Genomic DNA, 56,888 nt, shown 5'->3' with positions numbered 1-56,888 from the left:
CCGCGGACGCCTTCGCCGAGCAGATCCGCGCGGTCCGGGACCAGGGCACGAGGGCCTTCGGGGTGAACCTGTTCGTGCCCGGCCCCAGGACCGCCAGCACCGCCGCGGTGGACGCCTACCGGGCGCAGCTTGCCCCGGACGCGCGGCGCTACGGGCTGGATGTCGGACCGGCCCGCTACGACGACGACTCCTGGGACGCCAAGCTCGACGTCCTGACGGCCGCCGCCGTCCCACTCGTGAGCTTCACGTTCGGCTGCCCCTCCGGCGAGGTCCTGGAACGCCTCCGTGCGACCGGGTCGGCCACGGTCGTCACCGCCACCACCGTCGACGAGGCCCGCACCGCCGTGGCCCGGGGCGCCTCCGGCCTGTGTGTCCAAGGTCTGGAAGCGGGCGGCCACCGCGCCACCTTCGACCCCGCCCGCGGCGACGACCGTCCGCTCCTGGAGGTCCTCCCCGACGTCGTGGCCGCCGTCGATGTGCCCGTCATCGCCGCCGGCGGGATCATGACCGGTGCGGGCATCGCCGCAGCCCTGAACGCCGGGGCGGCCGCGGTCCAGCTGGGCACCGCCTTCCTCCGCTGCCCGGAGAGCGGGGCCCAACCCCTGCACAAGGCCGCACTCGCCGACCCCGCCTTCACCGAGACCTCGCTGACCCGGGCCTTCACCGGCCGTCCGGCACGCGGGCTGACCAACCGCTTCATGACCGAACACCGGGATGCCCCCTCGGCGTACCCGGAGGTCCACCACATGACCAAGCCCCTGCGCGCCGCCGCGGCCCGCGCCGCCGACCCCGAGGGCATGGCCCTGTGGGCGGGCACCGGTTTCCGCGCTTCCCGGGAGCTGCCCGCCGCCGAGCTGGTCGCCGAGCTGCGCGCCGAGGCCGTCAAGGAGGGCGCCAGCATCTGACGCGCCCGGTCACCGAGGTGGGCGCGCGTCTCTGGCGAGCGCGGGCCCGCGCACCTCCACCTCACTTGAAGCGATCCCCGGAAAGGGCAGCCCATGGACGCCGTTCGGGCGTACGCGCACAACTCCTCTTCGATGTGGCGGTACCTGCGCTCCGGCCGGGCCGAGGCACGGCGCCACGGGAACGCGGACGTCCTGCTCGGCGAGGAGGAGGTCCGGGTGAACGTGGTCGACCCGACGTACGAGCTGCTGCCGGAAGCTCTGGAAGCCCTGCGCCTCCCGGGCTCCGCGGCGTTGGAGGACCCCTACGCGCAGCTCGATCTCCCCGGTTTCGAACGCGCCGCCTGGCCGATCCTGCACCGCGACCGGTCCCTCCCGACGCCGGCCGCACAACACGAGGTGTCCCGCGTCGAGGACCCCGCTGACCTCGCGGTGGCGGAGCACACCATCGTGTTCGGCTTCCCACTCCCCCACCGCCAGCCGGACCTCCTCCTGCCCGGCGGCTTCCTGGATGTCCCAGGATTCGACGCCTGGCTGGTCCGACGCGGCGGCGACCCGGCCGCCGCCTGCCTGACCCTGGACGACGGGAACGTCGTGTGCGTGTTCTGGCTGGCCACGATCCCCGAGCACCGCTCACAGGGTGTCGGCCGCTCCGTCATGGCCGCGGTCATCGCGGCGCACCCCGAACGCGACGTCGTCCTGGTGGCCTCCTCCGAGGGGCGACCGCTCTACGACTCGATGGGCTTCACCCACGAGGGCACCGGGGCCTTCCACACACCCGCCCGGCGCACAGCCGAAAGTGTCACAGGCGAGGGCTAGAGTTCGCGAGGACCACTCCTCCCCCGGTAAGGCCCCTTATGGCCGAGACACCCACCCGGCGCCCGTCCTTGTGGCGGTTCAGCCGCGACGAGCGCACCCTGGTTCTGGGTGCGCTGCTCAACTCCATGGCGTTCTTCGCCGCCCTGCCGTTCGCCGCGCTCTACCTCGCCGACCGCACCGGACTCTCGGCGGCCATGATCGGCGCGGTTGTCGGCGGGATCCCGCTGATCGCGGCGCTCGGCGGGTTGCTCGGCGGCATGCTCGCCGACCGCTTCGGCACGGTCCGGCTGATGCGTGTGGGCCTGGTGCTGAACGTCGCCGTCTACGGTTCACTGCCGCTGGCCGACGAGCCCGTCGCGATCGTCCTCCTGCTGCTGTGCCTCGGTGTGGCGCGCACGATGGTCGAGCCGAGCATGAAGAAGCTGCTCTCGCTCGCCGACACCGGTGACGGCCGGATCTTCCGGGTCCGCTACATCACCCTGTGCCTGGGCGCGATCGTCGGCCCGGCCGTGGGCGGCGTGCTCTACCACGCGAGTACGGTGGCGTTCTTCCTGGTTCCGGCGGTCCTCTTCGCGCTCTACCTCGCCGTGATGGTGGTCCGCGGCGGTGACCTGTCGCGCCTTGAGCGCAATAACACGCACCGGGCGCCCACCCCGTGGACCCGGGCCCTGCGCGACCCCGTCCTCCTCGCCGCCATCGGGGCGGGCGGGGTGTTCTTCCTGGTGTTCTCCCAGATGGAGACGGCCATTCCGCTGTACATGAAGGATCAGTACGGGGACCGGACGGAGTACCTGTTCGCGTCACTGCTGGTGGTGAACGCGGTCCTGGCCCTGGGCGTGCAGCCCCCGGTGATCTGGCTGTCCGAGCGCCTCTCCCGGGGGCCGCTGGCAGCGCTGGGCTGCGTGTTCTTCACGGCGGCCTTCGCCTGCTTCTGGCTGAGCCCGAGCCATGTGGCGCTGTTGTACGCGGGCATCGTGTTCTGGACCCTGGGCGAGGCGATCCTGCTGCCCCTCCCGGACATCGCGGTGCACACCATCGCCACCGACGAACGCAAGGGCACCTATTTCGGCCTGTCCGAGCTCCGCTACCTGGGCTTCTTCGCGGGTCCCGTCCTCGGCGGCCACCTCCTGGAGGTCTCCGCCCCGGTCTATTTCGCCTTCATGGGCACCGTCGTCTTCCTGTGCGTCCCGCTCCTCTTGCGCGCCCGTGCGGAGCGGGCCTGCTGAGCGGTGCGGACGTTCGCTTGGGGCGGCCGGTCAGCGGGCGCTGATGCGGATGTAGCGGTTGAGGGCCAGGGGCGCGAAGACGGCGATGACGGCCGCCGAGGACAGCACCGCGTAGAGCACCGGGTTCTCCGCGGGCCAGCCGGTGGGCTGGGCCAGTCCCGCGGGGGGCGCGTTGCCGAACAGCTCCCGGGCCGCGGAGGCCACGGCCGTGACCGGGTTCCACTCGGCGAGCACGCGCAGCGGGGCGGGCATCGCCTCGATGGACACGAAGGCGCCCGACACGAAGGCGACCGGGAAGAGCCAGACCAGGCCCAGGCTCTGGGCGACTTCGACGCTGCGGGCGGTCAGGGCGATGAAGGCGCCGATCCAGGAGGTCGCGAAGGCGAAGAACAGCAGCACCGCGACGCCGAGGAACACCTCGCTCGCGCCCGTGGTGACGCGCCATCCGATGGCGAGGCCGACGAGCGCGGTGACCAGGAGGGAAAGGGAGCTGGTGGCCAGGTCCGAGATCGTCCGGCCCAGGATGACCGCGATCCTGGACATGGGCAGCGACCGGTAGCGGTCGACGATGCCCTTCTGGAGGTCGTTGGCCAGCCCGACCGCGGTGAAGGACGAGTTGAACAGCAGGGTCTGCGCGAAGATCCCACCGATCAGGAACTCCCGGTACTCCGCTCCTCCCAGGCTGCCGCCGAAGACGAACGCGAGCAGCAGCACGAACATCACCGGCTGGATCACGCCGGAGACCATGGAACCCGGGGTCCTGAGGACGTTGAGCAGGTTGCGGTGTGCGACCACACCGCTGTCGGACACCGATCTGATGAGCGCTTTCACCGCGGGCCTCCGGCCAGTGGGGCGGGATCGGCCGCCGATGCGTCCCGCTCGCCCTGTCCGGTGAGTTCCAGGAACACCTCGTCCAGGGTGGGGCGGCGCAACGCCACCTCCACGACGGGGACACCCCCGCGTTCCAGCGCGGCGAGCGCACGGGTCAGAGCCCCTTGACCCTCGGATGTGGCCACGGACAGGCGGCGGGCGCCGCAGTCCGCCTCGGGAGGACCGCTGCCGTAGTCGGCGACGATTGCGGCAGCCGGGTCGAGGTCCCCGGCGTCAGCGAGGACGAAGTCCATCCTCGACACCCCCATGTGTTCCTTGAGCGCGTCGGAACTGCCTCGGGCGATCACGGTCCCCTTGTCGATGACGACGATCGTGTCCGAGAGCTGGTCGGCCTCCTCCAGGTACTGGGTGGTCAGGAGGACGGTGGTGCCGTCTTCGACCAGGTTGGACACGATGTCCCAGGTGTCCATCCGCCCGCGCGGGTCCAGGCCTGTGGTGGGTTCGTCGAGGACGACCACCTCCGGCCGGGCCACCAGGGCCCCGGCCAGGTCCAAGCGGCGCCGCATACCGCCCGAGTAGGCGCCCGAACGCTGGCTTGCCACGTCCGAGAGCCGGAAGCGGCGCAGCAGTTCGCGGGCGCGTTCGGCGGCCTGCTTGCGGCTCATCCCGTACAGGCGGCCCACCATGCGCAGGTTCTCGAAGCCGGTGAGCTTCTCGTCCACGGCCGCGTACTGGCCGGAGAGCCCGATACTGCGGCGGACCGCTCCGGGGTCGGTCACGACGTCGTGTCCGGCGACGCGGACGCGTCCGCTGTCGGGGCGGAGCAGGGTGGTGAGCACGCGGACCGCGGTGGTCTTCCCGGCTCCGTTGGGTCCGAGAAGGCCCAGGACGTGGCCGCGCGGCACCCGGAGGTCGATCCCCCGGAGCGCCCGGTGCTTTCCGAAGGACTTGCTCAGGCCCTCGACGTCGATGACATGGTCTTCGGGGTCCACGTCACTCCCTTCGTGGTCGGTGGCCCGGTCGGCTGGTGCGGCCGACCGACCGGGCCGGAGCGGTCAGGCGGCGTCGAGCTGGCGGACCCGGTGGGGCCGCATGTCCGTCCAGTTGGCGTCGATGTAGGCGAGGCACTCCTGGCGCTCGTCCGGGCCGTGGCGCACGACCCACCCGGCCGGGACCGGCACGAAGGCGGGCCACAGGGAGTGCTGATCCTCGTCGTTGACCAGGACGAGGAAGGTGGAGTCGGTGTCGTCGAACGGGTTCTGCATGGCTGGTTCCTTCTGCTCTTTGACTGTTGTTCTGGCGAAATGCGGCCGAGATGGCCGGGGGCTCAAGTGCGGCCGGGGCCGTGTGGCTCCGGCCGGATGGTTCAGGCCCGGCTGGTGAGGGGCCGGGCCAACCGGTCGGCGACGACGGGACCGATCACCGACAGCGGCCCCGGCCTGGCCATGAGCGCGTGGGTGCAGTCCACGTCGTGGTCGTCGATCCGGCCGTCGACGAGGGGCCGCCACCGCTCCGGCAGCGAGACCCCGGGAACGCTGTCCCGGGTCGCGGTGAAGAAGAGGACGTCCCCGTCGAAGACCGGCGGCTGGCCGTGGCGCAGCAGGGACACCTGCTGGTCGAAGGCGCGGAGCATGGCGTCGACCGTCTCCTCCGAAAGCGCGCCCAAGGGGTCGTCGGCCCGTTGGAAGGCCTCCAGGGCGTCTCTGGCCGTGGGTTCTTCGGGCAGGTCAGCGCTCGCTTGGACGTAGCCCAAGGCCCGGAGCAGTGCGGTGAGGACCTCACCGTCGTCGGCGAAGTCCGTGTCGGCGTCCTGCCCGAACGGGTGCGAGTCCAGCAATGCGAGTGTCGCCACCTCGTCGCCGCTCTCCTGGAGGTGTCCGGCGAGCGCGTGTGCGATGTTGCCGCCGAAGGACCAGCCCAGCAGATGGTAGGGCCCCTCGGGCTGGATCCCGCGGATGCGTGCGGCGTAGTCCTCGGTCAGTGCCTTCAGATCCGGTGCTTGGTCCGTGACCGGGTCGCCGGGGGCGAGCCCCGGGGCCTGGAGGCCGTAGACGGGGTGGTCGGCGCCGACGTACCGGGCCAGCCCCGAGTAGGACCAGGCCAGTCCCCCGGCGGGATGCACGCAGAACAGCGGTGCGCCCTCCCCGGTGGCGCGGATCGGCAGGATCCGGCCGAGCCCGCTCCGCGCGGCTCCGCCCTGGGCGCTGTCCGGACGGTCCGGGCCGTCGGCGGCCCCGATGAGCCCGGCGACCGTGGGGTTCTGGAAGAGCATGGGGACGGTGACCTCCCGGCCCAGGACGGAACTGGCCCTGCGCACGAGGCGCGCCGCCAGCAGGGAGTGACCGCCCAGTTCGAAGAACCCGTCGTGGACGCCGACCTTCGGCAGGTCCAGGACCTCCGCGAACAGCGCGCACAGCCGGGCCTCGCGGCGGGTCTCGGGTACCCCGGTCACCTGCGGTGCGTGGTCCGCGGGGTCGGGCAGGGCAGCGTGGTCCACCTTCCCGTTCACGGTCAGCGGCACGGACTCCAGGCGGACGAAGACCGCGGGGACCATGTAGTCGGGAAGTTGGGCGCCGAGGTGTCGGCGCAGTTCCGCGTCGGTGGGGCCGGGCCGCTCGCGCGGCACCGGGTAGGCCACGAGCCTGGCGTCCCCGCTCGCCGTACGACGCACCAGGACCGCGGCATCAGCGACGTCGGGATGGTCGACCAGGTGCGCCTTGACCTCCCCGGGTTCGATGCGGAAACCGCGGAGTTTGACCTGGTCGTCGGCGCGGCCGACGAAGTCCAGGGTGCCGTCGGAGCGCCACCGCACCAGGTCGCCGGTGCGGTACATGCGCCCGCCGGAGGCGGTGAAGGGGTCGGCGACGAACCGCTCGCCCGTCATTCCGGGTCGGCTGCGGTAGCCGCGCGCCAGCCCGGCCCCGGCGATGTAGAGCTCGCCGAGGGCACCCACGGGCGCGGGCTGGAGCCCGTTGTCCAGGACGTAGACCCGGATGTTGCCGACCGGTCGGCCGATGGTGGGTCCCGCCTCGCCGCCGATCCCGGCGACGACGGCGTCCACCGTGGTCTCGGTGGGCCCGTAGAAGTTGTAGGCGCGCACGCCGGGGCGCCGGCTCAGCGTCTCCCAGAGGTCGGTGTCCACCGCCTCGCCGCCCAGCGCCACGACGGAGAGCGCGTCCGCGTGGTCGAGCACCCCCTCGGCGATGAGTCTGCGGGCGTGGCTGGGCGTGGTTTCGATGGAGTCCACCCCGTTGCGGCGGAGGTAGTCGGCGAGCCCGGAGGGGTTCCGGCGCACGCCGTCCCCGACCATGTGGAGTTCGTGGCCGCCGACCAGCCAGAGGACCGGGTCCCAGGAGGCGTCGAATGCCACGCCCGCGGTGTGCGCGACGCGGAGCCTGCGGCCCAGTTCCTCGCTCACCGGGGCGAAGAGCTCCTCCCTGTGGCTCAGGAACAGGTTGACCAGGGATCCGTGCTCGACCTCGACGCCCTTGGGTCGGCCGGTGGAACCGGAGGTGTAGATGACGTACACCACGTCGGAGGCGGAGAGCGGACGGACCCGCTCGCGGTCGGTCGGGGCGCCCGCGGTGGCGCAGTGGCAGTCGCCGTGCTTGTCCGTGAGGGTGTCCACCCCAAGGACCTCGGTCCCGCCCGCGGTCCGGTGCGTGAGTGCGGGCCGGTGCGCGAGTGCTGCGTCGGTGAGCACGAGCCGCGGTTCGGCGTCCTCGACCATGGCGGCCAGCCGCTCGTCGGGATGGTCCGCGTCCAAGGGGAGGTAGGCGGCCCCGCTCTTGAGGACGGCGAGGAGGCTCACCACGGTCTCGACCGACCTGGGGAGCAGGACGGCGACCACGTCGCCGGGTCCGTTCCCGAGTTTGACCAGCGAGCGGGAGAGGCAATTGGCCCGCCGTTCGAGAGCGGCGAAGCTGAGCCGCTCCCCTCCGCACACCAGGGCGGTGGCGTCGGGGGTACGCCGGACCTGGTCCTCGAACAGTTCCACGACGGTCTCGGCCGGGAGCTCCCGGCTGCGGCCCCGGCCGTCGGAGAGCAGGCCCGCCCGCTCGTCGCCGGAGAGGATGTCCAGCCGTCCCAGCGGGGTCCCGGGGGCCCGGGTGGCCGCATCCAGCAGCCGCACGTACCGCTCGACGAGGAGCCGTGCCGTGGCCGGGTCGAACATCGCGCTGTTGTACTCCAGCGTGCCCGCGACTCCCCCGACGCCGCCGAGGGAGCAGGTCTGCTCGGCGAGGTCGAAGGAGAGGTCGAACTTGGCTCCCGGCGCGGTGGCGCCCGGTTCGGGCCGCACGTCCAGCCCCGGCAGCTCCAAGGTGGGGGTCTCGTTGTTCTGGAGGGTGAGGACGGTCTGGAACAGGGGGTGCCGCCCGAGCGCACGGGACGGGTTCAGCCGTTCCACGATCTGCTCGAAGGGCACTTCCTGGTCGTCGAAGGCGTCCAGGTCCCCGTCGCGCACCCGGGCCAGGAGTTCGGTGAAGGACGGGTTGCCGGAGGTGTCGGTGCGCAGTGGGAGCGTGTTGACGAAGAACCCGACCAGCTCGTCCAGTGCGGGGTCGGTGCGCCCGGCGACCGGGGTGCCGATGACGATGTCCTCGCCCGCTCCCAGGCGGGTGTGCAGGGCGGCGAGACCAGCTTGGAGCACCATGAACAGGCTCGTGGAAGTGGACCGTGCCACGCGCAGCAGCCGTTCGTGCAGGTCCGCGCCGAGGTCGACCGGCGCGCTGGCGGACGGCTGGGAGGTGGTGCGCGGCCGGGGGCGGTCAGAAGGGAGCCTGAGCTCGTCGGGGGCGCCGGACAGGCGGCGGGCCCACGCGTCGAGGCTGCGCCGGAGCGGGCTTCCCGGGTCGCTGTCGTCGCCCAGCACCTCGCGCTGCCACAGCGCGTAGTCGGCGTACTGGACCGGGAGGTCCCGGCCGAGCGGGGCGGTGCCGTGCACGCGGGCGGTGTAGGCGGTGGAGAGGTCGCGTGCCAGCGGCGCGGTCGACCAGCCGTCGCCCGCGATGTGGTGCAGGACCAGCAGCAGCACGTGGTCGGGGCCCGCCTTGAACAGGTGCCCGCGCAGGGGTGTCTCGACCGCCAGGTCGAATCCCCTCGCGGCTTCGCGGGCCAGGGCCCGGTGTAGTTCCTCTTCGGAGGCGACCTCGGTGAAGCCGGTCTCCGGGGCCGAGGACTCCGGCGGGAGCACGCGCTGGTAGGGCTCGCCGTCGGCGTCGGGGAAGACGGTGCGCAGGCTCTCGTGGCGTGCCGTCACGTCACCGAGGGCCCCGCGGAGGGCCTCCGTGTCCGGTGCTCCGGTGATCCGCACCGCCATGGGCAGGTTGTAGTCGGCCGCCGTGGTGTCCATGCGGTTGAGGAACCAGAGCCTGCGCTGCGCGAAGGACAGCGGAGTCCGCTCGGGCCGGGAGACCGGCTGAAGCGGCGGACGGGAGTGGCGTCCGGTACCGAGCGCGGCGGCCAGACCGGAGACGGTCGGCGCCTCGAACAGGGTGCGGACCGCGGCCTCGGCGCCCACCGCGTGCCGGATGCGGGCGACCAGGCGCACCGCGAGGAGCGAGTGTCCGCCGAGCTCGAAGAAGTCGTCGTCGATCCCCACCTCCGGCACGTCCAGGACCTTGGCGAAGAGCTCGCACAGCACGGCCTCGTTCCGGTCGCGCGGACCCCGGCCGCCGCCGGCGACGGCCTCCGGTTCGGGCAGCGCCGACCGGTCGAGCTTGCCGTTGGGGGTCAGCGGGAGTTCGGGCAGCACCATGACCACGCCGGGCAGCATGGCCGCGGGGAGCCTGCGGGCGGCGTGGTCGCGTACCCCGCGGGTGTCCGGAGCCGCGCGGGACCGGGCGGTGACGTAGGCGGCCAGCCGCGCGTCACCGTCCTTGGTGCGGGTGAGCGCGACCCCGGCCTGGGCGACGTCGGGGTGTTCGGCCACCACGGCCTCCACCTCTCCGAGCTCGATCCGGTGGCCCCGGATCTTGACCTGGCCGTCGGCGCGGCCGACGTAGCGCAGCACCCCGTCCGGACGCCGGGTGACCAGGTCGCCGGTGCGGTACATGCGGGATCCGTCGGCGGCGAACGGGTCGGCGACGAAGCGGTCGGCGGTCAGGCCCGGGCGGCCGAGATAGCCGCGGGCGATCCCGGCGCCGGTCAGGTAGAGCTCGCCGACCACCCCGGCGGGGACCGGGCGCAGCAGGGTGTCCAGCACGCGCGCGCCGGTGTTGGCGATCGGTCTGCCGATGGCCGGTTCGTCCTCCTCGTCGGAGCGGGCGGTGACGCTGTCGACCGTGCACTCGGTGGGCCCGTAGAGGTTGTGGGCCACCAGCCCCGGTGTCTCGCCCAGTTCCCGCCACAGCCGGGGGTCGACGGGTTCGCCGCCCAGGGCAATCACGCTCGGGCCGGAGCCGGAGCCGGACCCGCCGTCGGCGCCGCCGCCGACCAGGCCCAGCGCGAGGAGCTGGCGGGCGTAGGACGGGGTGGTCTCGACCGCGTCGATCCCGCGGTCGCGCAGGTGCGCGACCAGGCGTTCGGCGTCCCCTCGGAGCGGGTCCTGCACGACGTGCAGTTCGTGGCCGTCCGCCATCCAGAGAAACGGGTCCCACGCGGCGTCGAAGGAGACCCCGGCGGTGTGCGCGACCCGCAGGTGCCGACCGGCGGCGGCGCGGGCCGGTTCGAACACGCGCTCCTGGTGGGAGCGGAACAGGTTGGCCAGCGAGCGGTGCTCGACGACCACGCCCTTGGGGCGGCCGGTGGAACCGGAGGTGTAGACGACGTAGGCCGCGTCGTGGGGGCCGGGGCCGGGTGGGGCAGCGTTCATCGACGTGTCCGGCGGCAGGGCGTCCAGGTGCAGCACCGTGCTGTCGGCGGGCGGGCGTGTCCGGTCGCCCGTGGTGGTGAGGACGTGCGCGGGCGCGGCGTCGGCCAGCATGTGGTCGATCCGCTCCCTCGGGTACGAGGTGTCGACCGGCATGTAGGCCGCCCCGCTGCGGAGCACGCCCAGCAGGGCGACCGCGAGGTCGGCCGAGCGGGGCAGCATCGTCGCCACGACCGTCCCGGGGCCCGCACCGCGGTCGGCGAGCAGGCAGGCCAGGCTCTCGGCACGGGCGTCGAGTTCGGCGTAGGTGAGGGTGTCGTCGCCGGCGACCACGGCGGTGCGGTCCGGGGTGCACAGGACCTGGGCGGTGAACGCGTCCAGGATCGTCTCGGGCTCGTGTGGGCGGGTCGGTCCGACCGCACCCGCGGCCAGCGCGTCCCGCTCGCCGGGCAGGAGGAGTTCGGCCTCCGCCACGCCGGTGTCCGGCGTCGCGGCCAGCGCCGACAGCAGGTGGGTGAAGCGCGCGGCGATCGACGCGGCGGTGTCGCCGTCGAACAGGTCCGCGTCGTACTCCAAGCCGCCCAGGAGCCCGGCGGGGGAGCCGTCGGTGCCTTGGTGCTCGGTGAGGTTCAGGGTGAGGTCGAACTTGGCCTGGTCGGTGCCGACCCCCTCCTGCACGCTGGTCTCCAGCCCGTCCAGCGACGGCTGCGCGGCCGGGATGTTCTGGAGGGCGAGCATGACCTGGAAGAGCGGGTGGCGCGAGCTGCGGCGCGGCGGCCGCAGCTCCTCCACGACTCGGTCGAAGGGCGCGTCCTGGTGGGAGAACGCGGCGAGGCTGGCATCCCTTGAGCGGGTGACCAGGTCGTCGAAGGTCGGGTTTCCGGACGCGTCGGTGCGGATGACGACGGTGTTGACGAAGAAGCCGACCAGCGCGTCGAGCTCGACCTCCGACCGGCCCGCCGTGGGTGTGCCGACGGTCAGGTCGGGTCCCGCGCCGAGGCGGGACAGCAGGGCGGCCAGCCCGGCGTTGAGCACCATGAACATGCTCGCGCCGTGCCGGTCGCCCAGCTCGTTCAGGCGCTCGTGCAGTTCCGGGGACAGGGCCAGCGGTACCGAGCCGCCGCGGCCACTGGACCGCTCGGGGCGGGGGCGGTCCACCGGGAGGAGCACTTCCTCAGGGGCACCGCGCAAGGCGTCGCGCCAGAAGCCCAGCTGCCGCGACATCTCGCTGTCGGGGTCGGCGGCGGAGCCGAGCACCTCGTTCTGCCAGAGGGTGTAGTCGGCGTACTGGACCGGCAGGGGCGCCCATTCAGGTGCCCGGCCCTCGGAGCGGGCCGCGTAGGCGGCGGCCAGGTCCTGGGCGAGCGGGCCCAGTGACCAGCCGTCTCCGGCGATGTGGTGCAGGACGAGCAGGAGGACGTGGTCGTTGTCGCCGACCCGCAGGAGCCGGACCCGGAACGGTGTCTCGGCGGTGACGTCCAGCCCGCGCCCGGCCTCCGCCGCGAGGACACGCTCCAGGTCCTGCTCCGGACAGGTGACCGAGGCGTAGTCGAGGTCGGCTGCGCGCGAGGCCAGCACTCGCTGCTCAGGCTCCTCCCCATGGCTGGGGAAGACGGTGCGCAGGGTCTCGTGGCGCTCGACGACGTCGTCCAGGGCGCGGCGCAGGGCACCGGTGTCGAGCTCGCCGCGCAACCGCAGCGCCGCCGGAATGTTGTAGGCGCCCGAGCCCGGTGCGAACCGGTTGAGGAACCACAGCCTGCGCTGGGCGTGTGACAGGGGAATGCGGTCGGGGCGTTCGCGTACCTCCAGGCGGGGACCCGTTTCGGCCGTCTCCGGCAGGGACCGGGCCAAGGCGGCGGCGGTCGGGTTCTCGAAGAGTTCGCGGATGGCGGGGGCCGCGCCGAACTCGGAGCGGATGCGGCCGATCAGCCGGGTGGCCAGCAGTGAGTGGCCGCCCAAGGCGAAGAAGTCGTCGTCCACGCCGACGGTGTCCACACCGACGGCCTCGGCGATGAGCGCGCAGAGCAGCCGTTCGCGCTCCGTGCGCGGCGGGCGGGACCGGGAGTCCTTGGTGGTGGGCGCGGGCAGGGCGTCGCGGTCCAGCTTGCCGCTGGGGGTCAGCGGGATCTCGGGAACCGCCACGACCTGCGCGGGGACCATGAATCCCGGTAGCCGGTCGGCCGCGTGCGCGCGGACCTGCTCTGTGCCGGATGGGCTCACCTCGGTGTCGGAGGTGTCCGCCGCGACCACGTAGGCCACGAGGCGCGTGTCGGTGCCGTCGCCGACCGGGACCACCGCTGCCCGGCGCACGCCGGGCGCGGCCCGGACGACCGCCTCCACCTCGCCCGGTTCGACCCGCACGCCCCGCACCTTGACCTGGTCGTCGGCCCGGCCCAGGAAGCGGAGGGTGTGGCCAGGCCCCGGGGACACCAGGTCGCCGGTGCGGTACATTCGGCCGCCGTCGGCGGCGAAGGGATCGGACACGAACCGCTCGGCGGTCAGGACGGGTCGGCCCCGGTAGGCGCGGGCGACGGCCTCGCCCGCCACGTAGAGCTCTCCCGTGGCCCCCTCGGGCACGGGCCTGAGCCCCGAATCCAGGACGTAGGCGCGCGAGTTGGCGACCGCGGCCCCGATCACGGGCTCGGTGCCGGGGGTGATGGGCGCGGTAAGGCTGTCCACCGTGGTCTCGGTGGGGCCGTACAGGTTGTGGGCGCTCACGTGTTCCAGGGACGCGAGTGTGTTCCACAGGTCGCGGTCCACGGCCTCGCCGCCCAGGGCGATGACCGAAGGCCCGCCGGGCCCGCCCAGCCCTTCGTCCAGGAGCGCGCGGGCGAAGGAGGGGGTGGTCTCGACGACATCCAGTCCGCGCTCGCGCAGGTGGGCGGTGAGCCGCTGCGGGTCGCGGCGGAGTCCGTCGTCGACCAGGTGCAGTTCGTGGCCGTCCACCATCCAGAGGAAGGGGTCCCAGGAGGCGTCGAAGGAGAGTCCGGCGGTGTGCGCCGCTCTGAGTCTTCTGCCGAGGCGGTCCTGAGCGGGGCCGAAGACGCGCTCGCGGTGGGAGTACAGGAGGTTGAGCAGGGACCGGTGTTCCACGGCCACGCCCTTGGGGGTGCCCGTGGAACCGGAGGTGTAGATGACGTAGGCGAGGTCGTCTGCGGTGGCGGCACGGGTCAGTTCGGCGGGGCTGGGGCGGGGCCCCTGCTCCACGCAGGCCCGGATGGCCGGGTCGTCCATGAACACGGTGCCGGTGTCGGCGGTGCCGGGCACGGTCGCGCAGTGGGCCAGGACCACGTCCGGTCGGGCGTCCCGGACCATGGCGGCCAGGCGGCCCTCGGGGTAGTCGGGGTCCAGCGGCAGGCAGGCCGCGCCGGCCTTGAGCACGGCCAGCTGGGCCACGGGGAGGTCGGTGTGCCGCCCCAGGCGGATACCGACGACGCAGCCCGGGCCTACTCCGTGCTGGGCGAGCCGGGCCGCCCAGCGGTCGGAGCGGTCGTCGAGTTCGGCGAAGGTCAGGCTTCCGTCGGGCGCGACGACGGCGGTGTTCCCGGGTGTGCGCGAGGCGGTGAGCTCGAACTCGGCGGCGACGGTGTGGTCGGGCAGCGTGCGGGTGGCGCCGCCGGCCCGCTCCAGCACCTCCCGCTCGTCCTGCGCGGACTGTACGTCGAGGACGCCCACCGGGGTGGCGGCGTCGTCGGCGATGGCCCGCATGACGTGGAACAGGCGCTGCTGGTGGTCCTCGAGATCGGTGGCGGTGTAGAGGTCGGGGTTGCCGTCGAAGTCCACGCGGATGTCGCTGGCGGCGCTGAGCCCGTGGAAGATGACGGACAGGTCCTCGATCGGCCCGACCGACAGGTTGTGCGTGGTGGCCGGCAGACCCGCGAAGACCAGTTCCCCCAGCGGCGGGATGATGTTCACCGACGGGCCGGTCACCCGGCGGCCGGTGCTGCCTGAGCCACCGCCCCGGCGCATCTCCTCGTAGCGGTACCGCTGGTGGCGCAGGACCTGCCGGGTCTCCCGCGCGACCTGCCCCATGAGTTCGGACACGGGCCGGTCCGGCCGGACCCGCACGCGCAGCGGGATGATGTTGGAGACCGCGACCGGGACCGACCTGGCGTGCGGGGTGCGGCGCGTGGTCACCGGCAGCCCCAGGACGATGTCGCGGGCACCGGTGTGGCGGTGGAGGTAGACGGCGGTGGCCGTGAGGACCGCGGCGGGCAGGCTGGTCCGCTGCTCGCGGGCGGCAGCCTGGAGCCCGGCGGCAACCGTGCGCGGCAGGTGGGCGGTGGCCCGGTTGAGGCTGGTCGGCATCCGCGTGGGCTGACCGGCCAGGCCGACCGCTTCGGGTGCGTCGGCCATCCGCTCCGCCCAGAAGCTCTCGTCCTCCGCGGCGGTCCCGTCCTCGCGGTAGGCCGCCTCCTCGTCCAGGAGCCGGCTCATCGACCCGAAGGGGTTGGGCCCGGGCTCGGTTCCGGCGACGAGGGCGTCGTGGACTTCGGTGATCCGGGCCAGGACCAGCATCGCCCCGTAGCCGTCCAGGAGCAGGTGGTGGACCCGCTGGTAGACGAAGTGGCGCTCCGGGCCGAGCTGGAAGACGACCTCGGCGAACAGGGTGTCTCCACGCACGTCGAGGGACCGGGCGAGGTCCTCGCGCATCCACCGGCGAGCCGCCTCGGCGGGGTCGTCCTCAGCGGTGAGGTCGACGACGTCGGGCCACCAGTCCTCGGGGCGGCGGACCTCCTGCCAGGGCACCCCGTCGTCCTCGCCGAAGCGCAGGTGCAGCGACTCGGTCTCCAGCACCGCCCGGCGGATCGCCGAGCACAGGGCCGGTACGTCCAGCGGACCGTTGAGCTCCAGGTACTCGGCGATGGCGTACACCGGGTTTCCCGGGTCCATCTGCTGGGCGTACCACAGCCCCTTCTGGGCGGCCGTGAGCGGCAGGCGGTGGGGGTGGCCGGTGTTCGTCATCGAAAACCTTCCGATCGCTTCGGCGCCTCCGCGCGAGCAGCGGAGGGGACGCGGGTGTGGGGCTCGTGGGAGGCCGGGTCCGCTCGCCCGGAGGCGGTGCCCCGCATCCCGAGCGATCGCCCCATTGCTGAAGGTTGACCGCTTTCACTCGCTTGGTTCACGGGTGATTCGGGGCATTGCGCCCAGAGGATGGCGTGAGGCGCGTCACATGGCGCGTCCTCGCCGCTCAGCTCGTCCCGGACTTTTCCGTGCGACCGGGGACTGTTTCCCTCCGGCCGCGCGGGGCTGCAGTGTGCCTAGTTCCTGACCTGGTAGTTGCCGATGAAGATGTTGACCAGGCCGCCGTCTCCGGCCGGACCGCCGCCCCCGACGAGACCCCCGAGCAGCTCCGGTGAGGACGCGGAGGATTCGGCGTCGGCGGCATCGGTGTCGGCGGAGGCCGCATGGGCGGGCGAGGCGGCCAGGCCCGACAGGGCCGTGGCGGCGAAGGCGGAGAACAGGAGGGCGGCGGCGCGGCTGCACGTGCGTCCCATGGCAGCGGTTTCCCTTCACGAGGTGGCTGGACGGGCCTTCCGCCGTGGGGGCGGAGCGGCCCGTCAGGCATTCGTGGCCGAAGCGTCCGGGTATTGGTCGGATTCGCCACCGATTTCCGGACGCCGCACGCCGCGCACGGAAGCCGCGTTTCCTACCGATTGGTAACAATTGGGATTGTCACCCTCGGGACTCTGGTGGGCGTGACCCGGGCCACTCTAGAGTTCCGCCTATGGGTGTAATGCGTAAGCGTGTCCTTCTTCGTGTCCTCCTGGGGTCTGTCGCCGTTGTCGCGTCACTTGCCCTCGTCGCGTCCCTTTTGGGGGTCTGGGCGGTACGGAGTTCCTTCCCGGAGACCTCCGGCGAGCTCTCCCTCTCCGAGCTGGACTCCCCCGTCTCGGTGCTGCGCGACGGCCACGGGGTCCCGCACGTCTACGCGGACAACGCCGACGACCTGTTCACGGCCCAGGGGTTCACCCACGCTCAGGACCGCTTCTGGGAGATGGACTTCCGCCGCCACGTCACCGCCGGGCGCACCGCGGAACTCTTCGGCCCCGACCAGGTGGAGACCGACGTCTACCTGCGCACCATGGGTTGGCACCGGATCGCCGAGCAGGAGTACGAGATCCTCGACGAGGACACGCAGCGCTACTTGGACGCCTACGCGGCCGGGGTGAACGCCTGGATCGACGACAACCAGGGGCTCGCCGCCAGCCTCGAGTACGGCCTCCTCGGCATCACCGCCGACGACTACACGGTCGAGCCCTGGACCCCCGTGCACAGTCTCGCCTGGCTCAAGGCCATGGCCTGGGACCTCGGCGGCAACCTCCAACAGGAGACCGAGCGCGCACTGCTCCTCGCCGAGGGGATGGAAGAGGAGCGGATCGATGAGCTCTACCCCGCCTATCCCTCCGACAAGCACGACCCCATCACCGCCACCGAAGAGCACAACGGGGCGGAGCCCGAGGCCGACCTGTCCCCGGCCCCGGACATGCCGGACGGGGCCGCCGACGCGCTCGCGGAACTCTCCGGCGTCAGCGAGGCCATCCCCGACCTCGTCGGCCCCTCCGACAGCCCCGACCTGGGCTCGAACTCCTGGGTCGTCTCCGGTGAGCACACCGAGACCGGCGCGCCCCTGCTCACCAACGACCCCCACCTCGGCGCCTCCATGCCGTCCACCTGGTACCAGATGGGCCTGCACTGCACGGAGATCACCGAAGAGTGCCCGTTCGACGTGAGCGGTTTCAGCTTCTCCGGCCTACCCGGCGTGGTCATCGGCCAGAACGAGTCCATCGCCTGGGGCTTCACCAACCTCAACCCCGACGTCATGGACCTCTACCTTGAGCAGGTCGAGGGCGACCACTACGTGGTGGACGGCGAGGAGCACCCGCTGGAGATCATCGAGGAGACGGTCGAGGTCTCCGGGGGCGAGGACGTCGACCTGACCATCCGCTCCACCCACCGCGGACCGATCCTGTCGACGGAGCAGGCGGGCCCGCCCGGCGAGAACCTGGACGCGATCGGCGCCAACGCGGCCGACGGCGAAGACGGCCCGTACGAGGTCTCCCTGCGCTGGACCGCCCTCCAACCGGGCACCGCGGCCGACGCGATCTTCAGTATGAACCGGGCCCGTGACTGGGACGGATTCCGCGAGGCCGCCAGCCAGTTCGACGTGCCGTCGCAGAACCTCGTCTACGCCGACAACGAGGGCAATATCGGGTACCAGGCACCCGGCCTGGTACCGGTCCGGGGTGAAGGCGACGGCCGCTGGCCCGCCCCGGGATGGGACTCGGACTACGACTGGGAGGACGAGTACATCCCGTTCGAGGAACTCCCCAGCGTGTACAACCCCGAATCCGGGGTCATCTCCACGGCGAACGAGTCGGTCGTCGACGAGGACTACGAACACTTCCTGACCTCGGACTGGAACTACGGCTACCGGGGCCAGCGGATCAACGACCTGCTGGACCAGGCGATCGCCGACGGGCCGGTGACCACCGAAGACATGGAGGAGATCCTCATGGACTCGCTCCACACGAGCGCCATGGAGGTCACCCCGTTCCTGCTGGACACCGAGGTCGAGGGCACGACCGCCGAGGCCCAGGAGCTGCTGCGCGAATGGGACCACCGCAACGAGCCCGACTCCGCGGGGGCGGCCTTCTACAACGCCACTTGGCGCCAGCTCCTGCCGCTGCTCTTCGACGAACTGGTCGACCTGGGTGAGCCGGGTGAGCCCGACGACCCCGACAGCGCCGGGGAATGGGGCGAGCACGCCATGGGCGGCGGCTCAAGAGCGATGCACGTGGTGTCCCAGCTGCTCGAGGACCCCGAGTCCTCCTGGTGGGAGGGCGACGAGGCCAGCGGCCGGGAGGAGGTCCTGGCCGCGGCCATGGACGCCGGGGCCGAGGAACTCACCGAACTGCTCGGCGACGACCCCGCCGACTGGCGCTGGGGCGACCTGCACACCCTCACCGCCACACACGAGTCGTTCGGCACGTCGGGGATCGGCCCCGTGGAGTGGCTGTTCAACCGCGGCCCGGTAGAGACCTCGGGCGGGTCCGACATCGTGAACGCCACGGGTTGGGACGCGTCCGAGGGCTTCGGTATCACTACGGTCCCGTCCATGCGGATGGTCGTGGACCTGTCCGACCGCGACTCCTCCACGTGGATCAACCTCACCGGCAACTCCGGCCACGCCTTCCACCCCAACTACGACGACCAGTTGGAGCTGTGGGCCGAGGGCGAGACCCTGCCCTGGGCGGTGACCGAGGAGGCCGTACGCGAGGCCAGCACGGACGAACTCACCTTGGTCCCCTAGCCGCGGGAGGGCCGCGGAACAGGACGGCTCCGGTCCCGGGCAGTGCCGGGACCGGAGCCGTTCACGGTGTTCGGGCCGAAGCCTCTCAGAGCGGGAACGAGGTGCCGGTCATCTCCTCCGACAAGTCCCAGAGGCGCCGGGCCGCGGCGGGGTCCTGGGCGGCGGGGCCCCTGCGCGCCAGGCCGGGTGCGCCGTTCAGGAACACCCCTTGGGGACCGGCGTAGGCGGCACCGGGCACGTCCTGTGTGGCGGCGTAGACCGTGGGCAGGGCCCCGGCCACGGCGCTCTGCGCGGCGACCTTGTTCAATACGGACATGAACTTGTCCTCGAGCGGCTTCCCGGTGCGGCCCTGGAGGTTGGTGGCGGCGTAGCCGGGGTGCGCGGCGGTGGCGAGCAGCGGCGATCCGGCCTCCTCCAGCAGGCGCTGGAGCTCCAGGGTGAACAGCAGGTTGGCCAGTTTGGACTGCCCGTAGGCCCGGTAGGGCGTGTAGCCGCTCTCCAGGTTGACGTCGGCGAAGTTGATGCCACGGACCGTCAGGTGCATCCCCGAAGAGACGGTGACGACTCGCCCGGTGACGTGTTCCAAGAGAAGGTTGGTGAGCGCGAAGTGGCCCAGGTGGTTGACGCCGAACTGGGTCTCGAAGCCGTCCTGGGTGCGGGACTCCGGGATCGCCATGAGGCCCGCGTTGTTGATGAGCAGGTCGAGGTCGCCCTTCCACCCGGCGGCGAACTCGCGCACGGAGGACAGGTCGGCCAGGTCCAAGCGGCGGACCTCGGTCTCCCCCTGGACCTCCCGAGCGGCCTCCTCGCCCTTGGCGGTGTCGCGAACGGCCAGGACCACCCGGGCACCGCGCCGGGCCAGGATTTTGGCGGTCTCCAGCCCCAGTCCGCTGTTGGCGCCGGTGATGACGGCGGTCTTGCCGCTCAGGTCAGGGAGGCTGACGTTTCTTTCGCTCATCTCGTCAACCTAGGCGCACCCACCGAAAGTTGTCAACGACAACAATGATGTCATCGCAAACATCGGGCTATGCTGTCCGGCATGGCTGACCGCCCTTACCACCACGGAGACCTGCGCGCCGCCCTCCTGGAAAGCGCCGAGCGCACCCTCGCCGAACGCGGCCCCGCGGCGCTCTCCCTGCGCGAGCTCGCCCGCGAAGCGGGCGTCAGCCACGCCGCGCCCGGACGCCACTTCAAGGACAAGCAGGCCCTGCTCGACGCCCTCGCACTGAACGGCTTCCAGCGCCTGCGGGCCGCGCTCGAACAGGCGGCGCGCCCAGGTGAGAGCACCGAGGTGTACCTCCTCGCCCTGGCCCGCGCCTACGTGGGCTTCGCCCTGCACAACGCCGCCCTGCTCGACCTGATGTACGCGCGCAAACACGACGCCGATATCTCCGAACAGCTCTCCGCCGCCGTCGGCGACCTGCTGGCCATCGTCCTGCACGCCATCGCCGAGGGGCAGCGCCAGGGCGAGATCACCGAGGGCGACCCCGGCAACATCGCCCTCACCGTGGCCTCGGCCCTGCACGGCTTCGGGTCCTTCAGCGCCGACAACTCCGCCGGGGACGTCGACGAGGACCTGGAGACCGTTGTCCACCACCTGATATCCGGACTCGCCCCGCGCTGATCCTCTCGGGCCGGCCCTCTGGGGAACGGCGCGAGGCCGAGCGGTCCCGCGGACCGTTTCCGGGAGTCAGGGGCTGCTGACCGAGAGGCGCACCGCGAAGCCCAGGAACAGGGCGCCCGCCAGAGATGTCGCCCCGGCCGAGAGTCCGCGCCGCTGGCCGAAGGCCGCGGCCAGCCTCGTCCCGCTGAAGATCAGCACCGAGAGGTACAGGAAGCTGACGACCTGCATCAGAATGCCCAGCACCAGGAAGGACAGCGCCGGGTAGGCGTACGCGGGGTCGACGAACTGCACGAAGAAGGAGATCAGGAAGAGGATCACCTTGGGGTTGAACAGCGACACCACGAGCGCCCGGCGGTAGGGGCGTTCCGCGGTCGCCGTTCCCGTCCGGTCGGCGGCAGCGTCGGCGGCCCGCTGCCCCTCGGCCCGCTCGTGCCGGGTCGTCCACATGGCGTACGCCGAGCGCAGCATCCCGATCGCCATCCAGACCAGGTAGGCGGCGCCCGCGAACTTCACGACCGAGAAGAGCAGCTCGTTGGTCTGGAGGAGCGAGGCGGCACCGGCCGCGGCGAGCAGCATCAGCACCGCGTCCCCGGTGAACACGCCCGCGGCGGCCTTGTAGCCGGTGCGGGTACCGCTGCGCGCCGCGACGGAGAGCACGTACAGCGAGTTGGGCCCCGGGAGGAGCACGATGAGGATGAGCCCTGCCAGGTAAGTGGGCAGGTCGGTGACGCCGAGCATGAGCGGAGTGTTTCATCCGGTCACCCGATGCCGGTATCCCTCCTCCCCGTTTGTGACCAACCAGACCCCGCTCTCCGTGAGATGTGCGCTTCGGCAGCACCCGGCTGCCCGCACTCGTGCCCAGGAGGGCGCCGGTACCGATCCGGGGGTCAGTACCAGGGCGTCCACACGAGGTTGACGTGGTAGGCCACGGACAAGAACACCGTGAGGGCCAGCGCCACCGCCGTGTACGAGACCCGGCCCCAGAGGCCCCACCAACCGCGGACCCAGGCGAGCACCGCGCACACGACCACTCCTGCGGCCGGAAGTGTCACCAGGGCCAGCGGCACCCCGAGCACGCCCGCGCCGGTGAAGACCATGATCGGCATCGCCTCGCTGGTCGCCACGGCCCCCACGGCGGCCAGGGCACCGAGGGTGAGCAGACCGGTCGCCCCGGCAAGCGGGCGCGCCCATGCCCGAGCGCCTGACCCCCGCTTCGGCGCGGGACGACCGCGCACCTTCCGGACCAGTGCGGCGACCGGCCAGCCGAGCATGCCCGCCACCACCAGTACCGACAGCCCGCCCGCGACCAGCCACGGGAACGGGGTCTCCCACCAGCCGACCTTCACGTACGGGTGGGTCGGCGCCCGGTCGCAGACGAACCCGACCACCTCGCCGTCCTCCTCGATGAAGGCCGCCAGCTCCGCACCGTCCTCGGAGCGGAACAGGCCGTCCCCCACCGGGAACCACCGCTGTTCGTCCATAGCCGTCGAGCAGGACATCCACAGTGCGCCGTCGGCCGCCCGGGCGGGCCGGTAACTGCCCAGGATCGCGGGGAGCATGGTGACCTCGGTGACGCTGACCCTCGCCGCGTGGTACCCGCCCTCGTACCTGCGCAGTTCCTCCTCGGTGAGATCCAGCGGCTCCGTCGCGTCGATGCCGGGTTCCACTCCGGCGACCTCGGTCAGGAACTCGTCCACGAGCCGCGTCCAGGCGGACTCGAACATTCCGGCGTCGGCGTCGCTGTTGACCGCAACGAAGATTCCCAGGTCCAGCTCGGGCACGAGGGCGTAGTCGGTGTTGGCACCCAGGAAGCTGCCGAAGTGCCCGACCACACGGGGTTCGCTGGTGTACCGCTCGTAGGTCCCATAGCCCACGGCGGCGGCCTCCGGGTGCGGCTCGGCGTGCCGGTCGAGCATCACTCCCCCGCCCAGGGGACCGTCGTCCATGAGCGCGCTCATGAACCGGGACATATCGGCGGCGGTGGTGAACGCGTATCCGGCCGGGTACTCGTTGGCTCCCACCCCGGGAGCCGGCGTCAGCTCACCGTCCGGTGCCAGCACATGGTTGACTGCGGGTTCCAGACCCTCCGGAAGTCCGCCATCCCCCCGTTGGAAGGAGGTGTCGGCCATCCCCAGCGGCTCGAACACGCTCTGTTCCGCGTACTCCTCGAACGGCATCCCGGAGACCTCCGCCACCAGATGCCCGATCAGGCTGTAGCCGAAGTTGGAGTAGGCGGTGAAGCGGCCCGGCGGGTACACGCGCTCGGGCTGGTGGCGGGCAACGTACTCGTCCAGCGCGAGGGCGTCGGCCGGGTCCTCGGTGGCCGAACCTTCACTGTGCTCCTCGAACCCCGCGGTGTGGGTGAGCAGGTGGTGCAGGGTGACCGGCTTCCGGGGGAAAGCGTCCCGGACCCGCGTTTCCTCCGGCAGGTAGGCGTTGACGTCCTCGTGGAGGTCGATCCGGCCCTCCCCGACCAGTTCCAACGCGGCCGCGGCCGTGAAGGACTTGCCCACCGACCCGGTCAGGACGGCGGTGTCCTCCGGGTCCATCTCCGCACCGGACTCCGGGTCGGCGTACCCGTAACCCTCGGTATGGACCGTCTCCCCGTCAGAGACCACGGAGGCCACGGCGCCGGGGACCCCCTGCTCGCCGAGGAGCTCGGGCAGCCGTGCGTCGACGAACTCCACCGCCTCGGCGGTGGTGAACTCCGCCTGAGCGGGCCCGGAAGCCTGCGCGGGCAGCGCCCCCACCAGACCGGCCGCACCGGTCAGGAGAACGACGGCGGCCACGGCCGGGCACCACTCGCGCATGACCAACCTCCAGGCCCTCGATCAACGACACTTCGACGTTAGATGCGGGGGCTCCCCGTGTCTGCCCTGGTAACCGGTGTCCCGGACGTCGTACCAGCACCACCCGGCAGCGGATGCGCGGGCTCGGTCCACGGTGGGCACGAGCGTGCCGTCGGTGCGGTTGGTCTCGCCGTGTTCGTGCGCCTTGGCCGCCTGCCGGTCGCCCGGGTACGGGCGCGCCCCACCACGTCCCCGTCCGGCCCGGCGTTACGGACCCGGTGCCAGCTCGGCCCCGGCCAGGCGCTCTATGGTCAGCTGGGTCTGTGCGGCCATGTCTACGCCCTCCGGGTCGAGCAGCCACTGGACCTGGAGGCCGTCCATCACCGCGATGATCGATATCGCCACGGCACGAGCGTCCATGTCCCCGGCGACCTCTCCGGCCTTCTTCGCCTCTGCCAATGCCTCGGTGAGGATGCCCCGAAGCCCGTCGTAGCGGTCGCGGAAGTAGCCCTGGGCGGGGTGGTCGTCGGTGACGCTCTCGGCGGAGAGCACTGCGTAGAGCTGGACGATGCCCTCGCGTGCGGTGTTGCGCCGGATCGTGTCGACGAGGTGGCGGAGGAAGTCGAGGCCGCGGGGGCGCTCGTCGCCCAGGTCCTCGATCGCGGAAGCGTCGCGCAGGTCGAGGACCCCGGTGAGCAGGGCTTCCTTGGAGGGGAAGTGGTGGAGCACCCCTGCCTGGGTGAGCCCGGCCCGCTCGGAGATCTCGGCGAGGGACGCCTTGTTGTAGCCCTTGGTCGCGAAGGCGTCCGTGGCGATCCGGAGGATGTCCGCGCGCCGCTCGGCACGGTCCCCGCGCGGTGTCCGTCGTCGGGTTCCGCCGTTGCTTGCTCGCTTGGATCTCACATGGGCGAGTCTACGGCCCTGCTCGTCCGATGATCCCCGGAACCCCTGTGAACAGGGGAGTTCCGCCTACCTACCGACTACTTGGTAAATAGTTCGAAAAGGTACCTACCGAACACTCGTTAAGTGTGTTGTCATGCAGGCGACACGGACCCGTGACACGGGCCCCTCGCGACGAAGGGAGGACGCACGCCCGAACCCCCGAGACGACCCGCTCAGCAGTAACGGGAGAAACCATGTATCACTCCACCCCCAGAACCCCCGAACCCGGCCACCGGAGCCCCCGCCGCGGACGCGTCCCCGCCGTCCTGGCCACGACCTGTGCCCTCGCCCTTGGCGCCACCGCTGTCGGCGCGGCCACCTCGGCCTCCGACCGGACCGACGCCACTGCGATCGCGGCCTCCGCCGAACAGTCCGCCGCGCAGGACTCGGCGAGTGTCTGGATGACCTCGCCGGACCGTTCCCACACCCTCACCCAGCAGGACGACGTGTCGTTCACGTCCTCACCCGAGGACATCGACATCGCGGTCGACGACGACCAGCGGGAGCAGACCTTCACCGGGGCCGGCGCCTCGGTCACCGAGGCCTCCGCGCAGCTCATCTCCGAACTGCCCGAGGGCGAACGCGACGAGCTGATGGCCACGCTGTTCTCCCCGGAGGACGGGATCGGGCTGAGCTACCTGCGCCAGCCGCTGGGCAGTACCGACTTCAACGCCGGTGACTTCTACACCTACGAGGACACCCCCGGAGAGTTCAGCATCGACCGGGACCGGCAGGAGATCATCCCGGTCGTGCAGCAGGCCCTGGAGCACAACCCGGACATCCGCTTCATGGGTAGCCCGTGGTCTCCACCGGCCTGGATGAAGACCGGCGGCTCCCTCAACGGCGGCGGGCTCGACCCCGACCACTACGAGGACTACGCCGACTACCTGGTCAACGCGATTGAGGCGTACGCGGACGAGGGCATCGACCTCGCCGACCTCACCATGCAGAACGAACCGCTGCTGGACACCGACTACCCGTCCACCTACGTCCCCGCCGACGAGCAGGCCGCCTTCTTCCACGTCCTGGACGAGGCCCTCACCGAGGCCGGGCTGGACACCGATCTGTACGCCTACGACCACAACTGGGACGAGCCCGAGTACCCGTTGGAGGTGTTCGAAGGCACCGAGGGCATCGACCGAGTCCAGGGCGCCGCCTTCCACTGCTACGCGGGCGACCCCTCGGCGCAGAGCGAGGTCGTGGACGTGGGCAAGCGCGTGTACTTCACCGAGTGCTCGGGCAGCGGTGACGGACCCGACGACGAGGTCTTCTCCGACACCCTGTGGTGGCAGTCCGAGCACCTGGTGGTGGGCAACATGCGCAACGGCGGCGAGACCACCGTGACCTGGAACCTCGCGCTGGACGCCGACGGCGGCCCGCACCAGGGCAACTGCGAAGACCGTTGTACCGGGGTCGTGGAGATCGACGGCTCCGACATCACCTACAACGGCGAGTACTACGTACTCGGCCACCTGGCCGGGTTCGTCGAGCCCGGCGCCACCAGGATCGGTTCCACCAGCGAAGGCAGCGGCGGGGTCCAAAACGTGGTGTTCGAGAACCCGGACGGCGGGAAGACCGCGTTCGTGGTCAACGCGGACACCGAGGAGGACCACACCTTCTCCGTCACAGAGGACGGGGCCTCGCTGTCGTACACCCTGCCCGCCGGTTCGGTGGCCACCTTCACCTGGTGACCCGGCCCGTGAGTACGGCCTAGCGGATTTTCGAGCAGTGCAGGGAGCTGGCGGGCCTCCGAGAGGGCGCCCGCCAGCACTGTGCCCGCCCACAGGGCGCCCGCCCCGGTCGGGCGGTCAGCCCACGCACTCACAGTGCGGAACGGCCACGTTGAGCGCGGTCGCCAGCACCGTCAGCGCCAGGGGCAGGACCACGACCAGGGCCGCGGCCGTATTGACGACGAGCCCGGCGGAGGGTTCGGGTGCCCGGACCTGGCGGCGGACCCGGCGCACCGGGCAGGCCCCCGACGCGGACAGCGCCGGTTCGGGCCCGCGCACCCCCGAAGCCGCCATGATCCCGAGGGCGTGAGCGAGCGCGTGCGGACCGACCTCGCGCGCGGCCCGGTCGTCGGCGGCCCACTCCACCAGCTCGGGAACCTCCCGCGCCGCCGTACGGAGCAGCGGAACACCGGGGAAGGCGTTGTCGAGCAGCCGCGTCCAAGTGACCAGGAAGTGGTGGCGCCCGTCCAGGTGTGCGCGTTCGTGGGCGAGGACCGCGCGCAGCTCGGAAGCGTTCAGCTGGTCGAGTGCACCCCTGGTGACGACGATGCCCAGGCCCCGGCCGGGCAGGCAGTAGGCGGCGGGTTCGGGGGTGTCCACCAGCCAGACCCGGTCCAGGTGCAGGGTACGGCGGCGGCCGCTCGCGCTCAGTTCTCGTCCGTGTTCCCGGGTCCAGGCGACTCGGGCGCCGCGGCGCCGGACCGCGGTCCAGGAGAGCCGCGCCAGCCCCGCCCCGCCTAGGATCCCGGCGATCACGAGTCCGCTCTCGGCCCCGTTGGCGTGTACCGCCTGGAGGAGGTCGGCGCAGGCGGCGACGAACGCCTTGACCCCGGGGCCCATCACTTGGGTCACCAGGGTGGCGAGAAGGACCGCGCAGGCCAGCAGCCACGTGACGGTGGTGAGCGTCCACAGCGCGAGCATCGCCCCGGCCGAGGGGCCCAGGCGCCTGTGGAAGGCACGCAGTGCCCAAGGGCCGGCTGCGCTCCACAGCAGTACGGCGGCCAGAGCCGCGACGGACCAGGTCATATGTCCTCTTGCCGGGGGATGTCGGCGAGCAGGTCGCGGAGGACGTCGAGGTCCCCCGGATCCATCCGGTCGACGAAGCGCAGCAGGGCCGCTTGGGGGTTGCCGCTGTCGTCCAGGGCACCGTGCATGCGGTCGGCCGCGTGCGAGGCGCGGTCGCGCAGCGCCCGGTAGAACCAGAGGCGGCCGGTTCGCTCGCGGTCGACCCAGTCCTTGCGGCGCAGGTTCTCCAGGACCGTGGAGATGGTGGTGTAGGCCGGTTCCCGGCCCGGTAGCGCGTCGACCACCTCGCGCACGCTCATCGGTTTCCCGGCGGCCCACAGGACCCCCATCACCGCGGACTCCAGTGACCCGAGCCCGGGAACCGTGTTACTCATGGACCGCCGTTCCTCCTGCGCTTCTCCGTCCAGACTAGGCGGGTGACCGTTCCCCATGGGTCCGGTCCCCGCATGGCCGCCTTCCGCATGGCCGCTGCATGCGCTCCCCCTCATGTTCCGTCCCCTCCGCCGACCGGGAGGGCGGCGAGGACGTCGTCGCCGTCTTCGCCGGGGACCGGCAGGATCGCGGGGCCGTCGGGGAGCGCGGTCACCGGAACCGCGTCCGGCCCGCCCTCTTGGGCGCTGCCGGTGTCGGCGTCGACCACCCGGCGCCCCTCCCCGTCCGTGGTGTAGAGCATGCCGCCGACGAGCCCGCTGAGGCGTTCGTCCGCCCCGGCCGGGATCTCCCAGGCCGGTGGGATGTCCGGTGCGGCCAGCCCGAACAGCCGGGCCCCGTCGCCTCCGGCCGGGACCCCGAGGACGGCCGTGCGGCCCTCGCCGTCCCCCAGGTACCGGGGCTCGCTTTCGGGGTCGAGTTCCAGAAGGCTCTGACCGGTGCGCAGGTCGTGCACGGTGTACAGGAGTGTGCCGTCGGACTCGTCCGTGTCCGGCGTCCACTCCAGAACCACCGCGGCGCCGGAGTCGCTGGCCGGGCGCGGCCCGTAGCCGACCCGGACCGGCTCCTCCCCGATCCCGTCCGGGACCTCCAGGTCCTCGTGGGTCCACAGGTCACGGCCCTCGGGGCCGACCGCACGCAGTTCGCCGTCCCGGTGCACGAGCAGGGCGCCGTGGTGCTCGTGCAGGACGGCGTCCCCGTCCTCCTCGTCCGCGACCACGTTCCCGGAGGCCGCGTCCAGCGCGACCTTCGGGCCGGTCTCGTCGCTCATGACGCTGCCGGGCAGCGCGGCGAACACCAGGCCGGGGCCGACCAGGGTTCCGGGTACCTCCGTCGGCCCCCAGACGGCCTGCCCGGTGTCGGGGTCGTGGGCGGCGGCGGTGGTCCTGGCAGCGAGGAGGCCGCCGTCGGGGTCGGGTTCGCGGTCCAGCAGCACCACGAGCTCTTCGCCCCCGTCCCCGCGCGTGACCGTGAACCCGGTGCAGCTGGGATCACGTTCGGTGGACCACCGGGTGACACCCTCGCGGTCCACTCCGAGGAACCGGAGGTCTCCGCCCTCCCGTTCCTGGACGATACCCACGAAGGACGATCCCGCGGCTTCGGGTTCGGAGGAGAAGGGTGCGGTCCACAGCGCACTGCCCTCCAGCGGGTGCGGGAGGTCCCCGACGCCGGTCGGCGGTGGCGTGGCGGGGTCGTTCCTCGGCTCCGCGTCGGCCGTCCCCTCCGTTTCCAGGAATCCGCAGGCGGTCAGCAGGAGGAGGGTACCGGCCAGCACCGCGCCGCCGGCGGTCCTCGCCGGTACCCCTCTGCGGCTTACGGGCGGTGCCGCGCCGCCGCTCTTATTCGGCACGGCCCTCCGCCTTCTCGGTCCCGGCCCCGGAGCCGGACCCGCCCTCGTTCTCGCCGTCTTCGTCGTCCCGGCCCCGCCTGCGGTTGAGGAGGGTCGCGGCCACGACCAGGGTGACCGTGCCGACCAGCGCCACCAGGGCGACGGTGTCGGTGGCGCCGCTCAGCTGTGAGAGCGTCTCCTGCGCCCGGTCGGCGACGTCGACCATCCAGCCGGTGCCGGGGAGCCCGACCATCGACGCGGTGCCGTCGAAGGCCACGAACAGCACGCCGATCCCCACGAACAGCGCCCCGGTCAGCAGCGCGGTCGTGTGGGTGCGCAGCGGGCCGAGACGCACGGTCCGGCCGCGCAACCACTGGCGGCTGCCCAGGTCGTAGCGGTCCCACAGCAGAGCCAGGAAGAACATCGGCAGCACCATGCCCAGCCCGTAGACGGCCATGAGCAGCATGCCCCGGACGGGGGTTCCGGTGGCCGCGACGGTGAGCACCGCGCCGAGGATCGGCCCCGAACAGAAACCGGCGAGGCCGTAGACCGCTCCGAGGCCCAGGACGGACAGGCTGCCCCGTCCGGCGGCGAACCGGCCCTGGGCGCGGGCCAGCACGCCCCAGGTGAAGCCGAGCCCCAGGATCTGGGCGATTCCGAAGGCGATGATCAGGCCGCCCGCCGTGTTGATCAGCAGGTCGCGGTGGCCGTAGAAGAGCACGCTCACCATCGCCGATCCCGCTCCGAGCGGCACCAGGGTCAGGCAGAGTCCCGCGTAGAAGACGCCGGTGCGCAGCAGGAGCCTCCCCGTGTCGCGGAAGGCGTAGGCGAAGAACGACGGGAGGAGCAGCGCGCTACAGGGACTGAGCAGGGCCAGTAGGCCGCCGAGTACGGCCGCGACGAATCCGATGTCCACGGCCGGTCACTCCCCTGCCGCGGCGAGCGCCGTGTCCACGCTCTCCAGGAACACGTCGAGGGGCTGCGCGCCCATGATGGGGTCTCCGTTGACGATGAAGGCGGGGGTCGCGCTGACCCCGATCTGCTGCCCCTCCACGAAGTCGTGTCCGACCTCGATCCCGCTCCGCTCCGAGCGCAGGTCCTCCAGGAACTGGTCGGGGTCGAGGCCGATCTCCTCGGCCACCTCGCCGAGGTCCGCGTCCGGGTCCGAGGAGGACTTGAGGTCGTCCTGCCGTTCGAACACCGCCTCCTGGTACTCCCAGAACGCCTCCTGCTCGCCCGCGGCGACCGCGCCCACCGAGAGCGTCTGCGAGACGTCGCCCAGGTAGGGGAACTCCCGCCACTCGATCCGCAGGTCACCGGAGTCGACGTAGCGCTCGACCAGTTCCGGCTGGGTCTCCTGCGCCCAGGTCGCGCAGTAGGGGCAGGCGAAGTCGGAGTAGGCCACCAGGACCACGGGGGCGTCCGCGTCGCCCAGGGCCATCGGGTCGTCGGCGTTGCGCCGGGCCAGGTCCTGCCCCCACTCGCGCTGTTCCTCGTCGACGTGGTCGACCACCGAGGCCGAGTCGGGTGTCTCGGCGTCCCCGTCGTCCTCCAGGTTCAGGCCCACGATCACCGCGACCACCAGGGAGACGAGGACCGCCCCGCCCAGCAGCAGCGGTGAGACGCCCTTCTTCTTCGCGGCCTTCGGCTTCGCGGCTGACTTCGGCTTCGTGCCGGCCTCGGACTTGTCGCTGGCTTCGGACTCGTCGCCGTCCTTCGACCCTTCGGCGCCCTTCGGCATGCTTCTCCCACCCCCGTTTTCTATGACGAATAGAGAATACTCTATGCTTCATAGAAACAAGCGTCGGCGTGCCAGTACGCTGATGCACGGACACGACTCGAGGACTCGAGCACTCGGGCGCCGCACATGAGGGACGGAACATGCGCGACTGGGGTACACGGCAGTGGGTCACCGCGGCGGTCGGCGCGGCCCTGACCCTACTCGTCCTGGGGCTGCCCGCGGTGCTGATTCCCAACGGGATCTTCGCCCGTGAGATCGATCCCACGTGGTGGTCGTATCCGGTGTGGGTGGCCACCGCCGTCCTGTCCGGGCTGCTGTTCGCCACCTACACCCGCCCGGTCGCCGAGGGCTCGGACGGCCCCGGAAGCAAGCGCGGGCTCGGCGGCGGCCTGCTCGCCTGGTTCGCGATCGGCTGCCCGGTCTGCAACAAGCTCGTCCTGCTGGCCCTCGGCACCAGCGGCGCTATGGCCTGGTTCGCCCCGCTCCAGCCCCTGCTCGCCGCCGCCGGACTGGTCCTGCTGGCCGTGGCCCTGCGCTCCCGGCTCCGCGCGAACGCCGCCTGCCCGGTCCCCGTCCCCACTCCCTGATCCGGACGGGTCCTGCTCCGCTCAGAGCGGGAGACCCGCCTCCACCAGTGCGATCGCGTCGTCCAACACCTCAGCGAAGTCCGCGCCGGCCGCGGAGGCAACGGGGGCTACGGGGGCATCGGGGCTGTCGTGGACCTCGGATGCGCCAGGCGCCGAACCCTCCGCGCCGCCGTCGCCGATCCCCATGGACACCGACGCCAGCACCCCGATGATGGCGCCCGCCCACGTGCGCACGGCCAGGTCCTGCCGGTCACGCCCCGTCCTGGCGGCCGCCGCCGCGCACAGTTCCTCGATCCCCACCGCGTACCGGTCCATCAGCGCCATGCGCAGTTCGGGCACGGTGAACAGCAGCTCGCGCCGGGACCGGTCCGCCTCCCGCCCCGCCTCGTCCATGCGCCCGTAGGTCTCCCGCAGCCCGGCCCGCAGAGCCTCGGTGAGCGGCGTCCCCTCGGGTTGGGCCATGAAGTGGCGGAACACCTCGGGGAAGACGTCCTCCACCAGCACCGCCTCGCCCTTGGTCGGGAAGTACCGGAAGAACGTGCTCGGCGAGACGTTGGCCGCGGCGGCGATCTGTTCGGTCGTGGTGGCCTCGTACCCCTGCTCCTGGAAGAGCCGCAGCGCCTGGCGGCTGATCTCCGCACGCGTGGCGGCCTTCTTCTGCTCTCGCAAGCCCATGGGCACATCATCGCGCAACCGGGCTCGGTTTCTCATCCCGCACCTTCGGCAGCAGCACGAGGGCCGTCACCGCCCCGGCCACCGCGACTCCGGCGGTCAACCACAGCGTCCCGGCCATGCCCTGCACGAAGGCGTCCCGCACGGACGCCAAGAGCCCCGCCGACCCCGTCTCCTCAGCCACCCGAACGCCGCCCGCCGGGGTGCGCAGCACCGCCTCCGCCCGGTCCGGAGGCAACCCGGCCACGTCGACGCCCGTGCGGTACCCGGTGGCCAGGACCCCGCCGATCAGGGCCACTCCGAAGGCCCCGCCGACCTGGCGCAGAGCCTGCATGACCGCCGATCCCACGCCCGCGCTCCCCGGCTGCAGCGCGGCCATCGCGGCGTCCATGGTGGCGGGCAGCGCCAGCCCGGCCCCGGCGCCCACCACCGCCATCCACAGTGCCATCAGGCCGTAGCCGTCCCCGGCTGCCGCCCCCGCGCCGGAACCGGCGACCGCACCCAGTCCGGCACCGGCGGCGAGCACGGCGAAGCCGACCGCGATCACCGTCCGTGCCCCGTAGCGCTCCCGGACCGGGCTGGCCAGCAGCACACCCACCAGAAGGCCGCCCACCACGGGCATCAACCGCAGCCCGGTCCCGAGCGGGCCCGACCCGAACACCGCCTGGAAGTACTGCGGGAGCGTATAGATCGCGCCCATCAGGGCGAAGGTCACCAAGGTGGCGAGCAGGACGCCGCCCACGAACCCCCTGCTCCGGAACAGTTCGGGGCGCACGATGGGGTGCAGTGCCCAGCGCACCCACAGGGCGAACCCCGCGAGGAGCAGGACGCCGAAGCCCAACGCCACCAGCGTCAGCGGGGCCGCCCAGCCACGCTCACCCGCCTCCACCAGGCCGTACGTGAAGGCGACCAGACCGCCGCTGGCCATGAGCACCCCGGGAGCGTCGAACCGCACGTCGTCCGAACCGCCGCCGCCCGGCACGAGCAGGGCGATCATCACCACCGCGATCGCCACCAGGGGCAGGTTCACCAGGAAGATCGTGCCCCACCAGAAGTGGGCGAGGAGCGCGCCGCCCACGATCGGCCCGAGCGGGATGCCCAGGGTGAGCCCCGCCGTCCAGACCGCGAGGGCCCGCGCCCTTTCCTTTCCGGGGAACAGCGCATTGACCAAGGACAGCGTCAGCGCGGGCACGAAACCCGCGGCGAGCCCGAGCACTCCCTGCCCGATGATGAGCGCTTCGGGGGTGGTCGCCAGTGAGCAGCCCACCGCCGCCGCGGCGAGGGCGAGGAGCGCTACCAGCAGCGGCTTCCGGGGGCCGAACCGGTCGCCCAAGAGCCCGGCGGGGAGCAGCGCGGCGGCCACCATCAGCATGTAGGCGTTCGGGAGCCACTGGAGTTGGGCCGTGGTGGCGTCCAGCTCCACCGCCAGCGTGGGCAGGGCGACGTTCACGATCGTGAGGTTGAGGTCGAAGACCAGGACGGCCAGCGTGAGCGCGGCCAGCGCCCACCACCGATGGGGGGTGTCAGTCATCACCGCTCCAAAATGAAAGTTACTTTCTTTTGATAGACGCTATCATTTTTTATTGAGCAGCTGTCGAGCCCCTGAACGGGTTAGCGGGGCCGCACACAGGAAAGGGGGGTGACACGTTCCACATGCGTCGGTATGAAGAGGCGGCCGGCGCGGAGAGGTAGGAAGGACATGACCGGCAACAGAGGCGTGCTCTACCAAGGGCCCGGCAAGGTCGAGGTCAGGGACATCGCGTACCCGGAGTTCGTGCTGCGCGACGGACCGGGCGTCAACCCGGCCAACGTGGGCCGCCAGGTCCCGCACGGGGTGATCCTCAAGGTCGTCGCCACCAATATCTGCGGCAGCGACCAGCACATGGTCCGCGGCCGCACCACCGCCCCCGAAGGCCTGGTCCTCGGGCACGAGATCACCGGCGAAGTGGTCGAGAAGGGCCGCGACGTCGAGTTCATCGAGGTCGGCGATCTCGTCTCAGTGCCCTTCAACATCGCCTGCGGCCGCTGTGTGAACTGCAAGGCCCGGCGGACGGAGATCTGTCTCAACGTCAACCCGGACCGTCCCGGATCGGCCTACGGCTACGTCGACATGGGCGGCTGGGTCGGCGGACAGGCGCAGTACGCGCTGGTGCCGTACGCGGACTGGAACCTGCTGAAGTTCCCCGACCGCGACCAGGCCCTTGAGAAGATGCTCGACCTCACGATGCTGTCGGACATCTTCCCGACGGGTTACCACGGCTGTGTCAGCGCGGGCGTGACCACGGGTTCAACGGTCTACATCGCGGGCGCCGGACCCGTGGGGCTCGCGGCCGCCGCCTCCGCCCAGCTTCTGGGCGCCGCCGTGGTGATCGTCGGCGACCTCCAAGAGGACCGGCTCGCCCAGGCGCGCAGGTTCGGCTGCGAGACCGTCAACATCTCCGAGGGCGAACCCGGCGACCTGATCGAGCAGCTGCTCGGCACGCCTGCCGTGGACTGTGCCGTGGACGCCGTCGGCTTCGAGGCACACGGCAGCGGTGACAAGTCGGGCGAGGAGGCCCCGGCCAGCGTCCTGAACGACGCCATGGACGTCACCAAGGCGGGCGGGTCGATCGGCATCCCGGGCCTGTACGTCACCGGTGACCCGGGTGCGGTGGACGAGGCCGCCAAGGTGGGTTCGCTGTCGATCCGGTTCGGGCTCGGCTGGTCCAAGTCGCATGCCTTCTTCACCGGCCAGTGCCCGGTGATGAAGTACCACCGCCAGCTGATGATGGCGATCCTCAACGACCGGATCGACATCGCCAAGGCGGTCAACGCCGTCGCGATTCCGCTGGAGGAGGCACCGGAGGGCTACCAGTCCTTCGACAAGGGGGCGGCGAGCAAGTACGTCCTCGACCCCAACGGCTACCTCGGCACCGGCTGAGGCGTCACTCTCCGGTGACGATCCGGCTCACGTAGAGCACCGCCCCCGCGGCGAGGGCGGCGATACCCATCGACGCCACGAGGGAGCCCAGTTCGAGGGCCACGCCCTGCAGGGCGACCCAGGACTCCAGGACGTCTCGGGTGGCGGTGCGCGAGAGCACGAACACGACTATGAAGACGACGAAAGCGATGACCGGTACGACCTTGTTCACCCGCACATCCTAGGGCGTGTTCGGTGGATGCTGCCCGTCGAGAAGGTGCTGCGCCGTAGGCGTCCGTTGAGGGTTGGTGGCGGGCGACGAACGGGGGTCAAGGGCGCGTTGGCATGGGTAGTGTGAGCCACGGAGGGCCTCCTGACTTACTTCAGGTGTTGATCTAGACAATCCACACCTATGTCGGAGGCCCTCTCTTGTTGTCAAATCAACCCCGGGCTGTACTCAACCTCTGTGGTCAGTACACCTAGGCCGTCCGTCGGGCCGGTGTCCGCGCAGGTATCCCTGGTTCGTCCCGGCCGAACCACGGGTACCCCCCGGACTGTGACCGGCCTTGGGGAGGCCGGTCGTCGAGTCAAGGGGGAGCAGATGCGAGCGACCGTCGGGGACCTACTGCACACACACGGCGTCACCAGCGCCAAGGGCGAACAGGAGGCCGAGATCATCGAGGTCCAGGGGTCGAACGACGGCCCGCCCTACCTGGTCCGCTTCGCCGACGGCGAGGAGCGGGTCATCTATCCGGGCCCCGACACGGTGATCCACCCCAGGGAGTCCCAGGACTGAGCGCGCGAAGAGCGGTGGAAGAGCGATCGCAGTCCGAACCGAGCTGCCCCGCCCCGGTGTCACGGCACACCGGGGCGGGACTTCTCCATGTCCGGGACGTTCGGCCCCAGGTCAGGTCATCGGTCCTTGTCGAGGCGCACGTTGAGGTGGGTGTGGGAGTTCAGCACCAACGTGGGCGAGCGCGGCACGGAGCCGACGACGGACAGGTCCGGCCAGCGCGCGAAGATCCGCTCCAAGGCGATGAGGGCCTCCATCCGGGCCAGCGGGGCACCGATGCAGAAGTGCGCACCGAACCCGAAGCTCGAGTGCGCCTCGCCGCGGTGCACGTCGAACTCGTCCGCGGTGGGCCCGTAGCGCTGGGGGTCGCGGCCCATCGCGATGTAGGAGACGAACACCGGGTCGCCCTTGGCGATCCGCACTCCCTCGGCACCGGGGTGGATGCTCGCGCCGTCGACGTCCTCGGTGGCGAAGCGGGTGAAGAAGTTGGCGGTGGGCGGGTCCCACCGCATGACCTCCTCTACCGCGTTCTCCCAGGGCACCTCCCCCGACGTCAGGAGCTCCAGCTGCCCGGGCCGGGTGGTGAGCGCGCGCAGGGCGTTGACCAGGAGGTGTGTGGTGGTCTCGTGTCCGGCGGCCAGCACCACGTACATGGTCACCACCAGGTCCTGCCGGGGGAGCCGGTCCTCCGGGGGCAGCGCGAGCATGGCACTGACCAGGTCGTCCCCGGGGTCCTTCTCCTTCTTGGCCACGTGGGCGTCGAGCCAGGAGTGCAGGCTCAGCTCGGCGTCGCGGCCGTCCCCGACGGTGTCGTCGAAGAGGTTGCTGTACAGCCGGCCCAGTTCGGGGTGGTCGGCCTCGTCCACCCCGAGCAGGTGGCCGATGACACCCATCGGCAGCGGCCAAGCGAACAGCGAACGGAAGTCGACGACCCCGTCGTCGGCGTCGCGCCCGGCCTGATCGAGCTCCTCCAGGAGCCGCTCCACGAGGGACGTGACCACCGGGGCCAGTTCCTCGACCCTGCGGGCCGTCAGCGCCTGCGCCAGGGGGCGGCGCAGCTTCCGGTGCTCGGGACCGTCGACGGTGGTGATCGCCTTGCCGGTCTGGGCCGCGAGGCTGAGCAGGGGCCAGTCCTCCGGGATCTCTCCGCGCTGCAGGGCCGCCCAGTGCTCGGGGTTCTTGGTGAAGCGCTCGGTGTCCTTGAGGAGGTCGCGTCCGGCCTCGTCGCCGGTCACGGCCCACATGACCACGCCGCCGGGGAGTTCCACCGGAACGAGGGGGCCGTGCTCGCGCATGCGCACGGCGTCTTCGTGGAGGTCGGTGCTGAGGGGGTCGAGGAGGTGGACGGGTTCGGACAGGCTCAGAGCCACAGGGAATCTCCGAAGGGGTCGGGGGAGATGACAGGAGGGGTGAAGCGGACCGGCAGTGATTCCAGGGCACGGATCAGTACCTGGGGCTGCCAGCGCAACTGGTCCGCGGGGACGGCCAGGTGCAGGTCGGGGAGGTGGGTGAGGAGGGTCTCGATGCCGCTGACCGTGATGGTCTCGGCCAGGGGGCGCGCGGCGTGCGGGCAGCCGTGCGGGCCGTGGGAGAACGACAGGTAGGCGCGGCTGTGGTGGCGGTCCCGGGACTGCCCGGGAGGACGGAACAGCGGGTCCTGGTGTGCGCCGGCGAGCCCGAGGAGGACCAGGTCGCCGCTGGGAATGGAGGTGCCGGACAGCTGTGTGCTCCTGCTGGTCCAGCGGCCGGCGAAGATCTGGGTAGGCGTGTCGTCCTTGAGTACCTCGCGGGCGGCGTCGTCCACCGACCGGCGCCCCCTGGTCAGCGCGTTGGTGTGCACCTGGTCGGTCAGCATCAGCCTGATGGTGTTGCCGATCCAGTTGGCGCAGGTCTGGTGCCCGGCGATGATGGTGACGAAGATGTCGGCGCTGAGCTTCTCGCGCGTCAGCCCGAGCCCGCTGTGCGCCAGGTGGGAGGCGATGCCGGGGCCGGGTTCCTTCATGGCGCGTTCGGCCAAGTCGTCGCAGATGGCACCCACGTTCGCCAGGCCCTCGTTGGGGTCGCCGCCAGCACCCAGCAGCTGCAGGAAACCGGTGACGAGGTCGTCGTTGTACTCCTCCGGCACACCCACGGCCCAGCCCAGCGCCATCACCGGAAGCCGCTGGGCGTAGGAGTGGATCAGCTCCGTTTCGCCCGCCTGCGCGAACTCCTCGATGAGCCGGCGCGACGCTTGGCGGCAGTACTCCTGGAACTCCCACTGGTCGATCCTGGCGAGCGCCGCGTTGGCCGCGGCCGCTCGGCGCCGGTGCTCCTCCCCCTCGCTGTACAGGAACGCCTCGCTGGCGAAGCCCACACCGACCAGCGGCCACATCGGCCAGTCGGGCGGCAGCAGGTCGAGCAGGTTCCACCGCCGGAAGGAGCGGGCGAACAGTTCGGGGTCGGAGGTCACCTGGAGCAGCTCGGAGTAGCCCAGCACCAGCCAAGCCGGCACGTCCCAGGCCAGGAGCACCGGGGCCACCGGCCCGTGGCGGCGGCGCAGTTCGGCGAACAGTCCGGGTGAGTCCCGCTGGAACCGCTCGTCGCCCAGGCGCAGCGCGTCGCGGTGGGTCTCCGGCAGGGAGAAGGGCAGTTCCGGACGGCTCATCGGGGCACCTCCCGGACCATCAGGTGCTGGCGGTGCAGCACCAGTTCGACGAGCGCGGTCCGCACCTGTTCGGGGTCGCGGACGTCACATCTCAGCAGCGGCGTACCGGGGTCGATGTCGAGGCTGGTACGGATCTCGTCGAGGCTCCAGCGCTCGTCCTCGTCCCCGAAGGGGTTGTGCGCCACGAGGTAGGGAAGCTCGGCCCGCTCCACCCGGTCCAGCGCGGCGAACGAGCCCTCGGCGTCGCGGGTGTCGACGAGCACGATCGCACCCACGGCCCCTTGGCAGAGCCGCTCCCACAGCGAGTGGAAGCGCTTCTGGCCCGGAGCCCCGAACAGGTAGAGGACGATCTGCTCGTCGATGCTCAGCCGCCCGAAGTCGAAGGCGACCGTGGTGGTGGACTTGTCGGGCCGGAGCTCCAGGCCTTCGTCGACGCCGGCCCCGGCCTGGGTCATCTCGGCCTCGGTGGTGAGCGGGGTGATCTCGCTGATCGAACCCACCAGCGTGGTCTTGCCCACCCCGAAACCACCGGTGACGAGGATCTTCATCGGAATCGAGGCGGAGGGCGCCAGGGGTTCATAGGGCGAGGTTGATGAGCCCAACACGCAGTTTCTCCAAGAGTTGACGGTCGTCGGCCGGTGACGCGGGTGCGGACTGGGCGGGTGCGGACTGGGGCTCGGGCCCGGACCGGTCCGTCGGCGGACCCGCGGACGCACCCGCGGAGCGCAGGCTGATGTACCCCTGGTCGACGAGGTCGGCCAGCAGGATCGTGACCGCGCCCAGCGGGATCCCCAGACGCGCGCTGAGCTCGGCCGGGGCGATCGGCCGGTCGCAGATCCGTACGATGTCGGCCTGTTCCAGGGACAGGCCCGCGGTGTCCGCGCGTTCGGTGACCACCAGCGCGAACGGGTCGAGCCGCAACGTGGTGCCGCTGCGTCCGCCGACGACCATGTACAGGCCGTCGGGCACATCGGGGTCCATCACGACGGGCCGACCCCGCCACCGTGGCGGCTCGGTGTGGAGAGCTGCTCGGGCAGCCGCTCCACCAGCCGTCCCATCTCGGTGGCCACCGCGCCCAGATCGGCCGCGGGGCCCGACAGGTCAGCGAGGACCGCCAGCGCCGAACCCGAACCGGCGCCCATCACCAGCAGGTGGTGCGGGTCCAGGTCGACGGCGACGGTCCGGACCGGGTCGGCGATCCCGAACACCGAGTTGACCTGGCCGCCGGTGGCGAGCAGGCCGCACGCGGAGGCGGCGAGACCGTCCGCCTCGTCCCGTCCCAGGCCGCTGTCGGCGGAACGGACCAGGCCGTCGGTGGACAGCAGGAGCACGTGGCGCACACCGGGCACCTCGCGCAACTTGTCCATGAGCCAGGTCAGGTTGGTCTGCATCAGGGGTCCTCACGATCTGCAGGAGGGTTCGGCGACAGCCGGGTGTGTGCGTGCCACTGGGCGATGCGGTGGCTGGTGGCGGACGGGTCCCGGGGCGGCTCGACGGTTTTCGGCGGGCCCGCGTTCTCGGGGAGGGTGGCCCCTCGGCGCCGCCTGGGCAGGTGCCTAGGCCGTTCGGTCGGCTCGGCGGGGGTTTCGGGGGCGGCCTCCGGGCCGTCGTAGGCGGCCGGGGCGGCTCCGGTGCCGGATCCGGCCGGTCCGGAGGCGGTGGCGGACGGGGCCGCCGCGGAGGAGACGGGGGATCCGGCCGGGGTAGAGGTGACGGGGGAAGTGGCGGGTGCGGCCGCGACGGGGGCGGGACCTGCTCCGGCCAGGGCCGCCTCGTCCGTGCGCAGCAGCCCGTTGCGGGGGATCCACACGGTCGCCCGCGTGCCCCCGCGCGGGGAGGGACCGACGTCGACCCGGATGCCCAGCGGGTCCGCGGCCCTGCGGACCACGAGCAGCCCCAGCTGGTTGGCGGACAGTTCGGTGATGTCCGGCGGCCGCTCCGGGTCCATGCGGCGGCGCACCTCCGCCAGCTGGTCCTCCTCCATGGCCAGCCCGCTGTCGTCGATGTGGACGCCCAGGCGCAGGGCGGTGCTCTCGAAGTGCACCACCACCGCCTCGGAGGGCGCGGAGAAGGACGTGGCGTTGTCGACCAGTTCGGCCAGGACCTGGATGATCGCGTTGACGGCGCGTCCCTCGACCACTACGGGGGCGGTCGGCGCGTGCACCTGCACGCGGGCGAACTCCGGAACACTGCCGACCGCGGCGCGGACCACCCGTTCGACACGCAGCGGCTGGGTCCAGTTGCGGCCGATCCGGTCCGCCTCCGCGACGGTGAGCAGGCGCTGGATGAGCATTTCCAGCCGGGAGAGGCCGGCCTCCACGACCATGAAGTCGTCCCGTACCCGCTCGCTCGCCCCTGTCGCGTCGAGGGACTCCCAGTACGGCTGGCTGCGTTCCCGCACCTCGGCTCGGAGCTGGGAGACCCCGGCCCGCGCCCGGTCGGCGCATCCCTTGACGACGCCGAGGAGTCTGGCGCGCTGCCGGTGCCCCTTCCAGAGCGACCGGGTCACCGACTCGGCCAGCGGACGGGTGGCGGGGTCCACCAGGCCCTGCTCCTCGAACTCCGCCATGAGGGTCGCGGGCGAAGCGCCCTCACGCACGCGGCGCGCCACCAGGGGCAAAACCTCATCGGTCACGGCCCGGGCCACCCGGTCGCGTTCGGCGAGTGCCGCACGGAGCCGACCGACCCGTTCCTGTTCCTCCTGAAGGTCGCGGCGCACCTCCTCAATGGTGCGGGCGTGGTCGGCGGCGGCCTTGTCGGCCTGTCCGCGGGCCCGGTACAGGAGGAGGGCGGCGACGGCCAGGACCGCGAGGAGCACGACGACGCTCGCGAGCAGGACCCAGGGCCAGACCGGGTCAGCGGTGGACCCCACGGGAGTGGACCCCACGGGGGCGGCGGTTTCTGTCAACAGCATGCATCAGTCGATTCAGCGAAGGGGGCGTCCAAGGGCTCGGGAACTCGTCGGCCCGGATCACCCCGGTCTCAGCACGCGTACTGCCGCCGCTCGTCGGGCGCACCCGCCCGCTCCGGGGAGTGCTGGCGTTTCGGGGGATCTTTCGCGGTGCAGCATGCGCGGTTCGTTCCGGTTGCCAGACGGTGCGCACCATGTCGGCACGGTGCTGGAGGGCGGGCTGTCAGTCGTGCGCGGCGGGGGAGGGCGCACGCGGTTGGACGGCGACCGCAGAGTCGGCAGCCCGGTGGCCGGGTGCCGCAGCAGTACATTTGGTCATTTTGCCATCACTCAGAGGCCCCCGGAAGGGGATGCGGTGCTTCCAGCGGGATCGGGATCCGTTTCCATACGGGCCTTGACGGCGTTCGCGCTGATCACACTGGTTTCGACCGCGCGGGATCCGGTGGAGGGATCATGGAAAAAATTCTCGCCCGCCCGGGTAGGACTCGGACGGGGTCCAAGCGGGAGCCGGATGCGGGAGTCACAGGCAGCGGCCGGACCCGGCCACAGGAACCGGCATCCGGTGCCCATAAGGCGGTCCCGCGCGCGGCGGGCACCGGACAGCCCGGATCGTCGGGCCGCGCCCCGTGAGTGGAGACCCGTCCCGGGTTACCGTGCCCCTATGCGCTGGTCACTCCACGCCCTGCTCTTCGGCCTGCTGACGCTCGGGGCGGTCTTCGTCCTCCTGTCGGGGGAACTGCTCGTCGGCATCGCCGGGATCATCCTGTTCGGGGTGGGCGGCGCGGCGTACCTGTACCAGTCGTTCCCCTGGGGCAGCGCCCTCCCCGCCCCCGGCGGAAACCGGGACCGGGGCCGACCGGTCCACGGGACACTGTCGGGCGCCCACCGGTACACCCCGTACACGTCGGGCCTGGTCTTCCCCGCCCGCCGCCGTTCGGTGCTCCTGCCGCTGGCGGCTTCGCTGCTCTTCGTGGCACTCGGGGTTCTGATGCTGCTGGTCGTGGGGACGTGGGAACCGGCCGACTACAGGGGCACTCGGGTCGGACCGGTCGGGCTCACGGTGGCAGGGGTCCTCTCGATCGTCTTTTTCGGCGCGTTCGCCGTGGGGGCCGCCGGAACGCTCGTGCGCCCTGGCGGGATCGCGCTGCTGCCCGAGGGCGTGTACCTGCTGAACCCGGCCGGCCGCGCCTGGGTGCGCTGGGACGACCTCCACCGTGCCTTCCTCTCCGCCCAGGGCGGCTTTGGGTCCTACGTGGGACTGCAGGCCCGTTCCCCCGATGCCATAACGCTGACCGGTCTGAACCGGTGGGCACACGGCATCAACCGCCGCCGGTACCGAATGGACGCGGGATATTCGGCCGAGCGACTGGGCGGTGACGGCCGGGAGCTGCTCGCCTGCCTCGAACACCACGTCCGCTCGCCCGAGGCCCGCCCCCGGCTCGCCGACCCGGGCTACGGCCAGGGGTAGACCGCGCTCCTTTCCGTCTCCCGGGTCTCACTGCCTGAGCAGGTAGGGCCGCACCAGGGCGCCCGCGACCTCGTCGGGGTCAGCCCACACCTGCACCGGCATCCTGTGTGTACACACCGGCGCCGGGGCCAGCTCCAGCCGCCTGGGCGCCGCCACCAGCACGGGCCTCGGTTCGGTGCGCGTGGGTGCACCGATCACCTGCGCGCTCGTCCAGGCCACCGCCGAGGCGAACACCCACCACAGCCGCGAGGCCATCGATTCCCTGGGCTTGCGGTGCCTGCCACCGCTAGAGTTCTGCATGGTCTGCCTCCTGCTCACTTCAGGGGGTTGATCAGCCCGGGCCGATGGACCCCATATCCACCGGCCCGGGTGCACTGCGTCTCTGCCGGGTGCGTGCGAAGAGAGTGCGCGCGGGTGTCCATGGCCCCTGTGCACCGAAGCTGCGCTTCCCACCGCGACTACCTGATCTCGCCACACGCCCGTGTTCTCAGCTGGCCAGCTCCAGCCCGCTCTCACCCAGATCCGGCTCCCGGTCCAGACGGATGATCGCCCGCAAGTGCAAGGGCAGACCGCGCCGCCCCTTTCGGCGCGTTACATCCAGAAGCTCATAGAGGAGTTGCCATCATGACCCACAGCCAGAACGACACTCGCCCCAACATCGCGGAGATTGCTCAGCGGCCGTTCGTGAAATCGTCTTTCTCCGGCGGCCAGGGCTCCTGCGTCGGTATCAAGAGATTCGGCACCTGGACCGTTGTCGGCAAGCACGAACTCGGCGCCGACAGCCCGACCCTGATCTTCCCCAACAGCGACTGGAACGAGTTCTGCACACGGGTCGCCCGAAATGAGCGGGCCTCGGCCGGTGAGGTGAGCGCAATCTTCACACCGGAGGGCGGCTTCACCCTCACCGAGAGCACCAACGAGCAAGCACCGACCATCGTCTACGACAAGGCCGAGTGGGATGCCTTCAAGCTCGGTGCCCAGGCAGGAGAACTCCGCGGCGCCTACCCCCAGGGCACGCTCGTCAGCTGAAGGTCAGGCTCACGGCGCGTCGGTACGCCCTCGCTCCAGTACCAGATCCGGGTGGATCTGCCCGGAGGCGAGCCGGTGGGCGGTGTCGCTGAGACCGGCGTGCTGAGCCCGCGCGAACCGGCGCAGAGCCTGGAAGGCCTGCTCCATGTCCACACCCCCCGCGTGGGCCAGGAGCCCCTTGGCCTGCTCGATGGTGACCCGGCTGTTGAGTGCGCCCTGGAGCTGTTCGGTGAGCACCTCCCGGTGGCGGATCGTGCGCTCCTGGAGGATGCCGATCGTGGCGATGTCGGCCAGCGCCCGCGCCACCCTCGCGTCCTCGGCCGACAAAGCACCGGAATGCTGGTTGAACAGGTTCAGCGAGCCGATGAGGTCGCTGCGCAACCGCAGCGGAACAGCGTGCACGGACGCGAACCCCTGTTCCCTGGCCTGGGGTGCGAAGACCGGCCAGCGGCCCGTGGCCGCAGCCAGGTCGGGGGCGGTGACCGGCTCCCCGGTCCGGAAGGCGTCCACACAGGGGCCCTCGTCGGTCTGGATCTGGAACAGCTCCAGCAGGCGGGTCTGCTCGTTGGAGGAGGCGACCAGTTGTAGGCTGCCCCGCTGGTCGGAGACCATGAGCCCCGCCGCGGCGACGTTGAGCAGCTCCACGCTGTGCGCGGCGAGCTGGTGCAACACCTCGGGGACGTCGTAGTCGTCGACCAGGGTGTCGGCCAACTGCACGAAAGCGCCCACCAGATCTGTCTCTAGCCGCTCGCCGGAAGGTAGTGGGTCGTTCATGGGCTTGCCTCTTCCCTCGCTCCGGGTTCGACGGTGCTCTTAGTCGGTGGCTGCTGTCGTGGCCCGTGTCCGTGCTGTCACGCCCGCTCCTCAAAGGTCGATGTCGAGCGGGGCGATGCGGCCGGAGACCAGGTCGTCGGCGATCTCGTCCACCATGCGGCCTACGGAGAAGGCGTGGGCCCGCAGTTTGGCCAAGGCCTGTTCTGCCGGAACACCCAGACCCGAGATCAGTATCCCGGTCGCCTGGTGCACCTGCGCCCGGTCCAGCGGCAGTGCCACGACCCACTCCCCCTGGAGTGAGTCCACGCGCAGGGCGAGCAGCGCCAGCGTGGCGATATCGACGATGCGCAGCGCCGTGGTCACCTCTTCGGCGGACAGCCATCCGGGCTCGCTTCGGTAGAGGTCCAGGGCCCCGATGGCGATCGCTCCGCGCTGCAGCGGAAAGGCGAAGACCGCCCCGACCGGGTGGGCTCTGATCTCGGTGGCGAACACCGGCCAACGTGCCCCCGAGTCAGCGGCCAGGTCGGGGACCAGGATCGGTCTGCGGGTCGCGTACGCCTCGAACGACGGACCCTCGCCCAGACTGCCCTGCAACCGCTGGATCTGATCACTTTGCTCGTCGCTGCCGTACACCGCCTCCCTGGTCCGGGCACCGCCCACCAGCGAGATCGAGACACCGTCCACCGGCAGCAGCTGTGCGCACACCTGCCCGACCAAGGCCAGCACGTGCGTTCCGCCCGTTCCCTCGCCGAGTGCCGAGGTGACGGCGGACCACAAGCCCTGGAGGGATTCCTCCGTGTTTTCGGGAGCGTTCACTGGCTGGGCACCGCTTTCCCTTCTCGTCAGTGGGAACGGCCGCGGCCGACACCTTCGGGGCAGGGCTCCCGTTGGGGAAGGAGCAGAGCGCCGAGAGCCGTTCCGTCTCAGCCTGTCACAGGGTGTGCTGGGACGGATCACGTTGCGCGAACACTCCCTGCCATGTTGGGGCGGGCCGCTCCTAGGCGGGTCTCGCGAGGTCCACGGGACCGGAGATGTGTCCGGTCCCTGTTTCCGCAATGGCTCTCGGGCCGACCATCCCGCTGCACCAGCGGAGCGTCGTCTCAGTCAACCGGGTCCCCCGTGTCCAGAGTGAGGCGTCGGCACACGACCTCGTGTGCCACCGCCGAGACGGACTCGCCGTTGGCGAAGGCATGCCCGTGCAGGCGCGCCAGGGCATCGCCGAGTGAGAGGCCCAGGTGCACCGAGAGCATGCCCTTGGCCTGGTACACCTCGTTCTGGTGTGTCGGAGGGAAGCCGTCCCCGATGGTGTGCCCCTCCCCTCCGCTGCTGTAGCTCAGCAGCAGGACGCTGATCGTGTCGGCCAACAGCAGCGCGTCGCCGAACTGGTCCGCGGTCAGGGCTTCGGCACGGTCCCGGTGCACCTCGAACACGCCGATGGGTGCGACGGCGGACCGCAGGGGGAAGGCGAACAGCGACCCCACACCCAGGTCCGCCGCGGTCGCTCCGAACAGCGGCCAGCGCACGTCCGGGGAGTCGAGGTCGGAGACCAGGACGGGGGTGCGGCTGGAGTAGGAATGGACGCTGGGCCCTTCGCACAGGATGGTCTGCAGGTCTTCCAGTCTCAGGCCTCTCTCGCTGGTCGAGAACACCGACGTGTCCGGTGCACCGCCGACTCCGACGGAGACGGCCGCGCCATCCACACTCAACGTCACCAGTGCGTCCCGGCACGCCACGGGGACGGAGACCAGAGCAGCGATCCTCTGAGCTTCACTCACCTACTGCTCCCAGCCTCGGGTCCTGCGAAAAGTCCCGCGTACTGCCATGCGCGACCACCGTCGCCGCATCCCCCCGTCACCCGCGTCGCGGGTGCGTGTGCCGTTCCGCTACCCGTCAGAACATGTCTCACGCGTGTCCGGGCACCGAATCGGGCCCACTGAGCTGTGCTGATACCGGCACCGGACGAGTACTCGACAGCCCTGCTCCCCAGTGCGCCCGAGATCCTCGAGCACTACGCGCCCGCGAAGCGGCAAGCCGGAGACCGGGCCGGACCCCGTTGACGGTCAGCCCTCAGCGAGGATGTTCGAGCGCAGCCGACTCAGGATCGCTGTGAGGATCCGGGAGACCTGCATCTGGGAACACCCCAGGAGGCGCGCGATCTCCAGCTGCGACAGCTCGTCCCAGAAGCGCAGGGCGACCACACGCTGTTGTCTTCTTGTCAGGCCGACGATCGCGGATCTCAGCGTCACCCTGTCAGCGACTGATTCGAGCTCGCGGTCCGTGCCTCCGATGGCATGGCCGAGCGGTTCACCGTCCTCTTCACGGTCCGCTCCGTTAGGGGTGTCGAGTGAGAGCGCCGAATAGGCCGAGGCCCCGTTGAGGAGTTCACCGGTGGCCTGTGCGTTCAAGCCGAAGTGGGAACCGATTTCGTCCTGCCGCGGTTCGCGGGCGTTGTGCTGGATGTACTCGGCGATGAAGCGGTTCAGCTCACTGCGGCGGTCCCGGCAGGAGCGGGGGGCGTGTACGGCCCAGTGGTGGTCCCGGAAGTGGCGTTTGATCTCGCCGGAGACGGTCGGGAGCAAGTAGGACAGGAACGGTTTGTTGTGGGAGGGGTCGAATCCTGCGATGGCTTTCATCAGGCCGAGAGAGGCCACTTGGTGCAGTTCCTCCGCATCGACACCGCGGTTGCGGTACCGGTCGGCTTCCCGTAGCGCCGCTGGACGGTAGAGCTCTACGACCTCGGCCCGAATCCGCGAGGCGGACTCGCCGTCGCGGGGTAGCTCCCCCAGCTCAGAGAGCAGGGCTTGCCCGCTCCACTTCTCGGAGGGCTTGCGCGGTGTCGGCACAGGGTTGCGCGCCATGGTCTGCGTATACGACATGCCGGTCCTTAACTGACCCCCGAGCGCTCGTTCGGCTCAGGAGGTCGCGTTCCGGGTCGAGAGGGGTCCAGAGGACCCGCTGTCTGATCGACCCGGTATTCGGAAGGCCGCGCTGTCGGACCACTATCGAGACTACCCCGTCGTCAACCTGCTCAAAAGCCACCGGCTGAGACCCGCGGCGCTCCTCGGAGGAGTTGGTCATCGGGGTGGCCAACGTGCCCTGGCTGTACTGACCACAGAGGTTGAGTACAGCTCGGGTGTGGTTTGAGAGCAAGAGAGGGCCTCCGACATAGGTGTGAATCGACGAAGATCAACACCTGACGTAGGTCAGGAGGCCCTCTTGGCTTGTGTCAGGTGGGGTGGGTGCACCTAACCTCCGTGGTCAGCACACCCCGGGCCTTCACCGTCCTCGCGCAGCCACCACTGTTGCCCGGACACTGTCGCGACAGCTCGGTGAGGTCGACGCCAACAGCTCGCGGACTCAGGCGTCGGCGGAGTGCAGGACGTATCCGGCGTGGTGGAGGACACCGTGGTGGTACTGGCCGAAGGCCCAGAACCCGGTGTCGTCGAGGTAGGTGATGCGATCGCTGTTGAGCCAGAAACGCCCGGTGTAGGCGTTGGGGCGCCCGTTGCGAGTCTCGGTGTACCGGCCATCCCACTGCAGATACTGCGTCATGTCGCGCCGGGTGTCCGTCCACGGGCCCAGCCGGGGATCGCCGGGGTCGAGCCCGTCCGGTCCTGAGGGCCTCGTCGGCTCACCGTCGATGGCAATGAGCTCTCCTTCGACGGCGACGGCGAGGAGATCTCTGGGCTGGACTACCAGCATCCTTGTGATCTGGGTGCTGCGGACCTTGCCGTGTACCACTGCGAAGGTCGCGGGCCTTCCGGGTGTCAGATCGAAGGCACTCGGTGCCGGGGGCTCCGGATCCTCGAAGACGGAGTGCACCAGCAACGGCACGACCGAAGCACCGGTGGCATCGATCAGCCGAGCCGAGTCCGGCGAGACCTCGTGGGACGCGACCCGTGTACCTGCCACGTGCAGATCAGCCTGAACGGTCTGCTCGGGGCTGGTGTGGACCCGGGCGCCGGCGATGATCAGCGCAGAAGTCAATGTTCTCGATGCCTCCTCAGCTCAGCACCGTCCGATGTCGCGGCCGGGGTCTCCGTGCGCTGCGCGGTCGGGCCGCCTTCCGTCGGGCGGTGGTCGGTGTGGGCCCATCCGCTGAGGAAGGTCAGAGCCTGTGCGGATCGGGAGTGTGGTTCGGCCGTGTAGGTGATCAGAGTCTGGTCTGCGGTGCCTCGCACGTCGAAGACTTGGAAGTCCAGGCAGAGTTCGCCTGCTATGGGGTGGAGGAACTCTTTCCGACCGGAGCGCTGGGCGCGAACGCGGTGGGTGGACCACCAGTGCCGGAAGTCGGTGTCCTTGATAGATAGTTCTCCGACCAGGCGGGCCAGTGCAGGGTCGTCCGGGTAGCGGCCGGCATCCATCCTGAGGTAGGCGACGCATTCCTGGGCCACTTTCTCCCAATCGGTGTAGAGCCCGCGGACTCCCGGGTCCAAGAACGCCAGTCGGATGTGGTTGCGATGCTGCGGAGCGAGGACACCGAAGTCCGTAAAGAGCGCTGTCCCGAGAGTGTTCCAGCCGATGATGTCCATCCTCCGGCCCAGCACGAGGGCGGGCACTCCGGTCATGCTGTCCAACAGCACTCGGGTGGCGGTGGAGACGCGCTGTGCGCCGCTTGCCGACTTATTCGTGCGTGAAGTCGGCCCGGCGGCGTCGGCCGCGCACCGCAGTAGGTACTCTTCCTCGTCGGCACGCAGGTCGAGTGCGCGTGCGAGGGCTTGGAGGATCTCTGGTGATGCGGATTTCGCTCTGCCCTGTTCAAGGCGCACGATGTAGTCGACGCTGACACCTGCCAGCATGGCCAGTTCCTCACGCCGCAGCCCTGGTACGCGGCGGTGGCCGGAACTCGGCATGCCTGCTGCCTCGGGGCTCACCTGAGCTCGGCACGATCGCAGATAGTCACCCAGCTCGGTCATAGAGCCCTCTTCCCGTGGAGCCCTCTTTCAACGCACACACCCTCTCCCCGCCTTCCGTCCGGAGGTGACGGCTGTGGGCCGTCACCTCCGGACGCGCATCGCGTACACGTGTCCTCTCAGACCAGCGCGTCGTCGTGGTCTGTGGAGACTGCCAGGTCCCGCCAGGTCTCAGACTCCGTGCGCAGCTGGGTGATCTTAGTCCCCAGCTCCTGGAGGCAGTCGCTGCCCAGCTGAGCGCGCAGCGGCGGAGCATCGGCATCGGCAAGGGCCAGGAATGCTGCGGCGCCCTTGACGGGATCCCCGGGCTGGGCATGATTCAGACCGGGAACTGCTCCGCGAACCGCGCCAGCGGTGTTCGCGTAGTCATCGATCAGGGCATCCTCGGTGTGCAGGCTGCGGTCATCGAGGAAGTCAGTGCGGAAATAGCCCGGCTCGACCACGGTCACCGCGATGCCCAGCCCTGCGAGTTCGGCGTGCATCGCCTCAGAGATCCCTTCAACGGCGAACTTGGTGGAGCAGTAGATCCCGAACCCTGCTGAACTGCTGAAACCGCCGAGCGAGCTGACGTTGAGGATCCTGCCCGAGCGCTGGGCACGCATGACCGGCAGTACTGCGCGGCTGACGTTGAGCAGGCCGAAGACGTTGATGTCGTAGATCGCGCGGACCGCGGGGTCAGAGGACTCTTCTACCGCGCCAAGCAGGCCGCGACCAGCGTTGTTGACCAGGACATCGATCGCGCCGAAGGTCTCGACCGCGGCGGACACCGCTGTGCGTGCCTGCTGCTCGTCGGTGACGTCGAGTGCGACCTCGAGCAGGTGGCCGCCGGAGCCGGGCAGTGCATCCGTGATGGCCTGGGGGTTGCGCGCAGTGGCCACGACGTTGTCGCCGCGATCCAGTGCCTGACGGGCGATCTCCAGGCCGAAGCCGCGCGAAGCGCCGGTAATGAACCATGTCGTCATGAAGTACTCCTTGAACCGAAAAGACTCAGGCGTCCTGATGTGCAATGTCTTGCGGCGGTGTCTTTCATGCTGGTCGCTTCCAGGAGGCTCTTCCAGGGATAGATGTACATAGGAACAGCCGTGCCCCTGTGGCCCTCCGCCGGACTTACCGATGGCGGCGGGCCATGGAGCTGGAAGAGCCGGGTCCCCGGGTCAGGCTCCGCGCAGGACCTCGATCGCCGGGTACGCGGTCATGCCATCAGGGCCGGATTCACGGAGGTTGCCGGACTGCTTGCATCCGCCCCATGGCGCTGACCAGTCGAACGCGACATCGTTGAGACCGCACAGGATCACGGATTAGGAGCAGGAGCCAGGCTCAACCCAGGAAGCCGTGGTTCCCCGCTCCGAAGCTGGTGCGCAATAAAACCTGTCCACCCATTCGAATAGTCCTACGAGCGGCCCCGATCGCTACCGGAACTCATACGGAGTGGGGGTCTTGGGCGTGCTGTGACCTTCTCGGCCAGGAGCAGCATGGCGTGTGCGGAGGGCGAGTCGGGTTCGGTGTCATAGACCATGAGTGTCTGGTCTGCGTCGTCACCGGGTGTCAGCGCCTGATAGGTGATCGTGAGGTCACCGACGAGCGGGTGATGATAGCGCTTGGCCCCCGTGCTGCGCTGGTGCACGTGATTGCGTGCCCACAGGCGCCGGAACTCGCCGCTCTGGATCGACAGCTCGCCCACGAGCTGCCCTAGATCGGGGTCCTTCGGGTACCGGCCCGCGTCCATGCGAAGCATGGCGGCCGTGTCAGCCGCGACCTGCTCCCAGTCCGCGTAGAGCTCACGGGCGTGCGGGTCGAGGAACACGAACCGGGCCTGGTTCCGCTCGGCCCGAGGCATGCTCTCGAAATCAGCGATCAGAAGCGCGGCGAGCCGGTTCTGTCCCAGAACGTCCAGCCTGCGCCCGAGCACGAAGGCCGGTCGGAGCGCAGACTCGAGCGTCCTGATCAGGTCCTGCGTCGCCGGGTGCAACCGCTGCGGCCTGGCTGCCCGTCGGCGGCGTGCCGGTGCGGGTCTGGCAATCGTGTGCAAGTGAGCGCGCTCGGCCTCGTCGAGTCGGAGCGCGTCAGCCATGGCATCGAGCACTTCCGGGGATGCGCTCTTACTACGGCCCTGCTCCAGGCGCGTGTAGTAGTCCACACTCACACCAGCCAGCATCGCGAGTTCCTCGCGCCGCAACCCTGCCACGCGTCGCCGCCCGGCATCGACGATGCCGACCTGCCCCGGTGTGAGCCGACCGCGCGCCGCACGGAGGAAGCCGGCCAGGCCAGGCTCGAATTGATCGGACATGACTCCATTATCCAAGCCGACACCGCGTGGTTCGAGGGCGGAAGGGTGCCCAATCCGTCCTAGGAAACTCCGGGCCTTCACCGTCCTCGCGCAGCCACCAATGATCGGGATGCCGCGGATTCTGCGGCAAAGCCCTGACACCCCTTCCGGAAGGAAGCCACTGACATGTCTGTTTGGATGATCACCGGTGCTGCCCGAGGTCTCGGCCTCGAGACCGCCCGCGCCGCCTTGGACGGAGGCGAGCAGGTCGCCCTGGCCGCGCGCCGCCCCGAGAACCTGCCCGAGGATGTCCGCGACCACCCGAACGTGCTTCCGGTTCGGCTCGATGTGACTGATACGGCGCAGATCGTCACGGCCGTGAACGACGTCGTCGACCGGTTCGGCACCATCGACGTACTGGTCAACAACGCCGGCCGCGCCCTGCTCGGCGCGCTCGAGGAGATCACGGACGTCGAGGCACGGTCCCTGTTCGACGTGAACGTATTCGGCCTGATCAACACCACCCGCGCGGTCCTGCCGCTCATGCGGAAAGCCGGTCGGGGCAAGCTCGTCCACATCGGATCCCGCTCCGGTTTCGAAGGCGAGCCGGGCGTGAGCATGTACTCCGCTTCCAAGTTCGCCGTCGCCGGAATCAGCGAGGCCCTGGCCGCCGAGCTCGAGCCCTTCGGCATCCAGAGCATGGTCGTCGAGCCGGGAGTGTTCCGCACCGACCTCCTCGACGCCTCCTCCGTACAACGGCCCGCGGGGCGCATCGCCGCCTACGACGGCACCCCGGCCCACGTCACCCTCGATTGGGCGGACGAGGCCAACCACACCCAGCTCGGCGACCCTGTCAAAGGTGCCGCGTTCATCTACCGGATCACTTCGGGTGAGCAGCTTCCGCTGCACCTGTCCGTCGGCCAGGACGCGCTGGACCGTCGCGCCGTCGTGACCGAACGCATCGAGCGCGAGACCGCGCCGCTGCGTGAGGCATCGGCGGCCACCGCGCACACCGACAGCGAGTCAACTACCCGTGGCTGAATCCGCGGGCTTGCGGGTAGGTGCCCACCTGGCTGGTGGGAGACCTCCCGCGTCCAGCACCCTCTAGTCATCTGGAGGGTGCTGGGGCGGTTGACGGGCGGGACTGCCGTACCCGGCCACGGATGCCCTGGAGATCCTCCAGGGCATCCGTGGCCGGTGCGTTGGGGACCCGGACGCCAGCACGGTGATGGCCGGGCTGATCGACAACACCGATGTCATACAACCCACCGATATCGCAGAAGTGATCGCCTTCGCCGCTTCCGTTCCTCGACACGTCAACCTCAGCGAAATCACCGTCCTGCCAACCGCGCAGGCGGTCAGAGCCATATGCCGACCTCACGCGGAGGCATGGCCGTCTAGCACGGGCGCGCTGTTGAGCACCCCCATCAGCAGGTCCTAGTCCTCGATCACCATCAGCCTCTGCCATCGGCACCGCATGGTCTCGTTGCCGACCGCAGGAACCCCTGCTACCGTCACCTAACCATTAAAAATACTTTAAGGGGTTAGAAGTGGCTGCTGTACACCACCGCACCGTGCCCGTCGACGGGCTGAAGGTCTTCTACCGTGAAGCGGGACCGCAGGAGGCCCCGGTGATCCTGCTGCTGCACGGCTATCCCACGAGCTCGCACATGTTTCGGCACTTGATCCCGGCCCTTGCCGATCGGTACCGCGTCATCGCTCCTGACCACATCGGGTTCGGCCGCTCGTCGGCCCCCTCCGTCGATGACTTCGACTACACATTCGATGCTCTGGCCGCTGTCACATCGGCGTTCCTCGAAGCGATCGGGGTCAGCAAGTACACGGTGTACGTCCAGGACTACGGAGCCCCGATCGCCTGGCGGCTGGCCCTGGCGAACCCCGTATCGGTCGAGGGGGTGATCTCCCAGAACGGAAACGCCTACGACGAAGGCTTCGTCCCAGAGTTCTGGGAACCGATCTGGGCCTACGGCTCCGACCCGACAGAAGCGAACGAGAGAGCGTTGCGCCCCGCGCTCGGTCGGGAAGCGATCGAATGGCAGTACACCCACGGCGTGCCCGATGTGACCACAGTCGCCCCTGAGGCCTGGGAGCATGACATCGCCCTGATGGCTCGGCCCGGTGTCGACCGGGCGCAGCTTGCCCTGTTCGCCGACTACGCCAGCAACCGAGCCCTGTACCCACAGGTCCACCGGTGGCTGCTTGACTCCGGTGTCCCCGTGCTGGCCGTGTGGGGGAAGAACGACGAGATCTTCGACATCGCCGGTGCCACGGCGTTCCGCCGTGACGCACCGGACGCGCGTATCGAACTCCTCGACGGTGGTCACTTCCTTCTGGAGTCCCACCTGGACGAGGTCGTGCGGATCATCAGGGACTGGCGCGCTGCCATCTGAACCAGCTGGTGACAGGGATCGAAAACGACAAGAGAAGGAGCCGACGTGTCCGTCGGCCCAAGCTGCTCCAGCCTCGGTGCCTGTGCTTCCGTTAACGGCCGGGCCTTTACCTGGATCCTCGATTCCTCCCGACTCGTGTCAGGTTCAGCGTGTCCAGAACCGGGGGCGAGCCCCACTTCGTTGGGAGCGACAGGTCAGCACTGCTGTGCCCGTCCAGGTCGGAGGTGGTGTCGGCGTCGAGGTGTCGTTCACCGGTGGCGACGTGGACCACGACGCGGCTCATCCACAATCGCCCGGAACGCCATTCGGAGAATCCCGGAGGGCGGCACCGCCACCGTGCGCTGATGCACGGTGGGGTGCATGACGCCGACAGCGCCCGGGGCGTCAGGTGGCTACCCGGGCGTTCCTGGCCCCTTGGTCTCCCCGCGCCTCCACTCCAGGAGTCGGCGGTACGCCTCCATGCCGTCGGGCACCCAGCTCCACTCGGCGAGCCGCTGATCCAGTTCCTCCTGGGTGAGGAAAGCGTGCCACGCCACCTCGGAGGCCTGCGGGTCGACCGGCACCCCGCAGTGAACCTCATAGACCGACGACCACCAGGTGTGCTCCGGGGTCTCGTAGAGGAACTTGAACAACGGTGTGGGAGCGGCCAGGCCCGATACGCCGAGCTCCTCCTCCGCCTCGCGCAGCGCCGCCTCGTCGTACGATTCGCCCGCGCCCACCACCCCGCCGACGAACATGTCGTACAGCGAGGGGAAGGCCAGCTTCCGGGCAGTGCGGCGATGCACGAAGAGCTCCCCCGCCGTGTTGCGTGCCAGCACGAACGTGCAGCGGTGACGCAGCCTGCGGGCGTAGGCCTCGCTGCGCGGAGCCTGGCCCACCACGCGGTCGTGCTCATCCACGATGTCCAGGAGTTCGTCCGCGGAGAGCGGTGCTTGTTCTGCCATGCAGCCATCCAACCAAGAGTCCGCTGCAGGCCTCGAACCCTCTCTGGCCCCGGAAGGGTCGACCGAACAGCTACCGGTGTTTCCAGGGCGGGGCTGGCGCGGTTGGGTTACTGATCCCGCCTACCGCAAGCGCGCGGGCGTTGTGTTTCTCCGCCCCATGTGTCCTTGATGTAGGCAAATAACCTCTTTTGCACGTGCTCCCCCTGGGCTTGAGGTGCGTCTTACATGCACACGGGTCGCCCCCGCCATCCCCTGCCCCCGGCGTCGGCCCTCCAACTTCACTCACACCTGGAGCAACCTGTGTCTTTCTCTATCCGCGCCGCTGCACTTGCCGGGGGTGCCGCTCTCGCCCTGTCGCTGGCCGCTCCCGCCAGCGCCGACACTCCTGCCCCCGGCGACGACTGCGAGCGCACCCAGCTGCGCGACACCGTCGAGCTCGCCGACGGCAGCGTCCTCGAGTGCGGTTTCGAGCGGGGCGAAACCGTCCCCGCCTGGCTGGTCATCGTCGAGCCCACCGAGGAGCCGACGGAAGAACCGAGCAAGGAGCCCACCGAGGAGCCCTCGGAGGAGCCGACCAAGGAGCCCACCGAGGAGCCCTCGGAGGAGCCGACCGAGGAGCCGACGGACGAGCCCAGCGGCGACCCCACCGAGGAGCCCAGCGGCGACCCGACCCCCGATGAGTGGGCCGACTTCGTCGACCTCTTGGAACCCGCCCCGGACGGCATCCACCCGGGCCAGTTCTGCAAGAACGACCACGCGCTGCTGATCTGGGGCTACGGAGACAACGCCATCCAGTGCCAGTACAACGAGGCCTCCGAGCGCCACCACTGGGTCGAGGTCACGTCCTTCGACGACCTGATCATCGAGGACGAGGACCCCACCGACCCGAAGGACCCCAAGGACCCGAGTGAGAAGCCGGACGACGGCACGACCCCCGGCGAGGGCGACGACAAGGAAGCCCCGGCCGAGGCCGGCGCTGGCCAAACCCTGCCCGTGACCGGTGGCGCGCTCGCCGGTCTGGTCGCTGCCGCACTGGCCACCGCCGCTGCCGGCGGCGGCGCCCTGTACCTGTCCCGCAAGCACAAGACGGCCGACGCCGCGGGGGACGACGAGTAGATCCGCGCGCAAAGAAGAGGCGCCCCGCTCAACGTGAAGCGGGTTCTCACGGTGGTCGCAACACCCTGATTTCCAGGAGGTTGCGACCACCCTGTTGTTCGCAGGGGACCGTGACGACCTGCCGCAGGCAGCGGTACTGGTTTTTCACGGGGCTGGACGAGTACGCGCACCGGTGGGGGTTGAGGCGGGGTGCTGGTGGTGTGGGGCTCGGGAGGGCTGGGGTTTGTTGTTGGGTGCGGTGGTTCCCTGCTGGGGTGCAGGCTCCGCACAAGTGCGGCCGGTTGCCCCGTTTCCTGCCGCTTGATGGTGGCCGTCTCCGCTGCGCGCGTCAAGGTCGTCGCCATCGAGCGCTTCGCGCGTCATTGGCGCTCCACCTTGACCCGCTTCGCTGCGACGGCGGGTCGGCGGCTATCAGGAAACGGGGGGCGTGTGGTCGGGGAGGCGGCGGAACCGGCCTTCGGCCGGGAACTGCTCCGAGCCTGCGGCCCGGTCCGGCCGTGGCCGGCCGGGTTCCTTCCCGTGGGTCTGGTTGTGTCGGCAGGCGCGTCGCAATCCAGTGGCTGGCCGGCGACGAAGAGCCCGATCAGGCGGGGCGGGTAGCTGGGCGCGTCCCACCGGTCTGGCGGCTCGGTGGTGGGTCGGTCGGGGCGGGGTGGTTGAGGGGCCCGGCCGGGTGCGGTGTGGGCAGTGAGCCCCCCTGTTGGAGGCATTGTGGGCGCCGAGATTGCCTCCAGGGAGGGGGTTCACTGGCCCCCGGGTGCTTCTGGGCGGGGGTCGGTGTCCCGGGTGCCTCTGGGCGGGGGGGTCGGTGTCCCGGGTGCCTCCACCGGGGGTAGCGGCCGCCCCCCGGGGCGGCCCCGGTGTCCGGAACCGGCCTGGTAGGGGTGTCCGTTGCGTCCGAAACCGGTTGATCCCCGATGATCTTGCCCCTGGCTCAACCCTCGACG

Annotated in this window: 47 protein-coding genes (1 of these 47 running past the window's edge); 14 read left to right on the top strand and 33 right to left on the bottom strand. The window is 70.6% G+C overall.

Translation table 11 applies throughout. The features are described from left to right. The 3 genes from ACYVD1_RS09755 to ACYVD1_RS09745 form a co-directional block, all read left to right on the top strand. Positions 1–905, top strand: partial view of a nitronate monooxygenase gene (locus ACYVD1_RS09755; protein WP_460770565.1) — the 3' portion only. 133 nt of this gene lie to the left of the window's left edge; the window shows 905 of its 1,038 coding nt (coding positions 134–1,038); its start codon lies off the left edge, out of view; it ends in the stop codon at positions 903–905. A 93-nt stretch (positions 906–998) separates the two neighbouring features. Beyond that, the gene (locus ACYVD1_RS09750; protein ID WP_460770515.1) at positions 999–1,721 is read left to right on the top strand and encodes a GNAT family N-acetyltransferase; all 723 of its coding nucleotides are present in this window, start codon (positions 999–1,001) and stop codon (positions 1,719–1,721) included. Positions 1,722–1,759: 38 nt separating this feature from the next. After that, on the top strand, positions 1,760–2,947 hold the full coding sequence (locus ACYVD1_RS09745) for an MFS transporter (RefSeq protein ID WP_460770513.1): 1,188 nt from the start codon (positions 1,760–1,762) through the stop codon (positions 2,945–2,947). Between the two features lie 30 nt (positions 2,948–2,977). Here ACYVD1_RS09745 and ACYVD1_RS09740 read toward each other — a convergent pair whose 3' ends face one another. The 5 genes from ACYVD1_RS09740 to ACYVD1_RS09720 form a co-directional block, all read right to left on the bottom strand. Beyond that, a complete protein-coding gene (locus tag ACYVD1_RS09740; protein WP_460770511.1) occupies positions 2,978–3,778 on the bottom strand; it encodes an ABC transporter permease in 801 nt (266 codons plus the stop codon). Continuing rightward, a complete protein-coding gene (locus ACYVD1_RS09735; RefSeq protein ID WP_460770509.1) occupies positions 3,775–4,770 on the bottom strand; it encodes an ATP-binding cassette domain-containing protein in 996 nt (331 codons plus the stop codon). Before ACYVD1_RS09735 ends, ACYVD1_RS09740 begins: the two co-directional genes overlap by 4 nt. Before the next feature lie 63 nt (positions 4,771–4,833). Beyond that, on the bottom strand, positions 4,834–5,043 hold the full coding sequence (locus ACYVD1_RS09730; protein WP_460756219.1) for an MbtH family protein: 210 nt from the start codon (positions 5,041–5,043) through the stop codon (positions 4,834–4,836). A gap of 101 nt (positions 5,044–5,144) precedes the next feature. After that, positions 5,145–15,554 carry an amino acid adenylation domain-containing protein gene (locus tag ACYVD1_RS09725; RefSeq protein WP_460770507.1) on the bottom strand — a complete coding sequence of 3,470 codons (10,410 nt, stop codon included), beginning with the start codon at positions 15,552–15,554 and terminating at the stop codon, positions 5,145–5,147. 296 nt (positions 15,555–15,850) lie between these two features. Continuing rightward, positions 15,851–16,087, bottom strand: a complete 237-nt coding sequence (locus ACYVD1_RS09720) for a hypothetical protein (protein WP_460770505.1) — start codon at positions 16,085–16,087, stop codon at positions 15,851–15,853. A 239-nt stretch (positions 16,088–16,326) separates the two neighbouring features. On the opposite strand from ACYVD1_RS09720, the gene ACYVD1_RS09715 reads away from it, so the two are divergent. Further along, positions 16,327–18,903 (top strand): penicillin acylase family protein, encoded by a 2,577-nt coding sequence (locus tag ACYVD1_RS09715; protein WP_460770503.1) that lies wholly within the window; start codon positions 16,327–16,329, stop codon positions 18,901–18,903. Positions 18,904–18,988: 85 nt separating this feature from the next. Here ACYVD1_RS09715 and ACYVD1_RS09710 read toward each other — a convergent pair whose 3' ends face one another. Beyond that, entirely contained in the window at positions 18,989–19,861 is an 873-nt protein-coding gene (locus tag ACYVD1_RS09710; protein ID WP_460770501.1) for an oxidoreductase, read from the bottom strand. A gap of 81 nt (positions 19,862–19,942) precedes the next feature. On the opposite strand from ACYVD1_RS09710, the gene ACYVD1_RS09705 reads away from it, so the two are divergent. Continuing rightward, a complete protein-coding gene (locus ACYVD1_RS09705; RefSeq protein ID WP_460770499.1) occupies positions 19,943–20,527 on the top strand; it encodes a TetR/AcrR family transcriptional regulator in 585 nt (194 codons plus the stop codon). Between the two features lie 66 nt (positions 20,528–20,593). On the opposite strand, the gene leuE is transcribed toward ACYVD1_RS09705, so the two are convergent. The 3 genes from leuE to ACYVD1_RS09690 all read right to left on the bottom strand — a co-directional run bounded on the left by leuE (position 20,594) and on the right by ACYVD1_RS09690 (position 24,219). Next, positions 20,594–21,265 (bottom strand): leucine efflux protein LeuE, encoded by a 672-nt coding sequence (gene leuE / locus ACYVD1_RS09700; protein WP_460770497.1) that lies wholly within the window; start codon positions 21,263–21,265, stop codon positions 20,594–20,596. 149 nt (positions 21,266–21,414) lie between these two features. Further along, a complete protein-coding gene (locus ACYVD1_RS09695; RefSeq protein ID WP_460770495.1) occupies positions 21,415–23,337 on the bottom strand; it encodes a serine hydrolase domain-containing protein in 1,923 nt (640 codons plus the stop codon). 246 nt (positions 23,338–23,583) lie between these two features. Continuing rightward, complete coding sequence (locus ACYVD1_RS09690; protein WP_460770492.1) at positions 23,584–24,219, bottom strand: TetR family transcriptional regulator; 636 nt, start codon at positions 24,217–24,219, stop codon at positions 23,584–23,586. 233 nt (positions 24,220–24,452) lie between these two features. Here ACYVD1_RS09690 and ACYVD1_RS09685 point away from each other — a divergent pair, with 233 nt between their 5' ends. After that, a complete protein-coding gene (locus ACYVD1_RS09685; RefSeq protein WP_460770489.1) occupies positions 24,453–25,949 on the top strand; it encodes a glycoside hydrolase family 30 protein in 1,497 nt (498 codons plus the stop codon). Between the two features lie 117 nt (positions 25,950–26,066). Here ACYVD1_RS09685 and ACYVD1_RS09680 read toward each other — a convergent pair whose 3' ends face one another. The 5 genes from ACYVD1_RS09680 to ACYVD1_RS09660 form a co-directional block, all read right to left on the bottom strand. Next, on the bottom strand, positions 26,067–27,014 hold the full coding sequence (locus ACYVD1_RS09680) for a M56 family metallopeptidase (RefSeq protein ID WP_460770487.1): 948 nt from the start codon (positions 27,012–27,014) through the stop codon (positions 26,067–26,069). After that, complete coding sequence (locus ACYVD1_RS09675) at positions 27,011–27,388, bottom strand: BlaI/MecI/CopY family transcriptional regulator (protein WP_460770485.1); 378 nt, start codon at positions 27,386–27,388, stop codon at positions 27,011–27,013. Before ACYVD1_RS09675 ends, ACYVD1_RS09680 begins: the two co-directional genes overlap by 4 nt. Positions 27,389–27,498: 110 nt before the next feature. Beyond that, the gene (locus ACYVD1_RS09670; protein WP_460770483.1) at positions 27,499–28,794 is read right to left on the bottom strand and encodes a PQQ-binding-like beta-propeller repeat protein; all 1,296 of its coding nucleotides are present in this window, start codon (positions 28,792–28,794) and stop codon (positions 27,499–27,501) included. Further along, positions 28,784–29,689, bottom strand: a complete 906-nt coding sequence (locus ACYVD1_RS09665; protein ID WP_460770481.1) for a cytochrome c biogenesis CcdA family protein — start codon at positions 29,687–29,689, stop codon at positions 28,784–28,786. The genes ACYVD1_RS09670 and ACYVD1_RS09665 overlap by 11 nt, the downstream gene beginning before the upstream one ends. A 6-nt stretch (positions 29,690–29,695) precedes the next feature. Beyond that, a complete protein-coding gene (locus tag ACYVD1_RS09660) occupies positions 29,696–30,514 on the bottom strand; it encodes a DsbA family protein (RefSeq protein ID WP_460770479.1) in 819 nt (272 codons plus the stop codon). A 140-nt stretch (positions 30,515–30,654) separates the two neighbouring features. On the opposite strand from ACYVD1_RS09660, the gene ACYVD1_RS09655 reads away from it, so the two are divergent. Beyond that, positions 30,655–31,101, top strand: a complete 447-nt coding sequence (locus ACYVD1_RS09655; protein ID WP_460770477.1) for a hypothetical protein — start codon at positions 30,655–30,657, stop codon at positions 31,099–31,101. A 21-nt stretch (positions 31,102–31,122) separates the two neighbouring features. Here the strand turns inward: ACYVD1_RS09655 and ACYVD1_RS09650 are convergent, their stop codons facing one another. Further along, complete coding sequence (locus ACYVD1_RS09650; protein ID WP_460770475.1) at positions 31,123–31,776, bottom strand: acyl-CoA-like ligand-binding transcription factor; 654 nt, start codon at positions 31,774–31,776, stop codon at positions 31,123–31,125. A 7-nt stretch (positions 31,777–31,783) separates the two neighbouring features. Next, the gene (locus ACYVD1_RS09645) at positions 31,784–33,304 is read right to left on the bottom strand and encodes an MFS transporter (protein ID WP_460770473.1); all 1,521 of its coding nucleotides are present in this window, start codon (positions 33,302–33,304) and stop codon (positions 31,784–31,786) included. A gap of 168 nt (positions 33,305–33,472) precedes the next feature. Between ACYVD1_RS09645 and fdhA the strand changes: the two genes are divergently transcribed. After that, complete coding sequence (gene fdhA, locus ACYVD1_RS09640) at positions 33,473–34,693, top strand: formaldehyde dehydrogenase, glutathione-independent (protein ID WP_460770471.1); 1,221 nt, start codon at positions 33,473–33,475, stop codon at positions 34,691–34,693. A 4-nt stretch (positions 34,694–34,697) separates the two neighbouring features. On the opposite strand, the gene ACYVD1_RS09635 is transcribed toward fdhA, so the two are convergent. Continuing rightward, positions 34,698–34,904, bottom strand: a complete 207-nt coding sequence (locus ACYVD1_RS09635) for a hypothetical protein (protein ID WP_460770469.1) — start codon at positions 34,902–34,904, stop codon at positions 34,698–34,700. A 369-nt stretch (positions 34,905–35,273) separates the two neighbouring features. On the opposite strand from ACYVD1_RS09635, the gene ACYVD1_RS09630 reads away from it, so the two are divergent. After that, positions 35,274–35,468 (top strand): DUF1918 domain-containing protein, encoded by a 195-nt coding sequence (locus tag ACYVD1_RS09630; RefSeq protein WP_460770467.1) that lies wholly within the window; start codon positions 35,274–35,276, stop codon positions 35,466–35,468. A 116-nt stretch (positions 35,469–35,584) separates the two neighbouring features. Here the strand turns inward: ACYVD1_RS09630 and ACYVD1_RS09625 are convergent, their stop codons facing one another. The 6 genes from ACYVD1_RS09625 to ACYVD1_RS09600 are packed head-to-tail and all read right to left on the bottom strand — an operon-like array spanning position 35,585 to position 41,023. Beyond that, entirely contained in the window at positions 35,585–36,835 is a 1,251-nt protein-coding gene (locus tag ACYVD1_RS09625; RefSeq protein ID WP_460770465.1) for a cytochrome P450, read from the bottom strand. Beyond that, positions 36,826–38,109, bottom strand: a complete 1,284-nt coding sequence (locus ACYVD1_RS09620; RefSeq protein WP_460770463.1) for a cytochrome P450 family protein — start codon at positions 38,107–38,109, stop codon at positions 36,826–36,828. Before ACYVD1_RS09620 ends, ACYVD1_RS09625 begins: the two co-directional genes overlap by 10 nt. Further along, positions 38,106–38,657 carry a GTP-binding protein gene (locus ACYVD1_RS09615; RefSeq protein WP_460770462.1) on the bottom strand — a complete coding sequence of 184 codons (552 nt, stop codon included), beginning with the start codon at positions 38,655–38,657 and terminating at the stop codon, positions 38,106–38,108. The genes ACYVD1_RS09620 and ACYVD1_RS09615 overlap by 4 nt, the downstream gene beginning before the upstream one ends. Before the next feature lie 28 nt (positions 38,658–38,685). Further along, positions 38,686–39,090: a DUF742 domain-containing protein gene (locus ACYVD1_RS09610; protein ID WP_460770563.1), complete on the bottom strand. Its 405-nt coding sequence runs from the start codon at positions 39,088–39,090 to the stop codon at positions 38,686–38,688. Continuing rightward, the gene (locus ACYVD1_RS09605) at positions 39,090–39,500 is read right to left on the bottom strand and encodes a roadblock/LC7 domain-containing protein (protein ID WP_460770460.1); all 411 of its coding nucleotides are present in this window, start codon (positions 39,498–39,500) and stop codon (positions 39,090–39,092) included. Before ACYVD1_RS09605 ends, ACYVD1_RS09610 begins: the two co-directional genes overlap by 1 nt. Further along, on the bottom strand, positions 39,500–41,023 hold the full coding sequence (locus ACYVD1_RS09600; protein ID WP_460770457.1) for a sensor histidine kinase: 1,524 nt from the start codon (positions 41,021–41,023) through the stop codon (positions 39,500–39,502). The genes ACYVD1_RS09605 and ACYVD1_RS09600 overlap by 1 nt, the downstream gene beginning before the upstream one ends. 658 nt (positions 41,024–41,681) lie before the next feature. Between ACYVD1_RS09600 and ACYVD1_RS09595 the strand changes: the two genes are divergently transcribed. Further along, the gene (locus ACYVD1_RS09595; protein ID WP_460770455.1) at positions 41,682–42,488 is read left to right on the top strand and encodes a hypothetical protein; all 807 of its coding nucleotides are present in this window, start codon (positions 41,682–41,684) and stop codon (positions 42,486–42,488) included. A 27-nt stretch (positions 42,489–42,515) separates the two neighbouring features. Here ACYVD1_RS09595 and ACYVD1_RS09590 read toward each other — a convergent pair whose 3' ends face one another. Then, positions 42,516–42,788: a hypothetical protein gene (locus ACYVD1_RS09590; RefSeq protein WP_460770453.1), complete on the bottom strand. Its 273-nt coding sequence runs from the start codon at positions 42,786–42,788 to the stop codon at positions 42,516–42,518. A 324-nt stretch (positions 42,789–43,112) separates the two neighbouring features. On the opposite strand from ACYVD1_RS09590, the gene ACYVD1_RS09585 reads away from it, so the two are divergent. Then, positions 43,113–43,517, top strand: coding sequence for a DUF397 domain-containing protein (locus ACYVD1_RS09585; protein ID WP_460756060.1), 405 nt, complete (start codon positions 43,113–43,115; stop codon positions 43,515–43,517). Positions 43,518–43,526: 9 nt separating this feature from the next. Here the strand turns inward: ACYVD1_RS09585 and ACYVD1_RS09580 are convergent, their stop codons facing one another. The 8 genes from ACYVD1_RS09580 to ACYVD1_RS09545 all read right to left on the bottom strand — a co-directional run bounded on the left by ACYVD1_RS09580 (position 43,527) and on the right by ACYVD1_RS09545 (position 51,491). Further along, positions 43,527–44,291, bottom strand: a complete 765-nt coding sequence (locus ACYVD1_RS09580; protein WP_460756057.1) for a GAF and ANTAR domain-containing protein — start codon at positions 44,289–44,291, stop codon at positions 43,527–43,529. Between the two features lie 90 nt (positions 44,292–44,381). After that, positions 44,382–45,107, bottom strand: coding sequence for a GAF and ANTAR domain-containing protein (locus tag ACYVD1_RS09575; RefSeq protein ID WP_460756054.1), 726 nt, complete (start codon positions 45,105–45,107; stop codon positions 44,382–44,384). Between the two features lie 284 nt (positions 45,108–45,391). Further along, positions 45,392–46,066: a GAF and ANTAR domain-containing protein gene (locus ACYVD1_RS09570; protein WP_460756051.1), complete on the bottom strand. Its 675-nt coding sequence runs from the start codon at positions 46,064–46,066 to the stop codon at positions 45,392–45,394. 285 nt (positions 46,067–46,351) lie between these two features. Beyond that, a complete protein-coding gene (locus tag ACYVD1_RS09565) occupies positions 46,352–47,167 on the bottom strand; it encodes a sigma-70 family RNA polymerase sigma factor (protein ID WP_460756047.1) in 816 nt (271 codons plus the stop codon). 481 nt (positions 47,168–47,648) lie between these two features. After that, positions 47,649–48,278 carry an Atu4866 domain-containing protein gene (locus ACYVD1_RS09560; protein WP_460756041.1) on the bottom strand — a complete coding sequence of 210 codons (630 nt, stop codon included), beginning with the start codon at positions 48,276–48,278 and terminating at the stop codon, positions 47,649–47,651. After that, a complete protein-coding gene (locus ACYVD1_RS09555) occupies positions 48,275–49,207 on the bottom strand; it encodes a helix-turn-helix domain-containing protein (RefSeq protein WP_460756037.1) in 933 nt (310 codons plus the stop codon). The genes ACYVD1_RS09560 and ACYVD1_RS09555 overlap by 4 nt, the downstream gene beginning before the upstream one ends. A gap of 116 nt (positions 49,208–49,323) precedes the next feature. Beyond that, positions 49,324–50,166, bottom strand: a complete 843-nt coding sequence (locus ACYVD1_RS09550; protein ID WP_460756034.1) for an oxidoreductase — start codon at positions 50,164–50,166, stop codon at positions 49,324–49,326. 428 nt (positions 50,167–50,594) lie between these two features. Continuing rightward, complete coding sequence (locus tag ACYVD1_RS09545) at positions 50,595–51,491, bottom strand: helix-turn-helix transcriptional regulator (RefSeq protein WP_460756030.1); 897 nt, start codon at positions 51,489–51,491, stop codon at positions 50,595–50,597. Between the two features lie 165 nt (positions 51,492–51,656). Between ACYVD1_RS09545 and ACYVD1_RS09540 the strand changes: the two genes are divergently transcribed. Further along, complete coding sequence (locus tag ACYVD1_RS09540) at positions 51,657–52,511, top strand: SDR family oxidoreductase (RefSeq protein ID WP_460756027.1); 855 nt, start codon at positions 51,657–51,659, stop codon at positions 52,509–52,511. A gap of 509 nt (positions 52,512–53,020) precedes the next feature. Next, positions 53,021–53,881 (top strand): alpha/beta fold hydrolase, encoded by an 861-nt coding sequence (locus ACYVD1_RS09535; RefSeq protein ID WP_460756023.1) that lies wholly within the window; start codon positions 53,021–53,023, stop codon positions 53,879–53,881. Positions 53,882–54,273: 392 nt separating this feature from the next. On the opposite strand, the gene ACYVD1_RS09530 is transcribed toward ACYVD1_RS09535, so the two are convergent. Next, positions 54,274–54,825, bottom strand: coding sequence for an NUDIX hydrolase (locus ACYVD1_RS09530; protein ID WP_460770451.1), 552 nt, complete (start codon positions 54,823–54,825; stop codon positions 54,274–54,276). Positions 54,826–55,125: 300 nt separating this feature from the next. Between ACYVD1_RS09530 and ACYVD1_RS09525 the strand changes: the two genes are divergently transcribed. Further along, positions 55,126–55,941, top strand: coding sequence for a hypothetical protein (locus tag ACYVD1_RS09525; RefSeq protein ID WP_460770449.1), 816 nt, complete (start codon positions 55,126–55,128; stop codon positions 55,939–55,941). The last annotated feature ends 947 nt before the right edge of the window (positions 55,942–56,888 follow it).

The sequence above is a fragment of the Nocardiopsis nanhaiensis genome, assembly GCF_054778635.1.
This window is presented reverse-complemented; position numbering and strand designations above follow the sequence as displayed.

Coding starts and splice junctions, on each gene's coding strand:
- ACYVD1_RS09750 (WP_460770515.1), top strand. CDS start 999: ATGGACGCCGTTCGGGCGTACGCGCACAACTCCTCTTCGATGTGGCGG.
- ACYVD1_RS09745 (WP_460770513.1), top strand. CDS start 1,760: ATGGCCGAGACACCCACCCGGCGCCCGTCCTTGTGGCGGTTCAGCCGC.
- ACYVD1_RS09730 (WP_460756219.1), bottom strand. CDS start 5,043: ATGCAGAACCCGTTCGACGACACCGACTCCACCTTCCTCGTCCTGGTC.
- ACYVD1_RS09725 (WP_460770507.1), bottom strand. CDS start 15,554: ATGACGAACACCGGCCACCCCCACCGCCTGCCGCTCACGGCCGCCCAG.
- ACYVD1_RS09720 (WP_460770505.1), bottom strand. CDS start 16,087: ATGGGACGCACGTGCAGCCGCGCCGCCGCCCTCCTGTTCTCCGCCTTC.
- ACYVD1_RS09715 (WP_460770503.1), top strand. CDS start 16,327: ATGCGTAAGCGTGTCCTTCTTCGTGTCCTCCTGGGGTCTGTCGCCGTT.
- ACYVD1_RS09710 (WP_460770501.1), bottom strand. CDS start 19,861: ATGAGCGAAAGAAACGTCAGCCTCCCTGACCTGAGCGGCAAGACCGCC.
- ACYVD1_RS09705 (WP_460770499.1), top strand. CDS start 19,943: ATGGCTGACCGCCCTTACCACCACGGAGACCTGCGCGCCGCCCTCCTG.
- leuE (WP_460770497.1), bottom strand. CDS start 21,265: ATGCTCGGCGTCACCGACCTGCCCACTTACCTGGCAGGGCTCATCCTC.
- ACYVD1_RS09695 (WP_460770495.1), bottom strand. CDS start 23,337: ATGCGCGAGTGGTGCCCGGCCGTGGCCGCCGTCGTTCTCCTGACCGGT.
- ACYVD1_RS09685 (WP_460770489.1), top strand. CDS start 24,453: ATGTATCACTCCACCCCCAGAACCCCCGAACCCGGCCACCGGAGCCCC.
- ACYVD1_RS09680 (WP_460770487.1), bottom strand. CDS start 27,014: ATGACCTGGTCCGTCGCGGCTCTGGCCGCCGTACTGCTGTGGAGCGCA.
- ACYVD1_RS09675 (WP_460770485.1), bottom strand. CDS start 27,388: ATGAGTAACACGGTTCCCGGGCTCGGGTCACTGGAGTCCGCGGTGATG.
- ACYVD1_RS09660 (WP_460770479.1), bottom strand. CDS start 30,514: ATGCCGAAGGGCGCCGAAGGGTCGAAGGACGGCGACGAGTCCGAAGCC.
- ACYVD1_RS09655 (WP_460770477.1), top strand. CDS start 30,655: ATGCGCGACTGGGGTACACGGCAGTGGGTCACCGCGGCGGTCGGCGCG.
- ACYVD1_RS09650 (WP_460770475.1), bottom strand. CDS start 31,776: ATGGGCTTGCGAGAGCAGAAGAAGGCCGCCACGCGTGCGGAGATCAGC.
- ACYVD1_RS09645 (WP_460770473.1), bottom strand. CDS start 33,304: ATGACTGACACCCCCCATCGGTGGTGGGCGCTGGCCGCGCTCACGCTG.
- fdhA (WP_460770471.1), top strand. CDS start 33,473: ATGACCGGCAACAGAGGCGTGCTCTACCAAGGGCCCGGCAAGGTCGAG.
- ACYVD1_RS09630 (WP_460770467.1), top strand. CDS start 35,274: ATGCGAGCGACCGTCGGGGACCTACTGCACACACACGGCGTCACCAGC.
- ACYVD1_RS09620 (WP_460770463.1), bottom strand. CDS start 38,109: ATGAGCCGTCCGGAACTGCCCTTCTCCCTGCCGGAGACCCACCGCGAC.
- ACYVD1_RS09615 (WP_460770462.1), bottom strand. CDS start 38,657: ATGAAGATCCTCGTCACCGGTGGTTTCGGGGTGGGCAAGACCACGCTG.
- ACYVD1_RS09610 (WP_460770563.1), bottom strand. CDS start 39,090: ATGGACCCCGATGTGCCCGACGGCCTGTACATGGTCGTCGGCGGACGC.
- ACYVD1_RS09605 (WP_460770460.1), bottom strand. CDS start 39,500: ATGCAGACCAACCTGACCTGGCTCATGGACAAGTTGCGCGAGGTGCCC.
- ACYVD1_RS09600 (WP_460770457.1), bottom strand. CDS start 41,023: ATGCTGTTGACAGAAACCGCCGCCCCCGTGGGGTCCACTCCCGTGGGG.
- ACYVD1_RS09595 (WP_460770455.1), top strand. CDS start 41,682: ATGCGCTGGTCACTCCACGCCCTGCTCTTCGGCCTGCTGACGCTCGGG.
- ACYVD1_RS09590 (WP_460770453.1), bottom strand. CDS start 42,788: ATGCAGAACTCTAGCGGTGGCAGGCACCGCAAGCCCAGGGAATCGATG.
- ACYVD1_RS09585 (WP_460756060.1), top strand. CDS start 43,113: ATGACCCACAGCCAGAACGACACTCGCCCCAACATCGCGGAGATTGCT.
- ACYVD1_RS09580 (WP_460756057.1), bottom strand. CDS start 44,291: ATGAACGACCCACTACCTTCCGGCGAGCGGCTAGAGACAGATCTGGTG.
- ACYVD1_RS09565 (WP_460756047.1), bottom strand. CDS start 47,167: ATGTCGTATACGCAGACCATGGCGCGCAACCCTGTGCCGACACCGCGC.
- ACYVD1_RS09555 (WP_460756037.1), bottom strand. CDS start 49,207: ATGACCGAGCTGGGTGACTATCTGCGATCGTGCCGAGCTCAGGTGAGC.
- ACYVD1_RS09550 (WP_460756034.1), bottom strand. CDS start 50,166: ATGACGACATGGTTCATTACCGGCGCTTCGCGCGGCTTCGGCCTGGAG.
- ACYVD1_RS09545 (WP_460756030.1), bottom strand. CDS start 51,491: ATGTCCGATCAATTCGAGCCTGGCCTGGCCGGCTTCCTCCGTGCGGCG.
- ACYVD1_RS09540 (WP_460756027.1), top strand. CDS start 51,657: ATGTCTGTTTGGATGATCACCGGTGCTGCCCGAGGTCTCGGCCTCGAG.
- ACYVD1_RS09530 (WP_460770451.1), bottom strand. CDS start 54,825: ATGGCAGAACAAGCACCGCTCTCCGCGGACGAACTCCTGGACATCGTG.